General features: G+C 72.2%; 56 protein-coding genes and 1 pseudogene (2 of these 57 cut by a window edge). 22 read left to right on the top strand and 35 right to left on the bottom strand.

Features of this window, described 5'->3' with window-relative positions:
- The 3 genes from tkt to J3A75_RS17010 form a co-directional block, all read right to left on the bottom strand.
- Nucleotides 1–1,233, bottom strand: partial view of a transketolase gene (tkt, locus tag J3A75_RS17020; RefSeq protein WP_209650524.1) — the 5' portion only. Its footprint begins 843 nt before the window's first position; the window shows 1,233 of its 2,076 coding nt (coding positions 1–1,233); its start codon is at nt 1,231–1,233; the stop codon falls past the left edge of the window.
- Nucleotides 1,230–3,119 carry a glycoside hydrolase family 15 protein gene (locus J3A75_RS17015; RefSeq protein ID WP_012319272.1) on the bottom strand — a complete coding sequence of 630 codons (1,890 nt, stop codon included), beginning with the start codon at nt 3,117–3,119 and terminating at the stop codon, nt 1,230–1,232. Before J3A75_RS17015 ends, tkt begins: the two co-directional genes overlap by 4 nt.
- Nucleotides 3,120–3,227: 108 nt before the next feature.
- Complete coding sequence (locus J3A75_RS17010; protein WP_012319271.1) at nt 3,228–3,830, bottom strand: hypothetical protein; 603 nt, start codon at nt 3,828–3,830, stop codon at nt 3,228–3,230.
- A gap of 222 nt (nt 3,831–4,052) precedes the next feature.
- On the opposite strand from J3A75_RS17010, the gene J3A75_RS17005 reads away from it, so the two are divergent.
- The 8 genes from J3A75_RS17005 (at nt 4,053) to cysG (ending at nt 15,663) form a co-directional block, all read left to right on the top strand.
- Entirely contained in the window at nt 4,053–4,640 is a 588-nt protein-coding gene (locus tag J3A75_RS17005) for an ANTAR domain-containing response regulator (RefSeq protein WP_012319270.1), read from the top strand.
- On the top strand, nt 4,637–5,638 hold the full coding sequence (locus tag J3A75_RS17000; protein ID WP_012319269.1) for a CmpA/NrtA family ABC transporter substrate-binding protein: 1,002 nt from the start codon (nt 4,637–4,639) through the stop codon (nt 5,636–5,638). The genes J3A75_RS17005 and J3A75_RS17000 overlap by 4 nt, the downstream gene beginning before the upstream one ends.
- A 127-nt stretch (nt 5,639–5,765) precedes the next feature.
- Complete coding sequence (locus tag J3A75_RS16995; protein WP_024830047.1) at nt 5,766–5,945, top strand: hypothetical protein; 180 nt, start codon at nt 5,766–5,768, stop codon at nt 5,943–5,945.
- 559 nt (nt 5,946–6,504) lie between these two features.
- Nucleotides 6,505–7,773: an NAD(P)/FAD-dependent oxidoreductase gene (locus J3A75_RS16990; RefSeq protein WP_070999495.1), complete on the top strand. Its 1,269-nt coding sequence runs from the start codon at nt 6,505–6,507 to the stop codon at nt 7,771–7,773.
- 10 nt (nt 7,774–7,783) lie between these two features.
- Nucleotides 7,784–9,601 carry a NirA family protein gene (locus J3A75_RS16985; RefSeq protein WP_012319267.1) on the top strand — a complete coding sequence of 606 codons (1,818 nt, stop codon included), beginning with the start codon at nt 7,784–7,786 and terminating at the stop codon, nt 9,599–9,601.
- A complete protein-coding gene (locus tag J3A75_RS16980; RefSeq protein WP_043073722.1) occupies nt 9,598–11,202 on the top strand; it encodes a sulfite reductase subunit alpha in 1,605 nt (534 codons plus the stop codon). The genes J3A75_RS16985 and J3A75_RS16980 overlap by 4 nt, the downstream gene beginning before the upstream one ends.
- 88 nt (nt 11,203–11,290) lie before the next feature.
- Nucleotides 11,291–13,987, top strand: coding sequence for a nitrate reductase (locus tag J3A75_RS16975; protein WP_209650523.1), 2,697 nt, complete (start codon nt 11,291–11,293; stop codon nt 13,985–13,987).
- Nucleotides 13,988–14,190: 203 nt separating this feature from the next.
- The gene (cysG, locus tag J3A75_RS16970) at nt 14,191–15,663 is read left to right on the top strand and encodes a siroheme synthase CysG (protein ID WP_083460937.1); all 1,473 of its coding nucleotides are present in this window, start codon (nt 14,191–14,193) and stop codon (nt 15,661–15,663) included.
- A 145-nt stretch (nt 15,664–15,808) separates the two neighbouring features.
- On the opposite strand, the gene nudC is transcribed toward cysG, so the two are convergent.
- The 5 genes from nudC to J3A75_RS16945 all read right to left on the bottom strand — a co-directional run bounded on the left by nudC (nt 15,809) and on the right by J3A75_RS16945 (nt 20,032).
- Nucleotides 15,809–16,711 (bottom strand): NAD(+) diphosphatase, encoded by a 903-nt coding sequence (nudC, locus tag J3A75_RS16965; RefSeq protein ID WP_024830053.1) that lies wholly within the window; start codon nt 16,709–16,711, stop codon nt 15,809–15,811.
- Nucleotides 16,712–16,718: 7 nt separating this feature from the next.
- Complete coding sequence (locus J3A75_RS16960) at nt 16,719–17,138, bottom strand: HIT domain-containing protein (RefSeq protein ID WP_043073720.1); 420 nt, start codon at nt 17,136–17,138, stop codon at nt 16,719–16,721.
- An 81-nt stretch (nt 17,139–17,219) separates the two neighbouring features.
- On the bottom strand, nt 17,220–17,813 hold the full coding sequence (locus J3A75_RS16955; RefSeq protein ID WP_244413239.1) for a hypothetical protein: 594 nt from the start codon (nt 17,811–17,813) through the stop codon (nt 17,220–17,222).
- A gap of 179 nt (nt 17,814–17,992) precedes the next feature.
- Nucleotides 17,993–18,856, bottom strand: coding sequence for a universal stress protein (locus tag J3A75_RS16950; RefSeq protein WP_012319260.1), 864 nt, complete (start codon nt 18,854–18,856; stop codon nt 17,993–17,995).
- 27 nt (nt 18,857–18,883) lie between these two features.
- Nucleotides 18,884–20,032, bottom strand: a complete 1,149-nt coding sequence (locus J3A75_RS16945; RefSeq protein WP_012319259.1) for an acyltransferase family protein — start codon at nt 20,030–20,032, stop codon at nt 18,884–18,886.
- A 316-nt stretch (nt 20,033–20,348) separates the two neighbouring features.
- Here J3A75_RS16945 and J3A75_RS16940 point away from each other — a divergent pair, with 316 nt between their 5' ends.
- Nucleotides 20,349–21,050, top strand: coding sequence for a DUF4142 domain-containing protein (locus J3A75_RS16940; protein WP_024830056.1), 702 nt, complete (start codon nt 20,349–20,351; stop codon nt 21,048–21,050).
- Nucleotides 21,051–21,294: 244 nt separating this feature from the next.
- On the opposite strand, the gene J3A75_RS16935 is transcribed toward J3A75_RS16940, so the two are convergent.
- From J3A75_RS16935 to J3A75_RS16925, 3 genes are all read right to left on the bottom strand, one after another.
- Nucleotides 21,295–21,960: a carbonic anhydrase gene (locus tag J3A75_RS16935; RefSeq protein ID WP_024830057.1), complete on the bottom strand. Its 666-nt coding sequence runs from the start codon at nt 21,958–21,960 to the stop codon at nt 21,295–21,297.
- 44 nt (nt 21,961–22,004) lie between these two features.
- Nucleotides 22,005–22,520 (bottom strand): NUDIX hydrolase, encoded by a 516-nt coding sequence (locus J3A75_RS16930; RefSeq protein WP_070999491.1) that lies wholly within the window; start codon nt 22,518–22,520, stop codon nt 22,005–22,007.
- 112 nt (nt 22,521–22,632) lie between these two features.
- Nucleotides 22,633–23,376: a DUF429 domain-containing protein gene (locus tag J3A75_RS16925; protein WP_063110159.1), complete on the bottom strand. Its 744-nt coding sequence runs from the start codon at nt 23,374–23,376 to the stop codon at nt 22,633–22,635.
- Between the two features lie 120 nt (nt 23,377–23,496).
- Here J3A75_RS16925 and J3A75_RS16920 point away from each other — a divergent pair, with 120 nt between their 5' ends.
- The gene (locus J3A75_RS16920; protein ID WP_063110160.1) at nt 23,497–24,378 is read left to right on the top strand and encodes an HpcH/HpaI aldolase/citrate lyase family protein; all 882 of its coding nucleotides are present in this window, start codon (nt 23,497–23,499) and stop codon (nt 24,376–24,378) included.
- Nucleotides 24,375–24,845 (top strand): dUTP diphosphatase, encoded by a 471-nt coding sequence (dut, locus tag J3A75_RS16915; protein ID WP_059409276.1) that lies wholly within the window; start codon nt 24,375–24,377, stop codon nt 24,843–24,845. Before J3A75_RS16920 ends, dut begins: the two co-directional genes overlap by 4 nt.
- Nucleotides 24,846–24,852: 7 nt before the next feature.
- On the opposite strand, the gene J3A75_RS16910 is transcribed toward dut, so the two are convergent.
- Nucleotides 24,853–25,728, bottom strand: a complete 876-nt coding sequence (locus tag J3A75_RS16910; RefSeq protein ID WP_012319253.1) for an ATP-binding protein — start codon at nt 25,726–25,728, stop codon at nt 24,853–24,855.
- Nucleotides 25,729–25,895: 167 nt separating this feature from the next.
- Here J3A75_RS16910 and J3A75_RS16905 point away from each other — a divergent pair, with 167 nt between their 5' ends.
- From J3A75_RS16905 to J3A75_RS16885, 5 genes are all read left to right on the top strand, one after another.
- Nucleotides 25,896–26,339 carry an OsmC family protein gene (locus J3A75_RS16905; RefSeq protein ID WP_012319252.1) on the top strand — a complete coding sequence of 148 codons (444 nt, stop codon included), beginning with the start codon at nt 25,896–25,898 and terminating at the stop codon, nt 26,337–26,339.
- 78 nt (nt 26,340–26,417) lie between these two features.
- Nucleotides 26,418–26,783 (top strand): YybH family protein, encoded by a 366-nt coding sequence (locus J3A75_RS16900; RefSeq protein ID WP_059409274.1) that lies wholly within the window; start codon nt 26,418–26,420, stop codon nt 26,781–26,783.
- 100 nt (nt 26,784–26,883) lie between these two features.
- The gene (serS, locus tag J3A75_RS16895) at nt 26,884–28,230 is read left to right on the top strand and encodes a serine--tRNA ligase (RefSeq protein ID WP_024830062.1); all 1,347 of its coding nucleotides are present in this window, start codon (nt 26,884–26,886) and stop codon (nt 28,228–28,230) included.
- Nucleotides 28,230–28,994 carry a 5'/3'-nucleotidase SurE gene (gene surE / locus J3A75_RS16890; RefSeq protein ID WP_012319249.1) on the top strand — a complete coding sequence of 255 codons (765 nt, stop codon included), beginning with the start codon at nt 28,230–28,232 and terminating at the stop codon, nt 28,992–28,994. Before serS ends, surE begins: the two co-directional genes overlap by 1 nt.
- Complete coding sequence (locus J3A75_RS16885) at nt 28,991–29,638, top strand: protein-L-isoaspartate O-methyltransferase family protein (protein ID WP_043073717.1); 648 nt, start codon at nt 28,991–28,993, stop codon at nt 29,636–29,638. Before surE ends, J3A75_RS16885 begins: the two co-directional genes overlap by 4 nt.
- A gap of 112 nt (nt 29,639–29,750) precedes the next feature.
- Here J3A75_RS16885 and J3A75_RS16880 read toward each other — a convergent pair whose 3' ends face one another.
- From J3A75_RS16880 to J3A75_RS16855, 6 genes are all read right to left on the bottom strand, one after another.
- Nucleotides 29,751–30,629, bottom strand: coding sequence for a phytoene/squalene synthase family protein (locus tag J3A75_RS16880; RefSeq protein WP_024830064.1), 879 nt, complete (start codon nt 30,627–30,629; stop codon nt 29,751–29,753).
- Nucleotides 30,629–31,027, bottom strand: coding sequence for an Mth938-like domain-containing protein (locus J3A75_RS16875; protein ID WP_059409272.1), 399 nt, complete (start codon nt 31,025–31,027; stop codon nt 30,629–30,631). The genes J3A75_RS16880 and J3A75_RS16875 overlap by 1 nt, the downstream gene beginning before the upstream one ends.
- Before the next feature lie 13 nt (nt 31,028–31,040).
- Complete coding sequence (gene secF, locus J3A75_RS16870) at nt 31,041–31,982, bottom strand: protein translocase subunit SecF (RefSeq protein WP_012319245.1); 942 nt, start codon at nt 31,980–31,982, stop codon at nt 31,041–31,043.
- A gap of 233 nt (nt 31,983–32,215) precedes the next feature.
- A complete protein-coding gene (gene secD / locus J3A75_RS16865; RefSeq protein WP_012319244.1) occupies nt 32,216–33,820 on the bottom strand; it encodes a protein translocase subunit SecD in 1,605 nt (534 codons plus the stop codon).
- Between the two features lie 55 nt (nt 33,821–33,875).
- Nucleotides 33,876–34,208 (bottom strand): preprotein translocase subunit YajC, encoded by a 333-nt coding sequence (yajC, locus tag J3A75_RS16860; RefSeq protein WP_012319243.1) that lies wholly within the window; start codon nt 34,206–34,208, stop codon nt 33,876–33,878.
- 131 nt (nt 34,209–34,339) lie between these two features.
- Complete coding sequence (locus tag J3A75_RS16855; RefSeq protein ID WP_059409271.1) at nt 34,340–35,221, bottom strand: alpha/beta fold hydrolase; 882 nt, start codon at nt 35,219–35,221, stop codon at nt 34,340–34,342.
- Nucleotides 35,222–35,347: 126 nt separating this feature from the next.
- On the opposite strand from J3A75_RS16855, the gene J3A75_RS16850 reads away from it, so the two are divergent.
- On the top strand, nt 35,348–35,740 hold the full coding sequence (locus J3A75_RS16850) for a YidB family protein (RefSeq protein ID WP_070999489.1): 393 nt from the start codon (nt 35,348–35,350) through the stop codon (nt 35,738–35,740).
- Nucleotides 35,741–35,749: 9 nt separating this feature from the next.
- Here J3A75_RS16850 and J3A75_RS16845 read toward each other — a convergent pair whose 3' ends face one another.
- Nucleotides 35,750–36,022, bottom strand: coding sequence for a hypothetical protein (locus J3A75_RS16845; RefSeq protein WP_071000681.1), 273 nt, complete (start codon nt 36,020–36,022; stop codon nt 35,750–35,752).
- Nucleotides 36,023–36,173: 151 nt separating this feature from the next.
- Between J3A75_RS16845 and J3A75_RS16840 the strand changes: the two are divergent.
- Nucleotides 36,174–36,527 (top strand): annotated as a pseudogene (locus J3A75_RS16840) (YidB family protein); the annotation flags it as partial.
- A 140-nt stretch (nt 36,528–36,667) separates the two neighbouring features.
- Here the strand turns inward: J3A75_RS16840 and J3A75_RS16835 are convergent.
- A complete protein-coding gene (locus J3A75_RS16835) occupies nt 36,668–38,152 on the bottom strand; it encodes a peptidoglycan DD-metalloendopeptidase family protein (protein ID WP_058606960.1) in 1,485 nt (494 codons plus the stop codon).
- Nucleotides 38,153–38,343: 191 nt separating this feature from the next.
- On the opposite strand from J3A75_RS16835, the gene J3A75_RS16830 reads away from it, so the two are divergent.
- A complete protein-coding gene (locus tag J3A75_RS16830) occupies nt 38,344–38,883 on the top strand; it encodes a GNAT family N-acetyltransferase (protein WP_029360021.1) in 540 nt (179 codons plus the stop codon).
- A gap of 113 nt (nt 38,884–38,996) precedes the next feature.
- Here J3A75_RS16830 and J3A75_RS16825 read toward each other — a convergent pair whose 3' ends face one another.
- From J3A75_RS16825 to J3A75_RS16805, 5 genes are all read right to left on the bottom strand, one after another.
- Nucleotides 38,997–40,274, bottom strand: coding sequence for a porin (locus J3A75_RS16825; RefSeq protein WP_012319236.1), 1,278 nt, complete (start codon nt 40,272–40,274; stop codon nt 38,997–38,999).
- A 223-nt stretch (nt 40,275–40,497) separates the two neighbouring features.
- On the bottom strand, nt 40,498–41,346 hold the full coding sequence (locus J3A75_RS16820) for a 23S rRNA (adenine(2030)-N(6))-methyltransferase RlmJ (protein ID WP_209650522.1): 849 nt from the start codon (nt 41,344–41,346) through the stop codon (nt 40,498–40,500).
- 67 nt (nt 41,347–41,413) lie between these two features.
- Nucleotides 41,414–42,088, bottom strand: a complete 675-nt coding sequence (locus tag J3A75_RS16815; protein WP_063110167.1) for a ribonuclease T2 family protein — start codon at nt 42,086–42,088, stop codon at nt 41,414–41,416.
- Nucleotides 42,089–42,090: 2 nt separating this feature from the next.
- Nucleotides 42,091–42,552 (bottom strand): hypothetical protein, encoded by a 462-nt coding sequence (locus tag J3A75_RS16810; protein ID WP_012319233.1) that lies wholly within the window; start codon nt 42,550–42,552, stop codon nt 42,091–42,093.
- A 249-nt stretch (nt 42,553–42,801) separates the two neighbouring features.
- Nucleotides 42,802–43,797: an extensin family protein gene (locus J3A75_RS16805; RefSeq protein WP_012319232.1), complete on the bottom strand. Its 996-nt coding sequence runs from the start codon at nt 43,795–43,797 to the stop codon at nt 42,802–42,804.
- A gap of 111 nt (nt 43,798–43,908) precedes the next feature.
- Between J3A75_RS16805 and J3A75_RS16800 the strand changes: the two genes are divergently transcribed.
- Nucleotides 43,909–45,141, top strand: coding sequence for an amidase (locus J3A75_RS16800; RefSeq protein ID WP_209650521.1), 1,233 nt, complete (start codon nt 43,909–43,911; stop codon nt 45,139–45,141).
- Nucleotides 45,142–45,228: 87 nt separating this feature from the next.
- On the opposite strand, the gene J3A75_RS16795 is transcribed toward J3A75_RS16800, so the two are convergent.
- Complete coding sequence (locus J3A75_RS16795; protein WP_058606959.1) at nt 45,229–46,374, bottom strand: AI-2E family transporter; 1,146 nt, start codon at nt 46,372–46,374, stop codon at nt 45,229–45,231.
- A 264-nt stretch (nt 46,375–46,638) separates the two neighbouring features.
- Here J3A75_RS16795 and J3A75_RS16790 point away from each other — a divergent pair, with 264 nt between their 5' ends.
- Nucleotides 46,639–46,785 (top strand): hypothetical protein, encoded by a 147-nt coding sequence (locus J3A75_RS16790; protein WP_012319229.1) that lies wholly within the window; start codon nt 46,639–46,641, stop codon nt 46,783–46,785.
- 27 nt (nt 46,786–46,812) lie between these two features.
- Here the strand turns inward: J3A75_RS16790 and J3A75_RS16785 are convergent, their stop codons facing one another.
- The gene (locus J3A75_RS16785) at nt 46,813–47,280 is read right to left on the bottom strand and encodes a molybdenum cofactor biosynthesis protein MoaE (RefSeq protein ID WP_024830076.1); all 468 of its coding nucleotides are present in this window, start codon (nt 47,278–47,280) and stop codon (nt 46,813–46,815) included.
- 167 nt (nt 47,281–47,447) lie between these two features.
- Here J3A75_RS16785 and J3A75_RS16780 point away from each other — a divergent pair, with 167 nt between their 5' ends.
- On the top strand, nt 47,448–48,467 hold the full coding sequence (locus J3A75_RS16780) for a gamma carbonic anhydrase family protein (protein WP_024830077.1): 1,020 nt from the start codon (nt 47,448–47,450) through the stop codon (nt 48,465–48,467).
- 10 nt (nt 48,468–48,477) lie between these two features.
- Here J3A75_RS16780 and J3A75_RS16775 read toward each other — a convergent pair whose 3' ends face one another.
- The 8 genes from J3A75_RS16775 to J3A75_RS16740 all read right to left on the bottom strand — a co-directional run.
- A complete protein-coding gene (locus J3A75_RS16775) occupies nt 48,478–49,206 on the bottom strand; it encodes an amino acid ABC transporter ATP-binding protein (protein ID WP_024830078.1) in 729 nt (242 codons plus the stop codon).
- A 152-nt stretch (nt 49,207–49,358) separates the two neighbouring features.
- A complete protein-coding gene (locus tag J3A75_RS16770) occupies nt 49,359–50,051 on the bottom strand; it encodes an amino acid ABC transporter permease (protein ID WP_012319225.1) in 693 nt (230 codons plus the stop codon).
- A gap of 56 nt (nt 50,052–50,107) precedes the next feature.
- Entirely contained in the window at nt 50,108–50,830 is a 723-nt protein-coding gene (locus J3A75_RS16765; protein ID WP_012319224.1) for an amino acid ABC transporter permease, read from the bottom strand.
- 89 nt (nt 50,831–50,919) lie between these two features.
- On the bottom strand, nt 50,920–51,843 hold the full coding sequence (locus J3A75_RS16760; protein WP_012319223.1) for an amino acid ABC transporter substrate-binding protein: 924 nt from the start codon (nt 51,841–51,843) through the stop codon (nt 50,920–50,922).
- A 390-nt stretch (nt 51,844–52,233) separates the two neighbouring features.
- Entirely contained in the window at nt 52,234–53,355 is a 1,122-nt protein-coding gene (locus tag J3A75_RS16755; RefSeq protein WP_012319222.1) for a branched-chain amino acid ABC transporter substrate-binding protein, read from the bottom strand.
- A gap of 49 nt (nt 53,356–53,404) precedes the next feature.
- Nucleotides 53,405–53,773, bottom strand: coding sequence for a DUF6867 family protein (locus J3A75_RS16750; RefSeq protein WP_041372610.1), 369 nt, complete (start codon nt 53,771–53,773; stop codon nt 53,405–53,407).
- Between the two features lie 5 nt (nt 53,774–53,778).
- The gene (locus J3A75_RS16745) at nt 53,779–54,576 is read right to left on the bottom strand and encodes an ABC transporter ATP-binding protein (protein WP_012319220.1); all 798 of its coding nucleotides are present in this window, start codon (nt 54,574–54,576) and stop codon (nt 53,779–53,781) included.
- Nucleotides 54,573–54,652: the end of an ABC transporter ATP-binding protein gene (locus J3A75_RS16740; RefSeq protein WP_024830082.1), read on the bottom strand. The gene runs 811 nt beyond the window's last position; 80 of the gene's 891 nt are visible here — the last part of the coding sequence; the start codon falls outside the window, past its right edge — the gene reads right to left on this strand; its stop codon occupies nt 54,573–54,575. Before J3A75_RS16740 ends, J3A75_RS16745 begins: the two co-directional genes overlap by 4 nt.

Here is a 54,652-nt window from a genome sequence, read left to right as displayed (position 1 = left end):
GGTCAGGTTGGACTTGTTGGACGGCGCCAGGTCCGCCGAGCCGCCGAGCAGGAACGGCACGTGCTGGGCGATGGCGTTCAGCACCTTCCCGGAGGATTCGCGGGTGGCGAGGCCCTTGGCGTCCGGCTCGAAGGCCGGGATGTCCTTGTCCCAGCCCTCCGGCAGGCGGCCCTCCAGGAAGGCGTTCAGGTCCTCGGCGTGGGCGGCATCGGCTTCCTTCGCCTTGGCGAGCAGGCCCTGCCACGCGTCGTAGAGGCCGGCGCCGCGCTTGCCGATCCCATCGCGGAAGTTCTCCTGCACGCCGTCCGGCACGAGGAACTGGGCGTCCTCCGGCCAGCCGTAGGCGCGCTTGGCACCCTTCACCTCGTCCTCGCCGAGCGCGTCCGAGTGGGCCTTCGAGGTCCCCTGCTTCTTGGGCGCGCCGTAGCCGATCACCGACTTGACGATGATCAGCGTCGGCCGGTCGTTGGTCGCGAGGAACGTCTCGATCGAGCCCGCCAGCGCGTGCACGTCGTTGGCGTCGGCGACGCGCAGCACCTGCCAGCCGTAGGCCAGGAAGCGGGTCGCGACCTCCTCGCCGAAGGCCAGCTCCGTGTGGCCCTCGATGGTGATGGTGTTGTCGTCGTAGATCCAGCAGAGGTTGGCGAGCCGCAGGTGGCCGGCCAGCGAGGCGGCCTCCGAGGCGACGCCCTCCATGAGGTCGCCGTCCGAGCAGACGGCGTAGACGTTGTAGTCGAACAGCGGCAGGTTCGGCCGGTTCAGGTGCTGGCCGAGGAAGCGGCTGCCCATGGCCATGCCGACCGAGTTGGCGACGCCCTGGCCGAGCGGGCCCGTGGTGGTCTCGACGCCGGTGGTGAAGTGGTATTCCGGGTGGCCCGGGGTCCGGCTGTCGAGCTGGCGGAACTCCTTGATGTCCTCCAGCGACACCGCCGGGGCGTTGCCGCCGTCGCTCTCGGCGACGCCCGCGAGGTGCAGGAGCCCGTAGAGCAGCATCGAGGCGTGGCCGCAGGACAGCACGAACCGGTCGCGGTTCGGCCAGTGCGGATGCGCCGGGTCATAGCGCAGGTAGCGGTTCCACAGGGTGTAGGCGACCGGCGCCAGCGCCATGGGCGCGCCGGCATGGCCGGAATTGGCCTTCTGCACCGCGTCGATCGCGAGCGTCCGGATCGTGTTGATGCTGAGCGTATCGATCTCAGCGAGGGCCGCCTTGGCGGGAGTGTCAGCACCGCTCATGATGTCGCGTCTTCCAGTTCGCCTCGCGCGGTCCGCTTCGCGGCTTCGCGCTGCCGTAGGACGGCGGGAGGAGCTCCGTTGGCCTTACCACCCTGCCGATCCGCCGGCCCTTCGCCGCGCGTATAGCTGAGGAGCGTGTTGACGAGGGCGACGTGGGTGAACGCCTGAGGGAAGTTACCCACAAGACGCTTGGCTTGCACGTCGTATTCCTCGCTGACGAGGCCGAGATCGGTGCAGATGCCGATCAGGCGCTCGATCAGCGCCCCGGCCTCGTCGCGCCGCCCCAGGCCGATGAGGTTGTCGACGTACCAGAAGGTGCAGGGGAGGAAAGCCCCCTCGGTCCCGGTCAGCCCGTCGGTGGTCTGACCCTCGGTCTCGTAGCGGAGGATGAAGCCGTCCCGCATCAGCCCCTTGCCGATCGCCTCCACGGTGCCGACCACCCGGGGATCGTGCTGCGGGAGGAAGCCGGTATGGGCGATGAGCAGCAGGCTCGCGTCCAGCGCCTTCGCGCCGTAGGACTGCACGAAGCTGTTGAGGGCGGGGTCGAAGCCCTTCGCGCAGACCTCGGCGTGGATCTCGTCCTTGATCGCGCGCCAGCGCGCGGCCTGCGCGTCGGTGGCGCCGTTCTCGTGCATCTCGTGCATGCGCAGGGCCCGGTCGAACGCCACCCAGGCCATCACCTTCGAGTGGGTGAAGTGGCGACGGCCGCCGCGCACCTCCCAGATCCCCTCGTCGGGCTCGCGCCACGCCTTCTCCAGGTGGTTCAGGATCGCGAGGCCGACCCGTATCCCGTCCTTGCTGACCGGCAGGCCGCGGGCATGGGCCTGATAGAGCGCGTCGAACAGCTCGCCGTAGACGTCGAGCTGGAACTGGCTGGCTGCGGCGTTGCCGATCCGGACCGGCCGCGAGTTCTCGTAGCCCGGCAGCCAGTCGAGCTCGATCTCGGGCAGCAGCCGCTCGCCGGCGATGCCGTAGAGGATGTGCGCCTGCTCGGGATTGCCCGCCACGGCCCGCAGCAGCCAGCCCAGCCAGTCGCGCGCCTCGTCGATGTAGCCCCCGTCCATCAGGGCGATCAGCGTCAGGGTCGAGTCGCGCAGCCAGCAGAAGCGGTAATCCCAGTTCCGGATCCCGCCGAGCCCCTCCGGCAGGGAGGCCGTGGGCGCCGCCACGATGCCGCCGGTGGGTTCGTAGATCAGCGCCTTGAGGGTCAGCAGCGAGCGCTGGAGCATCCGGTCCCATCGCGTGCCGCCGGTGCAGCGCGACGACCATTCGCGCCAGTGCTGGTCCGTGGCCTCGAGGACCTTGCGCGGCTCGATCGGGGGCGGATCGTCCTCGTGCGAGGGGCCGTAGCTCAGGACGAACCGGTGCTTCTCGCCGGCATGGACGGTGAACTCGGACACCGTCGTCTGCGCGTCGGATCCCTTGAGATGGACGTCGGTGCGCAGCACGACCTTGTGGGGGCCCGAGACGGCGCGCAGGTCGCCCAGCTCCGAGCGGGAGACCCAGGGCACGGCCGAGCCGTAATCGAAGCGGACCGCCATCTCCATCCGCATGGCGACGCGCCCGTGCACGCCCTCCACGAGCCGCACCAGATGGGCCCCGTCGCCGACCGGCATGAAATCCGTGACCAGGACCTCGCCCTGGCGCGTGGTGTGGCGGGTCTCCAGCACGAGGCTGCCCGGCCTGTAGGACCAGCGGGTCTCGACGTTCTCGGCCTCGGGGAAGATCTTCCAGAAGCCGTGCGCCTCGGTTCCCAGGAGGCTGGTGAACAGGGCGGCCGCGTCGAAGCGCGGCCAGCACAACCAGTCCACGCTGCCCTGCCGGCTGATCAGCGCGGCGCTGCGGCAATCCCCGACGAGCGCGTAATCCTCGATGCGTGCAGCCATCCGGCCCCGGCTCCGGTCCGCGGCCGGCAGTCCGGGCCGTCCGCTGCGACGCACCTAGGACGTCCGGTCACGAGATCCAGAGGTTCGGACGCCCGCCGCCGGGTGCGGTCAGCGCAGGCAGTCGGCCACGGCCAGGGCCACCGTGCCCTGGACCGCCTTCGCGCCGCTGCGCACGAGAGTCGCCGCGTCACCGACGGCCCGAGCGGCCGGAACCAGGGTCTCCACCACCGAGGCCGCGAAGGGCAGGGCCTGCGACGGGAGCAGGGTGTCCTCGGCCTCATCGGCGGCCGCCGCGCGCGCGGGCGCCATGGGATCGGGGTTGCTGCGCGGCGCCTCGGGGCAGCGCCGGCCCGGGCAGGCGCGCCGGCCCGCGGCCGCGACGTGGGAGGTCGCGCGGGCGGCCACGGCCGGACGGGCGGGCAGGGACCCCGTCCGCGCGATCACGGCGTCGAGCGGGTACTGCTCGGCGAACGCGATCACGGCGGGCGGGCGGCCCGGCGCCGCGATGGCGGCCATCGGCGCGAAATCCGTGGGTCCGGGAGCGGCGGACACGCCCGCCTCGGCCCGGGCGCCGGGCTGTACCGGTTTCGAGCTCGGGCAGTACAGCGAGGCCACGCCCAGGACCGCCACGACGGCCAGCGTCGGCAGGAAGGGCATGGACACGCGGCCGTGGGCGGCGTCCGTCAGGGCGGGCTGGTCTGGCCTGCGCATCCGAATCACCGATCTCCATGACCGCCGCGAGGTCTGCAGAGTGCGGTTAGCATTGCGGCGGAAGCTGGACCATTTCTTTGCGCGGCGGTTACTGGTGCCGCGGGACGGGATACCGCGGAAACGTCCGCCGACGGGCGCGTCGCGGGCACGGGCCTTGCTTAGCGTCCGGTGGCCCGCGCCGGGCCGGCCTCCAGAAGAAGACCCGCCCCGTACCGGGCCAAGATGACTGAGACCAATCTCACCGTCGCCGTGATCGACCCGAGCCGCGCCCGCGCGGCGATCCTGGAAGAGGGCCTGCGCGCCGCCGGGATCGGGCGCGTGGTCGTGATTCCCGACACCGCCGACCTCATGGAGCGCGTCGCCGCCCTCAAGCCCGACGTGGTGGTGATCCATCTGGAGAGCCCGAGCCGGGACATCCTGGAGCAGATGTCGGGCGTCTCCCGGCAGGTCGAGCGGCCGGTGGCGATGTTCGTCGACCGCTCGGACTCGACCATGATGCAGGCCGCCGTCGATGCCGGGATCTCCGCCTACGTTGTGGACGGCCTGCGGGCGGAACGGATCAAGTCGATCCTCGACATCGCGATCCTGCGCTTCAACGCCTTCGCGCGCCTCCAGCGCGAACTGACGGAGGCGCGGAGCGAACTCGCCGATCGCAAGCTGATCGAGCGGGCGAAGGGCATCTTGATGACCATGAAGGGCCTGTCCGAGGACGAGGCGTACAAGCAGCTGCGCCGCAAGGCCATGAACGAGAAGCGCAAGATCGCCGACATCGCCCGGGCGATCGTCACCACCGCGGACCTGCTCGGATGAGGCTCCAGCTCGGCTACGTTCCGCTCTGCGATGCGGCCCCGCTGATCGCGGCCCACGAACTGGGCTTCACCCGGGCCGAGGGGCTCGACCTCGACCTCACCGCCGAGCCCTCCTGGGCGACGCTGCGCGACCGGCTGGCGCTGGGCCATCTCGACGGCGCGCACATGCTGGCGCCGCTGGCGCTGGCGAGCCGGCTCGCCCTGTCGGGGCCGCCCTCCGACCTGATCGTGCCGCTCCAGCTCAGCACCGACGGCAACGCCGTCACGCTGTCCCGCACCCTCTGGGCGGCGATGGACCCGGACGGCGAGGCCCTGGCGGACGTCGCCCGCGCCTTCGCGGGCGTGGCGCAGGCGCGGCTCCGCGCCGGCAGCCCCCTGACGCTCGGCACGGTGCATCCCTTCTCGTGCCACAGCTACCAATTGCGGCTGTTCGCCGAGGCCGGCGGCCTCGACGCGGCGGCTTTCCGCACGGTCGTGGTCCCGCCGCAGCATTGCGTGGAGGCGCTGGCGCGCGGCCTGGTGGACGGGTTCTGCGCCGGCGCGCCCTGGAACGACGTGGCGGCCGCGGCCGGCCACGGGCGGATCGCGGTCCACGGCAGCGCCCTGGCGCCGAACGCGACCGAGAAGGTGCTGGCCGTCTCCGCGCGGCTCGACGGCGCGATCCTGCCGCTGGTGCGGGCGGTCGCCCGGGCCGGACGCTGGTGCGCCGATCCGGAGAACCGGGCCGAACTGATCCATCGCCTCGCCCGCCGGACCTACCTCGACCTCGATCCCGCCCTGGTCGGGCGGGCCTTCGCCGGCGATCCGGACGCGTCCGCCGAGCCGGGCCCGCGCATCCGCTTCGGCGCGGCGGTCGAGGAGCCGCGCGCCGCGCAGGCCCGGTGGCTGCTGGAGCAGATGCGCGCGGCGCGGCAGCTCCCCGCGGATCTCGACATCGCGGCGGCGATCGCGACGGTCTACAGGCCGGATCTCTACAGGGCGGCGGTCGCGGATTCCTGAGGGCGGCGACACTTCCCGCAGTTCGTCACCGACCCGCGGTATCGGTGCGAACAGTGGCGGAACGTCGGGCAGGCTCGCCCGTTGTGCTTCCGCCATGCCTGGATGCCGCAAACTCGAAACTGGATCGTTGATCTCGCATCCGCGCGGGCGGGTCGAGCTTCGACGCTACGTGACCCGGGGCGGCCGAGTGCCCCGCGCCTGCAACGACAACCGTCGGGCCGGCGCGCACCACGCGTGGTACTGGGTCCTGGCCGCCGGCGCGATGCCGACGCTCGGCCTTCTGGCGATGCTGTCGACGCTCCTGTAACGGATCGCCGGCCAGGCACCCGCAGATCACCTGTATTGCGAAGCTGTGGCTCCGTCTCGCGAACATGGGAGCTTCGCGCGGCGGCATGGTCGTGCGACCTGACCAGATCCGCACAGAGCATCCACGCGCGCGGCGCTGCCGGCCACACCCCGCGCGCCGACGGCACGATCGACCGTGCGCGTGACCCCTTCGACCTCGCGCGTCCCGCACGCGCGCGACCGTCCACAGTCCCGACCGGCAGTCCGGTCCGCGCCTGATCGCTTTCGCGACGGGTCGCACAGTTTTTGTGCAGTGCCGCAGCCGCCGCTCCGACCCGCCGCCGAGCACCGAGCGCGCCGCCGGTCCTGACAATCCGCGCGCCCCTCGCGGGCCGGCCGCCGTCTGGCACGGAACCTGCTAGACCCCCCGCGTCCGTCAACGGCGACGGACAGCGCCGTCAGCGAGGCCGCTGATCCGGTTCTCCCTGAGGCTGAAGCCTGCCGGGAGAAGACCGGCAGCGGCTTTTTCGTGGGCGGTCCGCCAACGACCCTGCAATCGAGGTTCCAGACGCGATCGAGCGATGGCGACATCCCCTAAGGACACACGCGGACACGACGCGCGCGCCGGGAACGGCCCGCCGCGCGAGAGGCTGGTCGTCGTCGGCAACGGCATGGCCTCGCTGCGCTTCCTGGAGCGGCTGACCGAGGCCGCGCCCGGCCGCTACGACATCACCTGCATCGGGGCCGAGCCCACGGCCGCCTACAACCGGGTCCTGCTCTCCTCGCTGCTCGGCGGCGAGGTCGACGAGGCGGCCTGCGCCTTCCGGGGCCTCGACTGGTACGCGGATCACGGCATCCGCCTGATCACCGGCGCGCCCGTGACGCAGATCGATCGGGAGAACGGGCTCGTCATCGTGGGCGAGACCCACGTCGTGCCCTTCGACAGGCTGGTCCTCGCGGTCGGCTCCCTGCCGATCCGCCTGCCCAAGCCCGGCATGGACCTTCCGGGCGTCATCACCTTCCGCGACCTCGCCGACGTGGCGGCGATCCGCGCGGCGGCCGTCCGGCACGCCCGGGCCGTCGTCATCGGCGGCGGCCTCCTGGGCCTCGAGGCGGCGGTCGGGCTCGCGCGCCTCGGGGTCGAGACCACGCTGCTCCACGTCATGGACCGGCTGATGGAGCGCCAGCTCGATCACCACGCCGCCGGGCTGGTGAAGCGCGCCATGGAGGCGCGCGGCGTGCGGGTCATCCTCGAGGCCGACACCGCCCGCGTCGAGGGCGCGTCCCGGGTCGAGCGCCTGGTCCTGGCGGACGGCACCGCGCTCCCGGCCGACCTCGTGGTGATGTCGGTGGGCGTGCGCCCCTCGGTGGCGCTGGCCCAGGCCGCGGGGCTGGCGATCGGCCGGGGGATCACGGTCGACGACCGGATGACGACCTCGGACCCGCGCATCTTCGCGCTCGGCGAGTGCGCCGAGCACCGCGGCCAGATCTACGGCCTGGTCGAGCCCGCCTACGAGCACGCCGACACGCTCGCCCGCCACCTCGCCGGCGAGGCGGCCGAGTACCGGGGCACGGCCCTGTCCACGAGCCTGAAGGTGTCGGGCCTGCCGGTCTTCTCGGCCGGGATCGTGGACACGCCCGACGATGCCGAGGCGATCGTGCTCTCCGATCCCGGTGCCGGCCTCTACCGCAAGCTGCTGGTGCGCGACGGCCGACTGATCGGCGCGGTGTTCGTCGGCGACATCGCCGAGCAGGGCGCCTGCAAGGGCCTGATCCGCTCCGGCGCCCCGATCGAGAACGTGGACGACTTGATGTTCGGGCGCCCCGCGCCCGAGCCGCTCGCTGCTTGAGGAGGCGCGGATGTCCGAGACCACCACCCAGAGCGCCGCGGGCGCGTTCGAGGCCGAGCAGAAGCGCTACCTCGAGGGCTTCGCCTCCGGCATCGCCGCCGTCCGCCTGACCGGCGGCCTCGCCCCGGGCGGGGCCGGGGCGGCCGCGCCGCCCGCCGAGCCCACGGGCCCGGACGCGATCCACATCAAGGCGCAGGACCGGACCGTCCGGGACGGCGGCAAGCTCTGCGATCAGGAGAAGTGGAAGCGCGCCGAGAACCCGTTCGACGGCCACAACCGCCTCATCCGGGAGGCCGCCGCCGGCAAGCAGCCGAAGCCCGAGGACAATTTCCGCTGGCGCTACCACGGGATGTTCTGGGTCGCGCCGAACCAGGTCTCGTACATGTGCCGGCTGCGGATCCCGAACGGGATCCTGCACCACTGGCAATTCGCGGGCGTCGCCGACCTCGCCGACCAGCACGGCGGCGGCTACGTCCACGTGACCACCCGGGCGAACCTGCAGGTGCGGGAGATCGATCCCGAGCACGCCCAGCCCTTCCTCGACGGGCTCACCGATATCGGCCTCACGGCCCGGGGCGCGGGCGCCGACAACATCCGCAACGTCACCGGCTCCTCGACCGCCGGCATCGACGCCCAGGAGCTTCTGGACACGCGCCCGCTCGCCAAGTCCTGGCACAACTGGATCCTGAACGACCGCTCCCTCTACGGCCTGCCGCGCAAGTTCAACGTCGCCTTCGACGGCAGCGGCGTCATGCCGACCCTGGAGGAGACGAACGACATCGGCTTCCAGGCCGTGGAGGTGCTGGACGGGGCCGCCGTGCCGCCCGGCATCTACATGCGCCTCGTGCTCGGCGGCATCTCGGGCCACCGGGACCTCGCCCGCGACACCGGCATCGTCCTGAAGCCGGAGGATTGCAACGCCGTCGCCGACGCGATCATCCGCGTCTTCATCGAGAACGGCGACCGGACGAACCGCAACAAGAGCCGGATGAAGTACGTCCTCGACGCCTGGGGCTTCGACAAGTACCTCGCCGCCGTCGAGGACAAGCTCGGCCGCAAGCTCGACCGGGTCGCGCCGGAGCACGTGGCCCCGCGCAAACCCACCGACCGCTTCGCCCATGTCGGCGTCCACGCCCAGAAGCAGCCCGGCCTCAACTGGATCGGCGTCGTCCTGCCGGTCGGCAAGATGACCAGCGATCAGGTCCGGGCGCTGGCGAAGGTCGCGGCGGAGTGCGGCGACGGCCAGATCCGCCTCACCGTCTGGCAGAACTTCATCGTCTCCGGGGTTCCGGACGCGAAGGTCGCCGAGGTGGAAGCCCGCGTGGAAGCGCTCGGCCTCACCACCAAGGCCGCGGGCATCCGCTCCGGCCTCGTGGCCTGCACGGGCGCGCGGGGCTGCAAGTTCGCGGCCTCCGACACCAAGGGCCACGCCCTGATCATCGCCGACCACGTCGAGAAGGCCGTGCCGAACCTCGACGTGCCGGTGAACGTCCACCTCACCGGCTGCCATCACAGCTGCGCCCAGCACTACATCGGCGATATCGGGCTGATCGGCGCCAAGGTCGTGGTCTCGGAGGAGGGCGACACCGTCGAGGGCTACGACGTCGTGGTCGGCGGCGGCTTCGCCGAGAACCCGAAGATCGGCACCGAGATCTGGAAGGCCGTGAAGGCCGAGGACGCGCCCGCCCGCGTCGAGGCGCTGCTGCGCGCCTACCTCGCCCTCCGCCAGGGCCCCGAGGAGAGCTTCCAGGCCTTCACCAGCCGCACCGGCGCGGAGGCGCTCCGCGACGCCGCCGAGGACCAGCCCGCCCTGAAGGCCGCCGCATGACCCAGCACGTCTCGCCCCCCCTCGTCCTGATCCCCGAGACCGCGCCCTTCAACGAGGACCAGCGCGCCTGGCTCTCGGGCTACTTCGCGGCCCTGCTCGGCCCCTCCGCCGCGGGTGCCACGGCGCTGGCGCCGGGCGATGCTCCCGCGAGCGGCCCGAAGCTCGCCGACAACGACGACGCCCCCTGGCACGACCCCTCCGTGCCGATCGGCGAGCGGATGGAGATGGCCAAGGATCGGCCCGAGCCGCAGAAGCTGATGGCCGCCATGGCCCAGCAGGATTGCGGCCAGTGCGGCTACAACTGCGCCGACTACGCCAACGCGATCTTCCTGAAGAACGAGGCGCGCCTGAACCTTTGCCAGCCCGGCGGCAAAGAGACCCTGCGCATGCTCAAGAAGCTCGACGAGGAGTTCGGCGCCGCCGGAGGCGCCCCGGCTGCCCCGAAGGCGGACGACGACGCCCCGAAGGCGGCGGCCGATCTGGGCCCGCTCGGCTACTGCCGCGAGAACCCGGTCGAGGCGCTGTTCCTGTCCCGCCGCCGCCTCAACGATCCGGGCGGCGAGAAGGAGACGTGGCACATCGAGATCGGCCTGGACGGCACGCCGATCCAGTACGAGGTCGGCGACTCCCTCGGCCTGTTCCCCGCCAACGCCCCGGCGCTGGTGGACGCCGTGATCGCGGAGCTCGGCGCCCGGCCCGAGCGGGTGATCGGCGAGAAGACCCTGCGCGAGCACCTGCTGATGAACTACGCGCTCGGCGCGGCGCCCGACAACCTCTACCAGCTCCTGTCGCTGCTCACCTCCGGAGCGGCGCGCAAGAAGGCGCAGGCGCTCGCCTCCGGCGAGGATCCGGACGGCGACGCCGCCTATCTCGACGTGCTCGGCGCGCTCCACAAGTTCCCGGGCGCGCGGCCCGACGCCGAGGTCTTCCTCGAGGCCCTGGACGAGCTCCAGCCGCGGCTCTACTCGATCTCGTCCTCGCCGAAGATGGATGTCGGCCGGGTGTCGCTGACGGTGGACGCGGTGCGCTACAATCACCGCTCGCGGCTGCGGCTCGGCGTCGCCTCGACCCACCTAGGCGAGCGCCTGCCCGAGCAGACCAAGGTGAAGGTCTATCTGCAGAAGGCGCACGGCTTCGGCCTGCCGGCCGACCTGGCGAAGGACGTGATCATGTGCGGCCCCGGCACCGGCATCGCGCCGTTCCGGGCCTTCCTGCGCGAGCGCGCCGCCACGCGGGCGCCGGGCCGCAACTGGCTGTTCTACGGCCACCAGCGGCAGGCCAGCGACTTCTTCTACAAGGACGAGCTGAACAGCCTGAAGGACGACAAGGTGCTCACCCGCCTGTCCCTGGCGTGGTCGCGCGACGGCACGGAGAAGACCTACGTCCAGGACCGGATGCGCGAGAACGGCGCCGAGCTGTGGAAGTGGCTCGAGGGCGGCGCGCATTTCTACGTCTGCGGCGACGCCAAGCGCATGGCCAAGGACGTCGAGCGGGCGATCATCGACGTGGCGGCGCAGTTCGGCGGCAAGAGCCCCGAGGACGCGGTGGCCTACCTCGCGGCGCTCAAGAAGGCCGGGCGGTATCAGGCTGACGTCTACTGAGCACCGGTAACCCTCCCCCCTGTGCCGGGGGAGGGCGATGCGGCGCGGCGCTTGCTCCCGCCCAGGACGACCCTTCGAGGATCCAGCCATGACCCAGCCAGTGGCGGCGCCGACGGTGCGGACCACCTGCCCCTATTGCGGGGTCGGGTGCGGCGTGCTCGCGACCCCGGACGGCCAGGGCGGCGCCACGATCGCGGGCGACGCCGAGCACCCGGCCAATTTCGGCCGCCTGTGCTCGAAGGGCTCGGCGCTCGGCGAGACCCTCTCGCTGGAGAACCGCCTGCTCCACCCGCAGGTCGACGGCGCCCAGGTCCCCTGGGACGCCGCTCTCGACACCGTCGCGAAGAAGCTCGGCGCGGTCGCCGCGGAGCACGGGCCGGACGCGATCGCCTTCTACCTGTCGGGGCAGCTCCTCACCGAGGATTACTACGTCGCCAACAAGCTCGCGAAGGGCTTCATCGGCACGCCGCACGTGGACACCAACTCGCGGCTCTGCATGTCGAGCGCGGTCGCGGCCCACCGCCGGGCCTTCGGCTCCGACACGGTGCCGGGCTGCTACGAGGATCTCGACGAGGCCGACCTGATCGTGCTGGTCGGCTCCAACACCGCGTGGTGCCACCCGATCCTGTTCCGCCGCATGGCCGACGCCAAGGAGCGCCGCGGCACCAAGTTCGTGGTCATCGATCCCCGCCGCACCCAGACCGCGCAGGAATCCGACCTGTTCCTCGGCATCCGGCCCGGCTCCGACACCGCCCTGTTCGCGGGCCTGCTGGTCTACCTGTCCGACAACGGCTTCCGCGACCGCGCCTTCGTCGATGCCCACACGGCCGGCCTCGACGGCGCCCTCGACCGCGCCCGCCAGATCGCGCCGGATCTCGCGGCGGTCGCCGCCGTCACCGGGGTGGCGGAGGCCGACATCGCGACCTTCTACGCCCTGTTCGCCGGCACGCGCCGGGTCGTCACGGCCTTCTCGCAGGGGGTGAACCAGTCGGCTCAGGGGACCGACAAGGGCAACAGCATCATCAACTGCCACCTCATCACCGGCCGCATCGGCGAGACCGGGATGGGGCCCTTCTCCCTGACCGGCCAGCCGAACGCCATGGGCGGGCGCGAGGTCGGGGGCTTGGCCAACATGCTGGCCGCCCACATGCACTTCACCCCCGAGGAGGTGGACCGGGTGCGCCGCTACTGGGGCGCCCCGCGGATCATCACCGGCGAGGGGATGAAGGCGGTGGCGCTCTTCGATGCGATTGCCCGGGGCAAGATCAAGGCCCTCTGGGTCATGGGCACCAACCCGCTGGTCTCGATGCCGCGCGCCGACGCGATCCGCGCGTCGCTCGCCGGCCTCGACCTCTACGTGGTGTCCGAGGCAGTGGCGGATTCCGACACCGCCCTGGGTCGCGGCAAGACCACAGTGCTGCTGCCTGCCCAGGCCTGGGGCGAGAAGGACGGCACCGTCACCAATTCCGAGCGCCGGATCTCGCGCCAGCGCCGCTTCCTCACGAGCCCGGGCGCGGCGCGGCCGGACTGGGCGGCGCTGGCCGAGGTCGGCCGCCGCCTCGGCCACGGCCGGGCCTTCGCGTTCGATTCCGCCGCGGCGATCTTCCGCGAGCATGCCGGGCTCTCGGCCTACGAGAACAACGGCACCCGCGACTTCGACCTCGGCGCGCTCACCGACATCAGCGACGCCGCCTACGACGCGGCCCCGCCGGTTCAGTGGCCGATCCCGAAACGCTCCGGCCTCCGGGGTGCCACCCAGGGCAAGGCTCGTCTGTTCGGCGACGGCCGGTTCTACACCTTCGACCGGCGCGCCCGCTTCGTCGCGGTGCAGCCGCCGGCCCTCGCGCTCGCGGCCTCGACGGCATTCCCGCTCATGCTCAACACCGGCCGGGTCCGCGACCACTGGCACACGATGACGCGCACCGGGAAGAGCCAGCGCCTCTCGGCGCACCGGGCCGTCCCGTTCGTCGAGGTCCACCCGGACGACGCGGCGACCCACGGCCTGGTGGAGGGCGACATCGCCCGGCTGACGACCGCGCACGGCGCGGCCGAGCTGGAAGTGACGGTCACCGACACGGTGGTGCCGGGCAGCCTGTTCATGCCGATGCACTGGGGCGGCGCCTTCGCGTCGCGGGCCCGGGTCGGCGCGCTGGTGCGCGGCATGACCGACCCGGTCTCCGGTCAGCCCGAACTCAAGGCGACCCCGGCGGCCATCGCCTCCGTCGGCTACCGCGCCCGCGGTTTCCTGCTGACGCGCCGGCAGGTGGCGATGCCCGAGGGCTGGTGGTGGGCGCGCGCCGCGATCACCGGCGGCTGGGGCGCGCAATTCGCCACCGCCGACAGCTCCCGGGCGGTGGCGCTGACGGTCCGCGGGCTGATCCAGAGCGAGGCGCTGTCGGGCTGCGAACTGGCGGAATATGCCGACCACGCCCGCGACCGCTACCGCTGCGCGGTCTACGACGGCGACCGCCTCGTCGCCTGCCTCGCCTACGCGCCCGCCGGGGAACGGCCGGACTGGGAAGCCGCCAAGGCCCTGTTCGCCGCCGAGGCGCCCGGCGCCGCCGAACGACGGGCGCTGCTCTCGGGCCGCGCGGCGACCGCCTCGGCGGGCCCCGTGGTCTGCGCCTGCCACGGCGTCGGCGCCGACGTCATCGCCGCGACCATTGCCGGGGGCGCCGCATCCGTGGAGGCGGTGGGCGCAGCCTGCAAGGCCGGCACGAACTGCGGCTCCTGCATACCGGAGATCCGCAAGATGCTGGCCGGGCAGACCGCCCGCGCCGCGTGATTATCTGATACACTCACCGGCAAGGACGGACCGGGTGATCCCATCCGATCCCCTCATCCCGAGGTGACCGCGTCCGCGGGCCTCGAAGGAGCCCTCCAGCCGGCCGCGCGATCCCTGGAGCCTTCCTTCGAGGCTGCTGCGCGGCTCCTCGGGGCGAGGGGGCGGACGGGAGTGGCCGGTTCGCGACGATCCAGGACAGGCCCGTGACCGAGACCCCCCTGCGCGCAGCCCGCGCCCCCCGCGAGACGAAGGCCGCCGGCCTGGAGCCGCTGGCGGTGCTGCCCGTCTTCGTGCCCCTCCGCGGCAAGCGGGTCGTCCTCGCCGGCGCGTCGGGCGGCGCCCCCTGGAAGGTCAAGGTCCTCGCCGCGGCCGGCGCCCACGTCGACGTCTACGCGCCCGAGCCCGGCGAGGAGCTGCGCGCCGTGCCGGGCGAGATCGTCGACGGGCGGGTGGAGCTGCACGAACGCGCCTGGAGCCCGGACGACCTCTGGGGCGCGGCCTTCTGCATCGGCGCGATGGAGGACGAAACCGAGTGCGTCGCCTTCGTGGCGGCCGCCCGCGGGGCCGGCGCCATCGTCAACGCGGTGGACCGGCCGCACCTCTGCGACGTGAAGTTCGGCGCCATCGTCAACCGCTCGCCGCTCGTGGTCGGCATCTCGACCGAGGGCGCCGCCCCGGTCTTCGGCCAGACCGTGCGTGCCCGGATCGAGGCGATGCTGCCCCGCGGGTTCGCCCGCTGGGTCGCGGCCGCCCGCGATTGGCGCGACGGCGTCACCGCCCGCTTCCACGGCTTCGCCGACCGGCGCCTCTTCTGGGAGCGCTTCACCGACCGGGCCTTCGCGGAGCCCGACCGGGCGCCGTCGGAGCGGGATCTCGCCGAGCTGCTCGGCGAGACCGAGACCGCCCCGAAGGGCGGCGCCGTGACGCTGGTCGGGGCCGGCCCCGGCGACGCGGAGCTCCTCACGCTCAAGGCGCTGCGGGCGCTGCGCAGCGCCGACGTCATCCTCTACGACGACCTCGTCGCCCCCGAGATCCTCGACTACGCCCGCCGCGAGGCCCGCACCATGCTGGTCGGCAAGACCGGCCACGGCCCGTCCTGCCGCCAGGACGACATCAACGCGCTGATGGTGCAGCTCGCCCGCTCCGGCAAGCAGGTGGTGCGGCTGAAATCCGGCGACCCGCTGGTCTTCGGCCGGGCGGGCGAGGAGATCGAGGCCTGCCGGGCCGCCGGCATCCCGGTGACCGTGGTTCCGGGCGTCTCGGCCGCGCAGGGTGCGGCGGCGTCCCTGGGCCTGTCGCTGACCCATCGCGACGCCGCGCGCCGCCTGCAATTCGTCACCGGCCACGACCGCCGCGGCGCTCTGCCGGACGATCTGAACTGGGGCGCGCTCGCCGATCCGAGCGTCACCACGGTGGTCTACATGCCGAAGCGGACCCTGCGGGCGCTGCTCGCACGCGCCGTGGCGGAGGGCCTGGCGCCCGCGACGCCGGCGCTGCTGGTGTTCAACGCCACCCGCCCGAACCAGCAGGCGCTGCGCGGCACGGCCGCGGACCTCGCCGACCGGGTCGAGGCGGCCGGCCTCGATGGTCCGGCGCTCCTGATGGTGGGCGAGGCCTTCTCGGAGATGCGGGGCGCGCTCCCGGCCCAGGCCGAGCAGAGCCGCGTCGCGGTCTGAGGCCGGATGGCGTGGGCGGCGTCGTCCGCCCGCCGGACGCCATGCGCCACGCCCTCTGGCCCCCGGGCGTGCTTCAAGTCAGCGGCTGTGGCGCATTCGGGCTGAAGCCGTCGACGCCGCGAGCCGGAGCACCGGCAGGCCCGGGTCAGGTCTCCCCGGCCACGAAGGCGCGCATCAGGTAGTGGGCGATCGCCATGGGCGGCGGGGCCTGGATCCCCTCGGGATGCGTCCCCGCCAGCATGGCCGCGACGTCGGCCCGGGTGAACCAGCGCGCATCCTCCAGCTCGCTCGGATCGGTGACGATGGCCTCGTCGAGGCCCTCGGCGGCGCAGCCGAGCATCAGCGAGGACGGGAACGGCCAGGGCTGCGACGTCCGGTAGGTGACTGCGCCGACGCGGATCCGCGTCTCCTCGAATACCTCGCGGCGGACCGCGTCCTCGATCGTCTCGCCGGGCTCGAGGAAGCCCGCGAGGCAGGAATACATGTGCGGCCGGAAATGCGGCCCGCGGCCGAGCAGGCAGCTGTCGCCCCGGCGCACCAGCATGATCACCACCGGGTCGACCCGGGGGAAGTGGTGGGCGTTGCAGCTCGGGCACTCGCGGCGGAAGCCGCCGGCCCGCGCCACGGTGGCGGTGCCGCAATTGGCGCAGAAGCCGTGGCGGGCGTGCCAGTCGAGCATCGACTTGGCCACGGCGAGCAGGCCGAGCTCCTCGGCCTCCACGGCGGAGTCGGTGGCGATGGACCGGAGGTCGAGGGTGCGGGTCGGTCCCTCGGCGAAGCGCTCGGCCGCCTCGGCGGGCGCGGCGGCGGCGAAGACGGGCTGCCCGTCCCGGTGCCCGAGGAAGATGCGCGTCCCGCCCGCGAGGCCCGCCGCCTCCGCGACGGCGATCAGCGCCGTCTCTCCCCGCAACACGATCCGGTCGCCGCAGATCAGCACGAGGCGGGCCTCGGGCGTGTCGAAGGGCGGCACCGCCTCCTCGGGCTGCTCGGCCGAGTGGCGGTCGAGGCGGTTGCGGACGAAGCCGAGGGTGTCGCGGGGATCGGTCATGCCAGGGTCAGGCCGCGGAGAAGAGGGCGCCGGCGCGCTCGAGGAGCTGGGCGCGGGCGTGAAGCGGGTAGGGCTTGCGGGTCTCGAACCCCCAGACCGGCCCGGGCCAGGCGGGATCCGACCGGAAGCGGCCGACGACGTGGACGTGAAGCTGCGACACCACGTTGCCGAGCGCGCCGATATTCACCTTGTCGGGCTTGGACAGGGCCAGCATCACCCCTGTGGCGAGGCGGATCTCCTGCCAGAGTGCCGCGGCCTCGGCTTCGGAGAGGTCGGTGATCTCGGTGAGGTTCGGGCGGCGCGGCACCAGGATCAGCCACGGGAACCGGGCGTCGTCCATCAGCAGCACGCGGCACAGGGCAAGGTCGCCCACTTCGGCGGTGTCGGCCGACAGGCGCGGATCGAGGGTGAAGGCGGACTCGGTCATCGCCGACCGATGTAGCGCAGCTTCCGCGTCGGCGCGCGGGTTTGCTGCGCCGTCGGTGACGCAGCGTCCCGGCCGACCGGGTCAGAGACCCGGCACGACGCCCTGGCGGCCCACCGCGATCGTGCCCGCCACCAGTCCACCGTCGTCGCCGGACCGCGCGAAGATCGTCACGGCTGCGCCCGGCTGGAGCATCGCCTTCTCGCCCGGGGAGAGCTGCGTCACCGGGGTGCCGTCGGGGATCGCGAAGGACGATTGGCCGCCGTTGTAGGCGACGGTCACACGCGTCGGCGCGCCCCGCTGCAGGTCGGCGACCCACCCGGCGGTGAGGCGCGCGCCCTGCCCGGTGTCCCAGGGCTGGCTGCCCGCCTCGAACCCGCGCTCGGAGGGCGAGTACAGGGTCACGGCACTCGCCTGCCGCGGCTCGGACTCGGACGCGCCGAGGATGCTGACGTAGCTCTCCGGCTTGATCGACCGCAGGCTGGAGCCGTTGACCGCGTAGATGCGGGTCCGGGGGCCCATCTGCACCGCCAGGCTGCTGCCGCTGGCGCGGCGGATCTCCAGGCGCTCCGAGTCGGCCCGGACCACGGTGCCGCGGAACCGGACGGTCGTCGGCTCCGCGCGGGCGGTGGGGATGGCCGCGATCGCCAGAAGGCCGGCGAGGAAGAGGCGTCTCACGGGGCTCGTCACGGGGCTCCTTTCCGAGGGGTCGTGCCATGGGGGCCCATCGGGGACGCCATGGAGGCGCCATGGGGCGTGCCGTCCGGGTGCGGGACCCGAACGCCGGGGACCGACTCCGGTTCCCGGCGCCGGTCGCAGGACCGCGCCGCGTCCCGGCAGCCGGGCTCGCGGCTCGCTCAGTGCGCCATCAGCACCGGCATGTCGGCGTAGGCCAGGACGTGGCTGGTGACGCCGCCGAAGATCATCTGGCGCAGGCGGCTCTGGGTATAGGCGCCCTTGATGAGCAGGTCGCAGCCGAAGGCCTTCGCCTCCGCCAGGAAGGTCTCGCCGGGGACCCGCCGGCCGGCCGGAAGGGCCCGGTGCGCGGCGTCCACGCCCTCGCAGGCCAGCGCCTGGGCGAGATCCTGCGCCGTCGGGCCCGGCACCATGCCGCCCTCGACGCTGAGCACCAGCACCCGCTCGGCCCGCCGCAGGAACGGCATCGCGAAGGCCACCGCCCGGGCGGTCTCGGTCGAGCCGTTCCAGGCGATGACCACCGCCTCGCCCAGGCTCGCCGGCGCCGTGGGCGGCGCCAGCAGGATCGGCCGGCCGCTCTCGAACAGGGCCGTCTCGAACGTGGTCATGCGCGGGGCGTTGTCGGTCGTGCCCGGGCGCCCGACCACCGTGGCCGAGAACAGCCGCGCGTACTGGCCCAGGAACGCGTCGCCGGTGGGCACGTCCTGCCGCCAGCGATAGCGCGGGCCGGCATCCGGCACGCGATCCGGTATGCAGAGCCCGTCGCGGGCGTGCCGCGGGATACCGGCGCCGTCCATGAAGGCGACGAAGCGGCCGCCCGCCTCCTCGGCCTCGGCCCGGTCGGCCTCCTCGTCGCGGAGCCACGTCATGCCGCCGACCATGTCGACCGGCACGTACTCGGCGAGGGCCGGGCGCAGGGACACGCCCTCGATCAGACTGCCGAAGCGCGTCGCCGCCAGCCGCGTCGTCTCGAAGACGGAGGGCAGGGCGTCGTGCATCGCGACGGGTACGAGCAGGGTCTTCATGCTGGCCTCCTCCTCGGGCACGCGAGGCTAATCCGCCCGGCCGCCCGGTGGAACCGGGCCCGGCTCGGCGCGCACACGGTTTTGCGGCGCGCCGGGATCGAGCCGCCGCCGGAGGGCCCGGGTCAGGGGCCGCTCGACCAGGCGGTGGACCACGAGCGCGGCCGCGGCGCTGACGGCGAGCATCAGCGCCATGCTGCCCCAGGGGGGCAGGGCGGGGGTGAGGCCGAGCCGGAGCAGCGCCTCGCGCACGAGGCGCAGCGCGAACGGGTGGACGAGGTAGAGCGCGTAGGACGCGTCCCCGAGCCTGACGAGGCCGCGCACGGGGGAGGGCAGCCGCGCGACCTGAGGCGCGTCGCGGGTCGGCCCGAGGGCGGCGGCCACCAGGAGGACGGCCGGGCCGCCGACGAGGAGCGGGCGCAGGAACCCGTCGGCCTCGCCGAGACCCGCGAGCACCCGCGCGGCCAGAGCCAGCCCGAGCCCACCCAGCACCGCGAGCCCGATCCGCGCGGGGAGGGAAGGCCGGAACCCCGCGCCCCAGGCGAGGGCGAGACCGGCGCCAGCGGCGAACTCGAGCACGATCGGATCCGACCAGAATCGGAGCGGCACCGGCAGGCCCGGCACGAGGGCGCCGACGACCACGAGGCCGGCCAAGCTCCCGCACAGCCACGCGACGGCGCCGCGCCGGCCGAAACCGAGGCCCGCGGCGAAGAGTGCGTAGAAGGCCGCCTCGTAGTTCAGGGTCCAGCCGAGGCCGTAGAGCGGCTGGACGGTGCCGTCCGGGCGGGCCGCCGGCCAGAACAGGAAGCTCGCCGCGAGGGCGACCGGGTCGCGCACCAGCGCGGCGGCCTCGCCGAGAAGGTCCGGCCGCGCGAGCGCCAGGACGAGGTAGAGCAGGCTCACCAGCCAGTAGAGGGGCACCACACGGGCGACCCGGTGGGCGAGGAAACGGGCGCGCCCGCCCGGCCGCCCCGCGAGCCGGCCGCCGGCATGAACGATGACGAAGCCGGAGATCACGAAGAACAGATCGACCCCGCCCCACCACGGCAGCAGCGTCGCGGGGTCGAGCGCCGGGCCGGCGCCGCGGTCGGCGAGGAGCCCCGCCTCGTGCCGCGCGTGGTGCCACGCCACCATGAGGGCGGCGGCGGCGCGCAGGACCTGGATGGCGACGAGGGTCACGGGGCGCCCGCCCGCGCCGCGACGCGAGCCGCAACCGGCGCGACCCGCCCGCGGCCGGGATCGTCCTCCTGGAGGAGCGTGACCGGCACGCCGCCGGATCCGCCGGAACCGCGGCGTCCACGCGGGATCAGATCGGCCCGGGAACCGTGGCGTCCGAGGCGAAAACGGCAGGAACCATAAGCCGATAACCTCGTTGACGGACCAATTCGCGAACCCGCCGGCGCCGAAACGTCTGCGACATCGCGTGCCGAGGCGTCCGTGCTGCGCATGCGGCGTCCTTCCGCGGTTCGCGTGCCCATTTCGAACAGAGGTCCCGATGCTGAAGAACTACGCTGCCGCGTCCGCGCTCGTCCTGGCGCTGTCGACCCCGGCCATGGCTCAGAGCGCCAACGACTTCCGCATGCAGTCGATGCAGGCGAACGCCTTCGAAATCCAGTCCTCGCAGATCGCCCTGTCAAAGTCGCGCAACCCGCGCATCCGCTCCTACGCCCAGGAAGTGCTCCGTGACCACCGCGCCGCCAACGTCGCCCTGGCCGGCGGCCAGATGAACGGCGTCGCCGGCGATCCCGGCCTCGGCGGCCTCGTCACCGCCCCGATCGCGGTGGCGGGCAGCGCCGTGGGCGCAGGCGTCGGCGCGGCGACCGGCGTGGTCGGCGGCACCCTGGCGGGCGGTCCGGTCGGCGGCCTCGAGGGCGCGGGTGCCGGCGCGGCGCGCGGCGCCGCCGCGGGCGGCCAGATCGGCCGCGGCGACGTGATGGCCACCGGCGCCTCGACGATGGTTCCGCCGAACCCCGAGCAGCAGGCGATGCTGGCCCAGCTGTCGGCCGCCCCGGCCGGCGCGCGCTTCGACCGCCTGTACGCCTCCCAGCAGATCCAGGCCCATCAGATGACCATCGCGATGACCCAGGCCTACGCCCAGGGCGGCCCGAACCCGGCCCTGCGCAACTACGCCCAGCAGGCCCTGCCGGCCCTGCAGATGCACCTGCAGCAGGCCGAGCGCCTCCCGGGCGCGATGTAAGCGTCACGGACTTCGGCGGCCCGGCCTCGGCCGGGCCGAACGAGAAGGCGGCGGGCGCGAGCCTGCCGCCTTTCTCATGTCGATGGCCCTTCGGGCCGGGAATGTCGATGGCCCTTCGGGCCGGGATGATCGCGGGCCGACCGCGGCGGACGACCTTCGCGGACGCGCCGCGCCGGCGCGTCCCAGCAACGTCGGATCCGGGACCGGCCGACCGGTCCCGGATCTCAGCGCCCGCGCTACGCGCTCACTCGCACGCGATGGCGGCGACGGAGCGGACGGCTTGGCCGGTCGTGTCGATCGGCGCCTTGAACACGCCGGATTGCGGGTCGCGCACCAGCAGGGAGCCGCTGGCCACGCCGAAATGCGCGCCGTGGATCTCCAGGCGGCCGTCGTCGACGCGCTCCTTCACGAACGGGAAGGTCAGCAGGTTCTCCATGCTCTGGACGACCACGGCGTGTTCCAGCTTGGTCAGGTAGTCGGGCGCGCCGGGATCGCCGGCCTTGTCCTCGGCCTGACCCACGAGCGAGACCCACTTGCCGATGAAGTCACCGGGCGAGAGCGGCTTGGCCTTGTTGGCCCAGGCCTTGATGCCGCCGCAGGTGGCATGCCCGAGCACGACGATGTGCTTCACCTCGAGGGCCTGCACGGCGAATTCCAGGGCCGCCGAGGTGCCGTGGTACTGGCCGTCCGGCTGGTAGACCGGCACGAGGTTGGCGACGTTGCGGATCGTGAACAGCTCGCCCGGGCCGGCATTGAAGATCGCGCTCGGGGAGACCCGGCTGTCGCAGCAGCTGATGACCAGGATCTCCGGATTCTGCGTGGAGGCGAGTTGCGCGAAGCGCCGGCGCTCGGTCGGGAAGCGATCGAGGAGGAAGGACCGGTAGCCTTCGGTCAGGTAGACGGGGAACATAAAGTCGTCTCCAGTTAGACAAATCCGCGACAGCGGGAGTGAACTCAAAGTTCTCGCCAAGCAAGAACGCGCGGCTGGGCCGGAATAGTCCCGCGCGCGAGATCGGATGCGAGGTCCGCGAGCCCGGCCGGCTCGACGTGCTCGCCGCTGGCGCGCAGCTCGTCGATCGGCCACCAGCGCGTCCCGATCAGCGGGTTGTCCTCGGTCTCGGCGAGGCGGCTCGTGTCGACCCGGTCGTCGGGCAGGCGGACGAGGAAGTAGCGCTCGCGGGCGTCCCGCGCCTGCCGGAACAGGTGGAACGGGCCGTCGCAGGCCGCGACCTGCGGGCCGATCACGGCGTCGCCCCGGCCGATCTCCTCCTCGAGCTCCCGGCGACAGGCGAGGACGTGATCCTCGCCGGGCTCCAGGCCGCCGCCGGGCATGAACCAGAACCGGAGCGGCGCCCCATCGGGCCCTCTCGCGTGGACCGACGTGTAGGCGATGAGCAGGATCCGGTCCCGCGGATCGAGGACGATCGCGCGGGCGATGTGGCGGACGGGCAGGGGGTTCGCGGCGCTCATAAAGCCAGAGCTAGAGCACGCCCAGGGGACGGACACCGGCCGCGCGCACGCCCGCGTGCAAAACAGCACGTTGGGACCGATGGCGCGCCGGGCGGCGGTGCGGGGCGCCGGCTCAGGAAGGCGGGCGCGGCGCCGGTGCCCAGATCACCGCGGGGAGCCCGGAGGCGTCGCGCTCGGGCGGATCCGGCAGCGGCTCGGCCCGTCCGAGGCTCATGTCGCGGGCCACCACCAGGGCGGCCAGGGCGTCGAGATGGTCGTCCTCCGGGACGCCCTTCGCCCGGGACGCGATCAGCGCACCCGGCAGGCCGGCCGCCGCGAGGAGCGCCCGCCGGAGGTCGAGACCCTCCCGGGCGCGCCTGCCCTTCTTGGGCAGGCCGAGCGGCCGGCCGCCGTTGAGGGCGTGGAAGGCGACCTCGGGATGGACCTCGTGGACCCGCGCGCGCGCCTCCGGACGCTCGCGCAGGAGCGTGTCGACCGCCCGGACGTAGGGGAAGATGTTGTAGCCCTGGATGGACGGCGCGAAGGGCGGGTCGCTCGCCGCCCGCGAGGCGGCCTTCGCGGCCGCGTAGTCGGGGGCGTAGACCGCGCTCCGCGGCGGCATCGGGAACACCGACGCCCGCGCCGGCCCGAGCCGGGCCCGGGCGGCCCGGTCGGCGGCGCGGCCACCGCCGGTGATCCGGTCGGGCAGCCCGATCGGCACGTCGATCCCGACGATGCCGGGCCGCTCCGGCGCGTCGAGGAGCGCGGCGACGTCGGGGAACAGGGCGCAGCGGTGCCGGTCGGGGTCGTCCAGGTCGAGGAGCGCGCCCGCCCAGGCGCCGCGGCAGCCGTCCAGTCCAGCGATCCAGCGCGCCATGCCCGTCCCCCGTCCCCCGTCGCCGTCAGCGCGGCCGGCGTTCTTGCCGGCGTTCTTGCCGGGATGCGCGCGGAAAGCTATCCGCGTCGCCGAGGGCGCCGCCGGCCCGGGAGAAGCGTGATGAGCGAGATCCGTCCCCGTCGCAGCGTGCTGGCGATGCCGGGCTCCAACGCCCGGGCGCTGGAGAAGGCGCGGTCTCTCCCCGCCGACGTGATCCTGATCGACCTCGAGGACGGCACAGCCCCCGCCGCGAAGGCGGCGGCCCGCGCCCAGGTCGCCGCCGCGGTCGCCGCGCGGGGCTTCGGCCACCGCGAGGTCGTGGTCCGCATCAACCCACCCGAGACCGAGGACGGCGAGGCCGACCTCGTCGCGCTCGCGCCGGCCGCCCCGGACGCGATCCTGGTGCCGAAGGTCCGCACCTCCGACGCGCTGATCGCCGTCGGCTCCCGCCTGCGCCGCCTCGGCGCGCCGCTGGCGACGCGGGTCTGGGCGATGATCGAGACGCCGATGGCGGTGGTGAACGTCGCCGAGATCGCGGGCGCGGCCCGGGACGTGGACGGCCGGCTCGGCGCATTGGTGATCGGCCCGAACGACCTCCTGAAGGCGTCCCGGATCCGGCCACCCGGGCGGGCCGCGCTGATGCCCTGGCTGATGAACGTCCTGGCCGCCGCCCGGGCCTACGAGATCGAGGCGATCGACGGCGTCTTCACCGACCTCACCGACGCGGCCGGGTTCGAGGCCGAGTGCGTCCAGGGCCGCGACCTCGGCTTCGACGGCAAGATGCTGATCCACCCGAGCCAGATCGGCCCGGCCAACGCGGCCTTCGGGCCGGATGCCGGGGAGATCGCGCAGGCGCGCCGGCTGATGGACGTCTTCGACACGCCGGAGAACCGCGGGCGCGGGGTCGTCGCGGTGGACGGCAAGATGGTCGAGCGGCTCCACGTCGAGGCGGCCCGGCGGACGCTCGCCATGGCCGAGGCGATCGCGCGGCTCACCGCGTGAGCGACCTGCCCGAGGTCGGCCTGCGTCTGCTCGACCCGCGCCTGCCGGGCTGGGGCTTCCCGCGCTGGGGCTCGTCGGCCGCCGCCGGCCTCGACCTGCATGCCTGCCTCGACGCGCCCGTGGTCCTGCCGCCTCAGGGCAAGCCGGTCCTGATCCCCGCCGGCTTCACCGTCCTGATCCGCGACCCCGCCTGGTGCGGGCTGATCTTCCCCCGCTCCGGCCGCGGCCACCGCGAGGGCCTCGTGCTCGGCAACGGCACCGGCGTGATCGACGCGGATTACGAGGGCCCGCTGATGGTCTCCGCCTGGAACCGCGACGCGTCGGAGCCCGTCCGGATCGAGCCCGGGGATCGGATCGCGCAGCTCGTCTTCACGCGGGTCACCCGGCCGGCGCTGACCGTGCTGGAGGGCGCGCCCGGCTCCGGATCGGAGCGGGGCGCGGGCGGCTTCGGCTCGAGCGGGCGCTAGGCCCCCGTCAGTCCAGCGTCTTGCCGAGCCGCCCGGCCAGGTCCTGGATGAACTGGAAGGCGGTCCGGCCCGAGCGCGAGCCGCGGGTCGTGGCCCATTCGAGGGACTCGGCGCGCAGCTGCTCCGGCGGCACGGCGAGGCCGTAGCGGTCGGCATAGGCGCGGATCATCGCCAGGTACTCGTCCTGGCTGCACTTGTGGAAGCCGAGCCAGAGGCCGAACCGGTCCGAGAGCGAGACCTTCTCCTCCACGGCCTCGCCGGGATTGATCGCGGTCGAGCGCTCGTTCTCCACCATGTCGCGGGCCAGCAGGTGCCGGCGGTTCGAGGTGGCGTAGAACAGAACGTTCCCCGGACGCCCCTCGATGCCGCCGTCGAGCGCCGTCTTGAGCGACTTGTACGAGGTGTCGTCGGCGTCGAAGGAGAGGTCGTCGCAGTAGACGAGCCAGCGGTGCGGGTCGGGCCGCAGCAGGGCCATCAGGTCCGGCAGCGCCTCGATGTCCTCGCGGTGGATCTCCACGAGCTTCATCGGCAGGCTGCCGGCGGGCCGGCGGGCGTTGATCTCGGCGTGGGCCGCCTTGACCAGCGAGGACTTGCCCATGCCGCGGGCGCCCCACAGCAGGGCGTTGTTGGCCGGCAGGCCGCGGGCGAAGCGCTCGGTGTTCTCCACCAGCGTGTCGCGCGCCCGGTCGATGCCGGTGAGCAGGCCCATCTCCACCCGGGCGACCTGCGGCACCGGGGTCAGACGGCGCTCGGGCCCCCACAGGAAGGCGTCGGCGGCGCTCGGGTCGAAGGCCGGCGGGGCGGCGGGCGCGGCCCGCTCCAGCGCGGTGGCGATGCGCTCCAGGAGCGGCATCAGGGTGTCGAGGGTCACGGGGCTCGTCATCGGATCGGGGGGTTCGCGTGCGGGTCTGTCAGGCCGCCGGTTCTACGGGGAAGATCCGGGGAAATCATCCGTATCCGCTCGCATGGCGCGGTCCTCCCGAACGCGAACCGGGATCGGGCGTTGATCCTCCCGGCAGGTCGCGCCGACACGTCCGCCGGGGAGTATCGATGGCAGCGGAACCGACGATCCGGATCACCCAGGTCGCGGATTACGTCTTCACCGTCGATTTCAGCGCGGCCCTTCCGGCGCTCCGCACCGACGAGGCGCCGCCGATCGGCGGCGGGACCGGGCCGTTCCCCGAGCAGCTCCTGATCTCCGGGGTCGCGAACTGCCTCTGCGCGAGCCTCGTCTTCGCCCTGGGCAAGTTCCGCCAGGACGCGCGGGGCGTCGCGGCCGAAGCGTCCTGCCGGGTGGAGCGCAACGCCGAGGGGCGGCTGCGCGTCACCGGGATCGGCGTCCACATCCAGCTCGGAGCCGCCGCCGCCGACATGCCGCGGATCGACCGGGTCCTGGAGCAGTTCGAGCGGTTCTGCACCGTCTCGGAGAGCGTGAAGGCCGGGATCCCGGTCGCCGTGTCGGTGGCCGACCGCGACGGCACGCGCCTGAAATGACGCGCGCCGGGGAAAGATCGGCCGCCCGGCGCATTGCCGCAGCACCGAACGGCCGCCAGGACCGGAAGAGGAGACGCCATGACGGACCAGACGCGAGAGCCGGCCCGCGCCCCCGAGGCGCTCGCCGCCCTATTCAACCGGCGCGCCAATGCCGGCGACGTCGAGGGCCTCGTCGCCCTCTACGAGCCCGACGCGGTGCTGGCGGCGGGCCGCGTCGTTGCCACGGGCCACGCCGAGATCCGGACCTTCTACGCCGACCTGCTCGCACGCAAATCCGACTTCCCGGCGCCGGAGACGCCGCCGCCGCTGCGCAACGGCGCGCTGGCCATGACCTTCGCGCGGCTGCCCAACGGCGCGTTCTCGGTGGAGTTGGCCCGCGAGCAGGCGGACGGCACGTGGCTCTGGGCGATCGACCAGCTCAAGCTCGCGCCGCCGAAGAGCTGACGGTCGGCGCGGAGGCTCCCGCGCGCTTGTCCCACTGGACGCGATGCGGCAAAGCGGGGCCCGCGCGCTCGACGCCGCGCAGAAGACCCGAGCCGACTCGATGCACGACATCCGCGCCATCCGGGAGAACCCGGACGCCTTCGACCGCGACCTCCAGCGCCGGGGCCTCGCGCCGCTCTCGGCCGAGCTGATCGCCCTCGATGAGGCGCGGAAGTCGTCCGTCTCGGCCGCGCAGGCCAACCAGGAGCGGCGCAACGCCCTGGCCAAGGAGATCGGCGGCGCCAAGAAGGCCAAGGACGAGGACCGCGCCGCCGCCCTGATGGCGGAGGTCGCGGCCCTGAAGGCGGCCGAGCCCGAGCTGAAGGCCGCGCAGGACGCGGCCGACAGGACCCTGGCAGACCGCCTCGCCGCGATCCCGAACCGGCCGAAGCCCGACGTGCCGGAGGGCGCGGACGAGCACGGCAACGTCCTCTACCGCAGCCACGCCGCGACCCGCGAGCGGCTGACCGAGGGCCGCGAGCATTTCGAGCTCGGCGAGGCCTCGGGCCTGATGGATTTCGAGGCGGCGGCCAAGCTGTCCGGCTCGCGCTTCGTGGTGCTCAAAGGCCAGCTCGCCCGGCTGGAGCGGGCGCTCGGCCAGTTCATGCTCGACCTTCACACGCAGGAGCACGGCTACCTGGAGGTGGCGCCGCCGGTGCTGGTGCGCGACGCCGCCATGTTCGGTACCGCGCAGCTGCCGAAGTTCGAGGACGACCAGTTCTCGGTCTTCAAGGGCCTCGACTACGTCAGGTCGCTGCAGGGGCAGGCCGGCGCCGACACCGCCCCGGTCAGCGACGAGCATTTCTGGCTCGTTCCCACAGCCGAGGTGCCGCTCACGAACCTCGTCCGCGAGGCGATCCTCCGCGAGGAGGAGCTGCCCCTGCGGTTCACCGCGCTGACGCCCTGCTTCCGGGCCGAAGCGGGGGCGGCGGGGCGCGACACCCGCGGCATGCTGCGCCAGCACCAGTTCAGCAAGGTCGAGCTGGTCTCGATCACGACGCCGGAGGAATCCGCCAACGAGCACGAGCGGATGCTGACCAGCGCCGAGGCCGTGCTGAAGAAGCTCGATCTGCCCTACCGGGTGATGACGCTCTGCACCGGCGACATGGGCTTCGCCAGCCAGAAGACCTACGACATCGAGGTCTGGGTGCCGGGCCAGCGCACCCACCGCGAGATCTCGTCCTGCTCGGTCTGCGGCGACTTCCAGGCGCGGCGGATGAACGCCCGCTACCGCGGCAAGGACGGCAAGCCGGCCTATGTCCACACCCTCAACGGCTCGGGCGTGGCGGTCGGTCGCGCGCTCATCGCCGTGATGGAGAACTACCAGAACCCGGACGGGAGCATCACGGTCCCGTCGGTGCTCCACCCCTACATGGGCGGGCTCAACCGGATCGAAGGGGCCCGCTGATGCGCATCCTGGTCACCAACGACGACGGCATCCACGCGCCGGGCCTCGCGACCCTGGAGGAGATCGCCCGGGAGCTCTCGGACGACGTCTGGGTCGTGGCGCCGGAGAGCGACCAGTCCGGCGTGTCGCACTCGCTCTCGCTCAACGACCCGCTGCGGCTGCGGCAGGTGTCGGAGCAGCGCTTCGCCGTGAAGGGCACGCCGTCGGACTGCGTGATCCTGGGCGTGCGCCACATCCTCGGCGATCACGGGCCGGACCTCGTCCTGTCGGGGGTCAACCGCGGCCAGAACGTCGCCGAGGACGTGACCTATTCGGGCACGATCGCGGCCGCCATGGAGGGGACGATCCTCGGCATCCGCTCGATCGCGCTGAGCCAGGCCTACGGGGCGGGCGGGCGCGGCGCCCTCAAGTGGGACTGCGCCCGGACGCACGGCGCGAAGGTCGTCCGGAAGATCCTCGAGACCGGGATCGAGCCCGGCATCCTGGTCAACGTCAATTTCCCGGATTGCGAGCCGGCCGACGTGCAGGGCGTCGCGGTCGCCGCGCAGGGCTTCCGCAATCAGGCGCTGCTGTCGATCGACGCGCGGGTCGACGGGCGCGGCAACCCGTATTTCTGGCTGGCCTTCGCCAAGGCCCGGTTCGAGCCGGGCCACGGCTCCGATCTCAAGGCCATCGCCGAGAAGCGGATCTCGGTGACGCCCCTGCGCCTCGACCTCACCGACGAGCCGACGCTGACGCGCTTCGCGCAGGCCTTCGCCGAGTGATCGATCTAGGCAGCCTGGAGGAGGCTGCCGGCAACGCGGCCTTCGTGATGGCGCTCCGCGGCCGTGGCCTGCGGGACACCGCGGTGCTGCGGGCCATGGAGCAGGTCCCGCGGGACACCTTCGCGCCGCCGCCGCATCGGGAGCACGCGCGGCGCGACATCGCCCTGCCGCTGTCCTGCGGCGCGTCGATGACGGCGCCGTCCACGGTGGCGCTGATGCTGGCGCAGCTGCGGCTGGAGCCCGGCCAGCGCGTCCTGGAGATCGGCACGGGCTCGGGCTACGTGACCGCGCTGCTCGCCCAGCTGGGCGCGGGGGCGGTGCTCAGCCTGGAACGCTACACCTCGCTGGCCGGGGCGGCGACGCGGCGGCTCGCGGCCCTGTCCGAGGTGCATGTCGTCCGGGCGGACGGGCTCGCCCCGGACCTGCCGGACGGCGGCTTCGACCGCATCCTCGTGCACGGCAGCGTCCCGGCGATCCCGCCGCACTGGCGCGCGGCCCTCGAACCGGGCGGACGGCTGGTGACCGGCCTGGGCGGCGGCGGAGCTTGCCGGATCGCGGTGCTGACGACGCCCGAGGCCGACCCGGAACCGGGCGCGCCGGTGCGTCTCGCAGCGCTGGTGCCGGGGCTGGCGCGCGTGCTCTGACGACGCGCCGTCATCGCGAGCGCAGCCAAGCGACCCAGGGTAGCGCACCGCGTTCGCGAGCGTGGCGCCGCTGGATCGCGCCGCTCCGCTCGCGAAGACGCCGAAGCCGCGGCTACCCCACCCGCCGCGCGGCGCGCCACAGGCGCCACAGCCGGCGCCAGCGCGGCAGTTCGACGAGCGTGTTGAGCGGGTCGTAGGAGGCCCGCTCCATGACGGCGAGGTAGGGCTCGACCAGGGCCACCGGCAGGAACGCCGCCCCCGCCGAGGGCGCGATGGTCGGGCGCGCCGCCTCGAAGGCCTTGAGGTGCTGCCGGGCGATGCCGCGCAGGTCGGCGCAGGCCCGGCGCAGGCCCGGGCCCCCGCGGCCCGTGACGATGTCCTCGCGGGTGACGCCGTAGCGGCCGAGGATGTCGGCCGGCAGGTAGACCTGCCCCGAGCGGGCGTGCCACGGCAGAGCGCGCAGGAGCCCGGTAATCCCGTAGGCGACCCCGGCATGCCCGGCCGCGCCCGCGCCGCCGGGCTCGGTGCCGTTGCCGATCACGAGGCTCGCCAGCCGGAACAGCGCCGAGGCGGTCTCGCCGCAATACCCCTCCAGGTCATTCACCCGGGGCATCGGATCCTCGTAGAGGTCGAAGACGCGGGCGTCGATCAGGTCGACGAAGGGCTGGCGGCCGAGGCGGTTCGCCCGGATCGTTTCCTCCAGGGCCGCCGCCACCGGGTTGGCGCGCACGTCGCCCCGCGCCTCGCCCTGCAGGGCGTCGCGCCACCATTGCAGGCGGATCTCGCCGGCCATCGGGTTCGAGACGGCCTCGCGCACCCGCGCGATGGTCAATGAGAAGGCGTAGAGGGCGAAGAGGTGCGGGCGGGCGGCGGCCGGCGCGAACAGCGTGGCGTAGTAGCGATCCGGATCGCCGTCCCGCACGAGGCCCTCGCAGTGGGACTGGGCGAAGGCGAGCCCCGTCTCGGCGGTCTGGCCCTCCACCTCGGGCATCAGGCCACCGCGATCAGGGCGGCCGCGATCTTGCGGTTCTCGGCCACCAGGATGTTGTAGGTGCGGGCCGCGGCCCCGGTCTGCATCACGTCGAGGCCGACGCCGAAATCCTTGAGCCAGCCACGCAAGGCCGGATCGATCGCCGCGATATCGAGACCGGTGCCGACGAGCAGCAGCTCGATCCCCGCGGCCTCGGCTTGGATCGGGCGCAGCGCCGTCCGGTCGATCGCCTGGGGCTCCGTCACGTCCCAGGCTCGGACCCCTGAGGGCAGCATCAGGATCGAGCCGCGATGCGACATCCCGGCGAAGCGGAAGCCGCCGTTGCCGTAGGTGTCGATGATGTGGCGCCCCGGCACGAAGCCGGACTCGAAGCTCTTTGGACTTGGCTGATCGGCCATGTTGGAAAAAGGACTACTCCGCCGGTTGCGGGACGCCCGACCGCTCCGACGCCGCGCGGGCGCCCGAGAGCATCAGGCCCAGATAGATCAACACCGGCGTCGAGACGAAGATCGCCGAGTAGGTGCAGATCAGGACGCCGCAGAGCATCACTACGGCGAAGCCCTTGATCGCCTCGCCGCCGAACAGCACCAGCGCCAGCAGCGACAGCGCGGACGAGATCGACGTCATCACGGTGCGCGACATGGTCGAGTTGATCGACAGGTTGAGGAGATCGACCGTGGGGATGGTCTTGTAGCGCCGCATCAGCTCGCGGGTCCGGTCGAACACCACCACGGTCTCGTTGAGCGAGTAGCCGACGATCGTCAGGATCGCGGCGATCGAGGTCATGTTGAACTCGATCCGGCTGATGATGAACACGCCGACCGTCAGAACGATGTCGTGGAGCGTCCCCACGATGGCGCCGAGCGCGAGCTCCCGCTCGAACCGGAACCAGAGGTAGAGCAGCACCGCCACGACCGACAGCACGACGCCGAGCGTGCCGGACTGGACGAGCTCGCCGGAGACGCGCGGGCCGACGGTCTCGGTGCGGCGGAAATCGTAATCCTTGTCGAAGGCGGCGTGCGCCTTGTTCATCACCGCGGTCTGGCCCTGCTCGCCGGGCTGGAGCGGCAGGCGGACCAGCACGGTGCCCTGGTTGCCGAGTTCCTGCACCTCCGGCTCGCCGAAGCCGAAGCCCGCGGCCGTGTGCCGGATCGACGCCACGTCCGCGGTGCCCGACTTCGCCTGCAGCTCCACCAGGGTGCCGCCCTTGAAATCGATGCCGAAGTTCAGGCCGATCGTCAGGAACAGCGCCACGGTCGCGAGCGACAGCACCGCCGAGAGCGGGAAGGTGAAGCGCCGGAATCGCATGAAGTCGAAATGCGATTCATCGGGCCAGAGGCGGAGCAGGCGCATTTTTTCGGACCTAACGTTGGGAAGATCGCAGCACCGGCCCGATCGCCTGTCCCACCCTCGACCTCATCCTGAGGTGCCGGAGCGCAGCGGAGGCCTCGAAGGAGGGCTCCAGGATCCACGGCGCCTTCCGGAGAGCTCCTTCGGGGCCCGCTGACACGGGCACCTCAGGATGAGGGCGGTGGTTCGGAACGGGCTTGTGCCAGGGGTGATGCGTCTCCCGATAGTGAGCGCGTTCAGAACGGCAGGGTCTTCGGCCGGAACGTGTTGTACCACACCGCGATCATCATCCGGGTCAGCGTCACCGCGGTGATGACCGTGGTGAGGATGCCGAGGATGAAGACCACGGCGAAGCCCTTTACCGGGCCCGAGCCGAGGAAGAACAGGATCAGGGCGGCGATCGCCATGGTCGAGTTCGAGTCGATGATGGTGGCGAAGGCCCGGTCGAAGCCCGCCTGCAGCGCCGAGATCAGCGAGCGGCCGGCCCGCTGCTCCTCGCGCATGCGCTCGTAGATCAGCACGTTCGAATCCACCGCCGTGCCGATGGTGAGCACGATGCCGGCGATGCCCGGGAGCGTCATGGTCGCCTCCAGCACCGACATCAGGCCCAGGATCAGCCCGACATGGACCATGAGGGCGATGTTGGCGATGAAGCCGAACGTCCCGTAGGTCGCGAACATGAAGGCCACCACGAGGCCCGCCGCCACCAGGGTCGCGAGCTTGCCGGCCTCGATGGAGTCGCGGCCGAGACCCGGGCCGACGACGCGGCGCTCGACCACGGTGAACTTCGCCGGCAGCGCGCCGGCGCGCAGCAGGACCGCCAGGTCGTTGGCCTGCTGCACGGTGAAGTTGCCGGTGATCTGGCCCGAGCCGCCGGTGATCGCCGAGCGGATCACGGGCGCCGACACGACCTCGTTGTCGAGGACGATCGCCATGCGCCGGCCGATATTCTCCGAGGTCGCCTGCCCGAAGCGCTGCGCGCCGCGCAGGTTGAACTTGAAGCTCACCATCGGCTCGTGGGTCTGCTGGTCGAAGGCCGGCTGCGCGTCGGTCAGCTCGCCGCCGTCGGCCATGACCCGGCGCTCCACCGGGACCTTGGCGCCCTTCTCGTCCTTGGAGGGCAGCATGTCGACGTCGCCCGAGGGGCTGTCGGCGAGCATGCGGAACTCCAGCTTGGCGGTGGAGCCGAGGAGCTTCTCGAGGCGCTCCGGGTTCTGCTCGCCCGGCACCTGGATCAGGATCCGGTCGGCGCCCTGCTGCTGGATCGACGGCTCGGTGGTGCCGGTGGAATCGAGGCGGCGCCGGATGACCTCGATGCCCTGGCTCACGGCTCGGCGGGTCCGGTCGGTGATGCCGGCATCGGTGAGGGTCAGGCGGATCACGCCGCCGGGCTGCTCGGAGACGTCGAGGGTGCGGGCCGCCGTCTGGCCCAGGGAGGTGGTGATCGGCTGCGACAGCTCCTGGAGCTTCGGCAGGACCTTGGCCCGGGCGGCGGCGTCGTCGATCTTCACCTGGACGCCGCGCTGGAGCAGGCCGATGCCGCCGTCGGCGCGGACATTCTCCTGCTGGAGCACGCGGCGCACGTCGTCGCGCAACGCCTTGGCCTGCGAGGCGATGAGCTCGTTCTGGTCCACCTCGAGCAGGAGCTGCGAGCCGCCCTGCAGGTCGAGGCCGAGCACGATGGCGCGCGTCGGCACGACCCAGCTGGGGAACCAGGAGGGCAGGCCGGCAACGAAGCTCTTGCGCTGCTCGGGCGAGAAGAAGCTCGGCACGGCGAGCGTCAGCCCCACCAGGATCAGACCCAGTGTCGCGATGATCTTCGCACGGGAGAAGCGCAGCATCGGCCGTTTTTTCTCTCTTGGGCCGGCGCACGGCGCCGGCCAGTTCAATCGGAAATCAGGCGGCCTTGACCGTACCCTTGGCGCGGACCTCCGAGATCATCGACCGGACCACCCGCACGCGCACGTTCGGGGCGATCTCGACCTCGATCTCGGGCTGGTCGTCCGAAGCCTTGGTCACGCGGCCGACGAGGCCGCCGTTGGTGACGACCGTGTCGTCCCGGCGCACGGACTTGAGCAGCGCCTGGTGGTCCTTGACCCGCTTCTGCTGCGGTCGCAGGATCAGGAAGTACATGATCACGAAGATCAGGACGAACGGGACCACCTGAAAGGCGATCTCCGCTCCGCCAGCGGCCGCACCGGCCCCTTGCGCGAAGGCGGGGGTGATCAACGAGCGTCTCCTGCGAATGGCGCGCAGGCCTGCCGCCGGATGTGGCGCCCGCAGACCTGTCGAAAAGCGCGCGGACTATAGCCAGGGGCTTCCCGAAAGCAACGGCGAAGCGTCGGGCATCCGCGGCGCGCTCACAGCAGGGCGCGGATCGCCGCCGCGAAGGCGTCCGGCGCCTCCTGGGGGAAGTTGTGGCCGACCCCCGCGACGATCTCACGCCGGTACGGGCCGGTGAAGTGGCGGGCGTCCGTGTCGGTGGCGGGCGGCGGCCCGACGCCGTCGTCGGCGCCGAGCAGCACGATCGACGGCACGGCGATGGCCGGCCGGGCCGCCAGCCGCGCCTCGATCGGGGTCAGCGCCGGGTCGCCCGGCACGAGGCCGAAGCGGTGGCGGTAGGAATGCACCACCACGTCGACGAAGTCGGGGTTGTCGAAGGCGCGGGCGGTCTGCGCGAAGGTCTCCGCGTCGAACGCCCAGGTCGGCGACCAGAGCCGCCAGAGCAGGCGGCAGAAGGCGTCCCGGTTCTCGGAGAGGCCGGCGCGGCCGCGCTCGCCGTGGAGATAATACTGGTACCAGAGGCGGTGCTCGGCCTCCGGCGCGACCGGCCGCCCGGCGGTCGGGATGTTCTGGATGTTGTAGCCGACGCCGCAGCTGACGAGGCCCCGGGCCCGGTCCGGCCAGAGTGCGGCCACCACGCAGGCGGCCCGGCCGCCCCAATCGTAGCCGGCGAGGACGGCGTTCCCGAGGCCGAGGGCGTCGAGGAAGGCGAGCAGGTCGGCCCCGAGCGCCGCCTGCTCGCCGGAGCGCGGCGTGGCGGGATCCAGGAACCGCGTCGGCCCGTAGCCGCGCAGGTACGGCACGAGGCAGCGCACGCCGTCGGCGGCGAGTTGCGCGGCCGCGGCCGCGCAGGCGCGCACATCGTAGGGGAAGCCGTGGAGGAGCACCGCCGGCGGCCCGTCGGCCGGTCCGGATTCGAGATAGGCGACCTCCAGGACGCCGGCCCGCACGCGCTTCATCGATGGCTCCCGGATTCGCGACGCCGGGATCCTAGCGGGTTCGCCGCGCAATTGCCGCACGCGCTTGCCCTCGCCGGTTCGCGCCCGACTTCACCCTGCGACGAAGAAGCGCGACGGTGGAGAACCATGGGCCTGCTCGACGGTGCGAAGACCCTGATCGGCGATGTGGTGGCGGCGGCCGACCGGGCCTTCGAGGAGACCGGCAGCGGCAAGCTCGCCCTGTCGCTGGCGAAGTTCTATCCCGGCGGACTCCTGGCCTTCCTCGACCGCCTGCGGGAGACCGGGCACGGGGAGGCGGTGGGATCCTGGCTCGGCTCGGGCGCGCGGCAGACGGTGCCGGCGAGCGCCATCGCGGCCTGCCTGCCGGAGGGCGTGATCGAGCGGCTCGCCTACGACCTCGGCGTTCCGGAGGCGCGCGTCCCCACGGTGCTGGCGGAGTTCCTGCCGGCGGCGGTCGCCGACCAGAGCGAGAACGGCAGCCTCAAGCCGCAGCCGAATTTCAGCACCCAGGTCCGCTGATCGCCCACCTCACGGGACGGCGCACTTCATCCGCGGCGGCGCGGTCGCGCAGCTCAGGTAGCAGCTCTGCCCGACGAAGCAGAACCACGACAGTTCGCCGCTCTTCAGGCAGGAGCCGCCGCAATGGCGGTACGTGCCATAGAGCGGCCGAACGAAGACGGCATCCGCCAGAGGGCGCCCCTGAGCAAAGCGCTCCGGCGCCAGACGCCCCGATTCCGCGTCCGGCAGGGCCGCGGTGACGGACGCGACCGCGAGCACGCAAGACAGCGCCAGGGATCTCATGAGAGCCGACCGCGGACCGATGTCCCGGCCGGCATTCCGGACCATAGGCCGATCGCTGTCGACTAAATTGCGGTTCACACCGGCGCGTCGCGGACCACAGGCCTCTCCCGCTTCGCGAAGATTTCTCTAGACTCCCGCCACTGACCATTCGACGGGGGTCCACATGAGTCTGCTCAACACCCTCGGCGGCTCGCTGGGGCAGATCGCGCTGAAGGCATTGCCGGGCGTGATCCAGCAGGTGCTGCCCGGAGGACTGAACGCGCTGCTCGATCAGCTCCGGCGCTCCGGCTACGAGAGCCAGGTCAATTCCTGGCTCGGCCGCGGCCCGAACGAGCCGATCACGGCCGAGGACCTGCGCAAGGTCCTCGACAACGAGCAGGTGCGCCAGATGGCGGAGAAGCTCGGCGTCCCGATGGACCAGCTGTTCCCGACCCTGGCGCAGGCCCTGCCCGAGACCGTCGACCGTCACAGCCCCGACGGGACGCTGCAGGCACCGAAGGCTTAGGACAGCCGGCGCGGGTCGCGAGCCGGGGAGGCCGGACGGCGGACGACGACGCGAAACGGCGGCCCCGTCCGGGACCGCCGCCGCGTCTTGCCGTCTCGTTCGGTGCCGCGCGGGCCGGCCTCGGCCCCGCGCCGTCCGCCTCAGTTGCTGGCGAGCTGGGACATCGGGTCCACGGGCGCGCCGCCCTTGCGGATCTCGAAGTGCAGCTGCGGCGAGGTCACGTTGCCGGAGGCACCCGACTTCGCGATGGTCTGGCCGCGCTTGACCTTGTCGCCGGGCTTCACGTCGATCTCGCCGTTGTGGGCGTAGGCCGAGACGTAGCCGTTGGCGTGGCGCACGAGGACCAGCTTGCCGTAGCCCTTCACGTCGGACCCGGCGTAGGCGACCGTGCCCTCCTCGGCGGCCTTGACCGGGGTGCCCTCGGGGACGGCGATGTTGATGCCCTCGTTGCCGGAGGTGCCGTAGCCGGAGATCACCCGGCCCTTGGCGGGCCAGCGGAAGTTCTCCGTCGCCTCGGCCACCGAGCCGGTGGCGGCGGGCTCCGGCTTGGCCGGCGCGGCGGCCGCGACCGGGGCCGCCTTCGGCGCCTCCTTGGCGGCGACCTTCTCGACCTTCTCGGCGGCGGCGGCCTTCTGGGCGGCCTCCTTGGCGGCCTTCGCCTCGGCGAGCTTCTGGGCGGCCTCCGCCTTCGCGGCGGCCTTCGCCTCCGCCTTGGCCTCCTGAGCCTTCGCTTCGGCCTTGGCCTTGGCCTCGGCCTTCGGATCCGCCTTCTTCTCGTCGGCCTTCTTCTCGTCCGCCTTGGCGACCTGTCCGGGACGCACGTGCTTCGGCTTCTCGCCCTCCTTCAGGGCGACGTCCTTGCGGGACTTGGCGTCGGCGACCTTGCGGGCGGCGGCGTCGCGGGCGAGCGCCTCCTTGCGCTCCGCCTCCTTCTCGGCGGCGGCGGCCTTCTGCGCGGCTTCCTTGGCGGCCTTCGCCTCGGCGAGCTTCTGGGCGGCCTCCTTGGCGGCCTCCTTGGCCTCCTCGCGCTTGGTCGCGATCTTGTTCTCGACCTGCTTGGCGTCCTCGCGCTTCTCCTCGGCGGCCCGGGCCGGCCGGGCAGTCATCGGGGACGCGGCGGGGTTCAGCCCGGAGGCGTTGTAGACCGGGATCACGATCTGGCGGCCGGGCGTGATCTGGTTCGCGTTGCTCAGGCCGTTGGCGGCCAGGATCGCCGAGGCGGGCACGCCGAAGCGGGTCGACATCTGGTTCAGGCTGTCGTTGCGCGACACGGTGATCTGCGTGCCACCCTCGGCGCTCCAGCCAACCTTGCCGGTCGAGGCGACGCGGGTCGCGGGGGCGGCGGCGTTGGTCTGGGCCGGCGTCGCGGCGGCGGACGGCCGCGCCGCGGCGGGCGCGCCGAGCGCCTCCGACTGGATGCGGCCGGTCCGGACCGGCGGCACGGATTTGAGGCTCCCATCCGGCAGGCTGCCGGTGGCGGCGGGTTCCGAGTCGAACGGGTTCGAGAACGGGTTGGTCAGACGCGACGCGTCCGAGGAACAGGCGGCAGCCGCACCGCCGATGATGCCGATGAGCGCGACGCGCGACAGCGTCCGCAACATCTGACCCGTACCGCGCACCCGCATCGACGCACCCGTTTGCCTGACGCAACCTGATGCGCCAATGAAGACGGATTCAGGTTAAGCAACCGTTCCCGTTCAGGCTGTCTGCGACCCTGGAGCGAAGGTAGGCGCAAGGTTTTCGCGCGGTGCCGGGGATGATTCCCGAGCGCGGGATCGTCCCTTTTCGTAACCGGCCGGCACCCCACATCGAAACCATGTTTACCATCCGCGGCGCGCGCGACACCCTGGCCGACCTGCCGGCGATCGAGACGGCGCGTCTCACGATCGCCGCCCTCCGGCCCGCGGACGCGCCGGCCGTCCGCGCGCTCACCGACGATCCGGCGATCACCGCGGCGGTGGATTTCCTGCCGACGCCGTTCACCCTGCAGGATGCCGAGGACCTGATTCGCAGCGGCGCGCGGGGCCGGGACTGCTTCCTCGGCGCCTGGACGCGGGACGGCGCTCCCGATTCGGCCGGGCGCGCGCTCGTCGGCGTCTTCGGCACGCACCTGCGCGGCGCCGGCACGATCGAGATCGGGTACTGGGTCGGCGGCGCCGCCCGCGGGCGCGGCTACGCCTACGAGGCCGTCTCGGCGATCCTCGGGCTCCTCGGCGGGCGCTTCCCGGCGCGCGTCGTCGTGGCGGAGTGCCGCCCCGCCAACGTCGCCTCCTGGGGCCTGCTGGAGAAGCTCGGCTTCCGCGACACCGGCGAGGAGGGCCACCGGCCGGGCCGGCGCCTGCTCAGGCGGACCTGACCCCCGGGGATCGAGCCGGGCCGGGATCGATGGCGCGGCCATGAAAAAAGCCCCCGGCCTGAGGCCGGGGGCTCGCTGACGGGCGGCGTCCTGAGCCGGACCGGGCGGTCCGATCAGAAGGTGATGCCGGTCTCGACCATGTAGCGGTCCTGCGAGGTGCGGTTGCCGGTGCGGCCGAAGCCGGTGCCGAGCGTGCCCTCCGCGAGATTGCCGCGCGTGATCCCGCCGAGTTCGACGTGGGCGTACTCCACGCGGAAGAAGTAGCGGTCGAAGGTGAAGGTCGGCGTGACGGTCACCGAGAAGGCGTTGCTGCCCGCGCCGAAGCCCAGCAGGTTGGTGCCGCCCGAGCCGCGGACGCCCGTCTGCTCGGTGTACTCGACGCGGCCGGCCAGGGCGAAGTTGTCGGTGAACGAGTAGGCCGCCAGCAGCGCGCCGCCGTAGGTCGAGGCCGAGTTGCCGATGCCGACGCGCAGGTCACGCTCGACGTTGGTGAACTGGAAGTAGGGCGAGATGATCCACGGACCGTTCGCGTAGGTGTAGTTGATGTTGAAGATGCCGCTGTTCTGCTGGAGGTTCGGCGTCGCGAACTGGTAGCGCGGGCTGCGGTCGAGGGCGTTGGTCCGGCCGACGTTCAGGCCGCCGTTGACGCCGATCGTGTTGTAGTCGTCGAGCTTGTAGGCGACGTTGCCGGTGAACCACGTGATCTCGTTGGAGAAGAAGCCGTCCGTGCCGGCGAGCGACACCGAGAGCGGGCCGCTGCTGTAGTTGACCTGCACGCCCTGGTTGATGAAGTTCTCCTGCACGAACAGGAGGCCGCGGTTGATGTTCAGGTTCTGGTAGGTGAACAGCAGCTCGGTGCCGATCAGCGTGAACATCCGGCCGCCCTGGACCGACCACTCATCGTTGATCTGGATCTTGCCGTAGGCGACCGGGACCGGGCCGAACAGCAGGTCGGTCTGGGTGAAGGTGCCGAGCGTGGGGAAGCCGAGCTGCGGGATCGAGTAGCCGCCGGCCTGGATGTAGAACTGGAACGCGCCCTCGGGCTTCTGGATGATGCCCTGGACGTTCGAGAAGTCGAACCGGGCCGCGCGGTCGCGGTCGTTGGGGGCCGCCGGCGTCGAGAACGACGCGAACGGGTTCGACTGGGTGTAGCCGTAGCCGGTGATGGCGCCGCCGACGTAGAGGTCGCCCAGCGGGCCGGCCGAGAAGCAGCTCGGGTTGGGATTGGCCTTGATCACGCCGCTGTAGGCCGGGCCGAGCAGCGTGGCCTTGCAGGGCTCGGCAGGGGGCGCGACGGGAACCGGCGCCGGGGCAGCCAGATCGGCCGCGAGGATGCTGGTCGAGGACAGCAGCACGGTGGCCAGGCCGGCCAGGGTGGATCGCTTCAGCATGGTGTCGCAGCTCGTTCGGATTCGTCCACGGCCAAGCTGACATCGCGACGCGATTGACACAAAATCAAACATGAAGCAGTTGCATAATTTTTAGGCAGTTCCGTATCGCTGATCACGTTCGATGCGGAAATGTGACTTTGCCGCCACATTTGTATCGGAACCCCGGCCCTTTCCTTCCGCGCGGGGCCGGAGGACTTCCGCCGGGCTCGCCAATTCTACCGAGTCAGTTGGCGGGGCCGATCGGATCGCAGCGAAACCCTCCGAAGTCCTGCCGGGCGAGGCGTTCGGCGAGCGCCGGCAGGAACAGCATCGCCTCCTCGGCGAGGCGCCAGGGCGGGTTGACCACGATCAGGCCGCTGCCGGTGAGCCGCGTCGGATCGCCCGGCCGGTCGATGAGCAGGTCGAGGCGCAGGGCCGGGCGGGGCAGGGCGGCGCCGAGGTCGCGGACCATCCGGTCCAGGACCGCGGCGTCCTTGATCGGGTACCAGGCCAGGAACAGCCCGGTCGGCCACTTCGCCACCGCGCGGGCGAGATGGGCGCCGAGGCGCTCGATCTCTCCGGGCATCTCGTAGGGGGGATCGATCAGCACGAGGCCGCGCCGCTCCGGCGGCGGGATCTGCGCGTTGATCGCGGTCCAGCCGTCGAGGTTCATCACCTTGGTGCGGGCATCGCGGGCGTAGCGGCCTTGGAGGGTCGCGGCGTCCGCCGGGTGCAACTCGACGAACACGCCCTTGTCGCCGGGGCGGAGCGCCTCGCGGATCACGGCCGGCGAACCCGGATAGGCGGTGTCACCGTGGCGCGCCCGCACCGCCGCCACCGCGGCGCGGTAGGGCGCCAGCAGCGCCTCCACCTCCGGCGCGAAGGGCGCCCCCATCCGGCCCCAGCCGTCCCGCCACTCGCCGGTGCGGGCCGCCTCGTCGGCCTCGAGATCGTAGACGCCGAGCCCCGCGAAGGCGTCCAGCGCCCGGAACGGCTTGTCCTTGAGGCGCAGGTGGTCGAGCACCCGCGCCAGGACGAGGTGCTTGAGGACGTCGGCGTGGTTGCCGGCGTGGAAGGCGTGCCGATAGTTCATGGCAGCGCGCTCAAGCCGATCCCGGGCGCCGGGTCCAGGGTCCGGCGCGCGAAAGGCCGAAAAAAACTCAGCGGGCGGCGTCGAGACTCACTTCGGGCGCCCGGCAATTGCCGCGGGCGACCTCGGGGCAGGGGGTGAAGCCGCGCAGGTCCTTGCCGAAGCAGATCCGGACCTCCTGCAGCTGCCCGCGGGTGCAGGTGACCGCCATCATGTCGGGGCGCAGGCCGCGATTGGCCGTCACGAACTGCCGGGCGATCTCGATCGGCGCGAGGCTCTGCGGCGGGGCACCGCCCTTGAGCGCGTCGGGGATCGTCACCGCGAGCCGCGCCGCCCGGGCGGCCGCGAAGTAGGCGGCGGGATCGAGCCCCGAGCAGGTGCCGTGCTTGCGCCACTCGTAGCGGGCGAGACCCTCGCTCGGGTAGACCTGCCCGGCGACCTCCATGGCCTGCCGGGTCGGCGCGCGGTTCACCGCCGAGCAGTTCTGCGGGTAGCCGCTCGCGTATTGCGGCCACAGGCCGTGGACGACGAAGCCGAGGCCGCGCCCGGGGGCGCACTGGACGTCGTCCCGGCGGGCGCCCGGCCCCGCGCAGTAGGTCGGCGACCACGACAGGGCGAGGACGTAGAAATCGAAGTCGCCCGGCGTGCCGCGGCGGGCGAAGCCGCCGTAATCCTGGGCGACCGCCGGGGCGGCGACCGACCCGGCGAGGAGCAGGCCCGCGAGGCCGGCGGCGCGCCCGCGCATGGTCAGGGACGCGCCATCCGGCAGGCGGTGGCGTAGGCGTAGGAGAGGTCCCGGTCGAGCCCGTGGATGCAGAACTCGACGCCCCAGGTCGCCCCGATGATCCCGAGGCTCTCGCGCACCGAGTAGTCGACCTTGCGGCGGACCCCGTCGGAGGTGGTCACGGTCGCGGTGCAGAACCGGCGCGGATAGGTGTCGAGGCCCCAGGGCCGCCACGCGGTGCGCTCGATCGTGTCGAAGGACAGGATCGTCATCGACGAGTTCCAGAACTTCGCCTCCTTCTCGGCGAAGTTGGTCGAGACCCGCTCCAGCACCGACGGGTCCTGGCAGCCCGGGATCTGCGCGTCGAACGGGAAGATCCGCTCCTCGGCGGGCTCGATGTCCTCCCGGGCCGAGCGGGCGAGCGCCGGCTGGGCCAGGGCGAGAAGGGCCAGCCCGAGGGCGAAGCCGTGAAAGACCGGGCGCATGGCGCGTGCCTCGACGGATGTGCGATCCTGCATCCGCGAACGATGGCTTGGCCGCGCCGCCAGTCAAGCTCCGGCAGCCCCGCGCCGGCGCTTTGACGGCCTGTGCGGCGCGGCCGCTACAGTCGTCGGTCGAGGTCAGATGCGGGACCGGTGCTCGGCCGGATCCGGCTCCGTCCTCCCGGGGGCGCATCCGGACGGATGGCCTTCGGACCGGCGCCCGGCGCGGAGCCGGGGAGCCGCGCCCGTCTCTCAGTAGATCGGCTCAGCGCTCGGCGGCGCGCCGAGCTGCAGCGGCTCGTCGTAGTCCTGCGCGGGCTCCTCGTGGGCGGCGGCGACCCGCGGCGCCGGCCGCACGGGCGGCGCCGCGGTGTAGGCCGAGGCCGCGGCCGGGCGGTCGAGGGGCCGGGCCGGCGCCCGGGCGACCTGGGTCGCGCTCCCGGCCTTCGACATCGGCGACACGCCGTAGGGATCGTCCTCCTCCACGTCCACCGGTGCCTGCGGGCCGGCGGGCTGGCGCTGCGGCGGGACCGGACGGCTCAGCGGCCGCTCGGCGCCGGTGCCGAGCTGCGGCGTGAACTTGATCAGCGGCTTGCAGATCCGCCGCAGACCGCGCGGGTCGTGCCGGGCGAGGTCGACGTGGATGTGGTCGTAGTGGAACACGTTGGAGCCCGGCGCCAGCACGGTGGTGAAGCGCTGGCAGGCGCCCAGGAAGATCTCGCGCAGGAAGCCCTGCTCGGCCTCCGTGCCGCGCCAGCCGCCCTTGACGGTGATCACGTGGCCGTCGGCGAGCTTGATCGACATCACGTCGATCGCGTTCCCGAAACCGTGCTCGGAGAGCTTGGCGCCGGGCTGGTTGTTGCGGCCGCGGCAGGAATAGGAGCCGGCGTTGATCTCGGCCACGGGTACGCCGAAGTAGAGGTTCGCGGCCGGCTGGATCGTGTCGGCGAGCCACGCCTCGGCCTCGGCCAGCGCCGGGCAGCCCAGCGTCATCCGCTGCTTCAGCAGCACGGAACCGCCGCCGAGCCGCGTCACCCGGAAGGGCTGCTGCATCCCGCAGGGGCCCGGGCCGTCCATCGCCGCGATCGGCGTGATGTACTCCGAGGGCTCGACGAGCTTCTTGGCCAGGCAGACCTGCTCCGCCTGGTCGCGCCACGGTTCGCGTCGCTCGAAATGGTTGATCGAGCACGCGGTGAGGCCCGCACCGAACAGCGCCAGGGCCGAGAACAGGGATACGCCACGCCACATGACCCGGACGATGCGCACGGTCGCGTAAAGCGTTCGTCAACGGCGTTTCGGGAATGCCGCGGGCTGTGGCGTCTCGGTTGACAGCGCCGCGGACCCCGGACTGAATGCATTATGCTCTCGCTTCTCGACATCCGCGCCCGCATCGAAGCCGGCACCCTGACGCCCGCGGGCGCGATCGACCTGTGCCGCGCCGCGATCGCCGCGCGGGAGCCGGACCTGCACGCGCTGGTCACCCTCGATCCGGCTCCGGCGATCCCCGAGACCGGGCCGCTCGCCGGCATCGCGGTCGGCGTGAAGGACATCATCGACAGCGCGGGCCTGCCGAGCCAGATGGGCTCGCCGATCTACGCGGGCTGGATGCCCCGGGGCGACGCCGCAGTCGTGAGCCGGCTGAAGCAGCTCGGGGCCGTCGCCCTCGCCAAGACCACCACGACGGCCTTCGCGAGCAGCGATCCCACCGAGACGGTCAACCCGCACGATCCCGGCCACACGCCGGGGGGCTCCTCGGCGGGCTCGGCCGCCGCCGTCGGCGCCGGGATGCTGCCGCTGGCCCTGGGCACGCAGACGGCGGGCTCGGTGATCCGGCCCGCGAGCTTCTGCGGCTGCGCGGCGGTGAAGCCGTCGTTCCGGCTGATCCCCACGGTCGGCGTGAAGACCTACTCGTGGGCCCTCGACACGGTCGGGCTGTTCGCCGCCGGGGTCGCGGACGTCGCGCACGCCCTCGCGCTCGTCACCGGGCGGCCGGAGATCGAGCGAGCGGAGGCGGGCTCGGCGCCGCGCATCGCCGTGGTGCGGCAGGACTTCGCCGGGGACCCCGAGCCGGAGGCCGAGGCCGCGCTCACCCGCGCCCGGCAGGCGGCCGAGCGGTCCGGGGCGCGGGCGAGGGACCTCGTCCTGCCGCAGGAGCTGGCACAGGCCTGGGAGCGCCACCGTCTCATCCAGAACTACGAGGGCCGGCTGGCGCTGGCCTGGGAGTACGACACGCAGGCCGACGCGCTCCCGCCCCGAACCCGCGCGCACCTCGATGACGGGGCGGCGATCAGCCCGGCCCAGTACGACGACGCGCGCCGCCACGGCCATCACGCCCGGCGGGTGCTGAAGGGCCTCTTCGCCGATTACGACGCGATCCTGACCTTCTCGGCGCCGGGCCCGGCACCCGCGACCCTGGTCTCGACCGGCGACCCGCGCTTCAACCAGCTGTGGACGCTGATGGGCGTGCCCTGCGTGAACGTGCCGGTGCCCGGCCACCGCCTGCCGGTGGGCGTCCAGGTGATCGGCCGCTTCGGCGACGACGGCCGGGCCCTGGCGGTGGCCCGGATGATCGAGGCCGCGCTGCGCGGCTGACCGGCCGCGCCCGTCGACGCGGCCACGCGCCGTCCGTCCGGGACTGCGGAGCGGAGCCCGGACGGACGGCGCGGGAGCCCGGGACGCTCAGTGGCTCGGCTGCTCGTGGAGCGTGTCCTCCACGTAGAGCTGCTCCAGCAGGACCTTGATCACTGCCATCAGCGGCAGGGCGAGGGCGATGCCCCACAGCCCGAAGATCACACCGAGGATCAGCTGGCCGGCGAAGATCGTGGCCGGCGGGATGTCGAGCGCCCGTTTCTGGATGAACGGCGTCAGACCGTAGCTCTCCAGGCACTGGACCGCGAGATAGACGCCGATCGCGCCGATGACCGCCTTCGTGCCCGAGGCCAGGGCGGCCAGGACGATGACGAGGCCCGCCACCAGCGGCCCGACCGTGGGCACGAAGGCGAGCAGCCCCGCCTGCAGGCCCAGAATCAGCGCGCCGCCGATGCCCAGGAAGGCGAGGCCGGCCCAGGTGCACAGGAAGATCACCGCCATGATGATCAGCTGGCCGAACAGCCAGTGGCGAAGGGTCTCGCCGGCCCCGTCGAGAACCTGGCTGGCGCGCCAGCGCTTCGCCGGCGGCACGAACCGGACCGCGCCGTCGCGGTAGGCCTTCGGGTCGGCCGCGAAGGCGAGCCCCAGGAAGGCGATCACCAGGACGTTGCCGAGGGCGTCGAACAGGCCGAGGATCACGGCCGCGGCCGGACCGAGGACGCTGCCGGCATCCGAGACGATCGAGCTGCTGCCCTTCAGGAGTCCGTTGGCGAGACCGCCGAGTCCCCCCTCGCGCTGGCCCGAATCCGTCGAGCCGTCCTTCCCCCCGCCCTGCGGCGCGAGGCTCGGCACGTCGATGCCGCGCTCGGACAGCCAGCCCGTGACGGTTCCGGCCTGATTCTTGATCGTCGTCCCGAGGTCGCGGCCCTGCTGCACGATGGTGGCGCCGCCGTAGCTCCCGAAGCCGATCACCGCGACCGCGACCGCGACGCTGGCGATGGACAGCCGCACGCCCCGCGGCAGGGGCAGGACACGGCCGAGCCCGCGGGTCAGGCCGTCGAGGAACACGCCGAGGAGGACCCCGGCGAAGATCAGCAGCAGCGTGCCGGCCGACATCCAGGCCAGGGCCAGCGCCGCCACGAAGCACACTACGGCGATCCCGGAGGCCGCCAGCGGCGCCGCCCCGCGCCAGGGCCCGATCGGGCCGTCCAGATCCTCGAGCCTGCTGTCCGACATCGTCGCTCCTGCACCGCGGGCTCACGAACGCCGCGGGCCCTCGGGGGTCAAGTGCGGGCGCGCGGGTGCCCGGGGTGATGCGCCGCGAAAAGGCCGTTCCGCGCCGGTGGTCGACGCCTCCGGCTCGCTCGGCGCCGCGAAATATCCTGATCGACCGTCTCTCCAGCGCCGCGGCGGCGCGCCGCCCCTGGGACCGGACGGCTCCCCGCGCGTTGTCCGCTCACGCAGCCGGAGCGCAGGCTCCGGCCGATCAGGAGGATCCCCATGAGCAACCACGGCGACACGTACGTTCGTTCCCTCGGCCCGGGCCAGACCGTCGATACCGGCGATCAGCTCAGCAGCGTGGTCCTGCTCGGGATCGCGGTCGCCGGTGCCGCGGCCGCGGTGCTGCTCAACGCGCTGATCGTGTAGCGCCCGCCGCGGCCCGGGACACGGCCCTCAGCCCCAGCGGCCGGCCGCGACCTCGTCCTGGGCCGTCGCGTCGACCCAGCCGCCGGTCGTGCCGTCGGCGAGGTGCTCCCGCTTCCAGAACGGGGCGCGCGTCTTGAGGTAGTCCATCAGGAAGTCAGCGGCCTCGAAGGCCGCGACCCGATGGCTGGCGGCGGTGACCACCAGCACGATGCCGTCGCCCGGGCGGACCAAGCCGTGCCGGTGGATCACCCGGAGGGCCTGGAGCGGCCAGCGGGCCATCGCCTCGTCGGCAACCCGCCGGATCTCCGCCTCGGCCATACCGGGGTAGTGTTCCAGCTCCAGGGCTGTCAGCCGCCCGCCCTCGTCGCGGCACAGGCCGGTGAAGGTCACGACGGCGCCCGCCCGGCCCCCCAGCGCGGCGCTCAGGCCGGCGATCTCGGCGGCGGTGTCGAAGGGCTCGGCCTGGATGCCGACGCTCGGGACGGGGGCGCTCATGGCCCGATCCATAGGAGTCCGCGGCTTCGCCGACCAGCCCCGTCCCTGTCACACCCGGTCCCGCCTCTATATGACACGGTCCGTCGCGCCCTGCCGGCCCGGCGCGCGGCCCGCCATCGTCCGGATGTCCCCGCGCGCTCCGGACGGCGCTGGAGAAGGATACCCGCGTGACCCCCGACCTGATCCTGCCCTACGACGGCGTGCAGCCGGACTTCGCCAGTCGCCCCGTCTGGTGCGGCCGCGGCAGCACGGTGATCGGCGCGGCCCGGATCGGCGCGCAGGCCTGGATCGGCGACGAGGCGGTGATCCGCGCCGACGGCCAGACCGTCACCCTCGGCGACCGCTTCTGGCTCGGACACCGCTCGACGGTGCACATCGCCACCCGGACGCACGGCACGCGGGTCGGCGACCGGGTCACGGTCGGGCGGAACAGCGTCGTCCACGCCTGCACCCTCGGCTCCGACGTGGTCGTCGAGGACGACGTGGTGATCCTCGACGGGGCCGAGATCGGCGACGGCGCGGTGATCGAGGCCGGCGCGACGGTCTTCCCCCGGGCGACGCTGCCCGGCGGCTTCGCCTACGCGGGCAGCCCGGCCCGCCCCAGCCGCGCGATCGGATCCGACGAGGTCGCCGAGCGTGCCGAGCGGGTGCGCGAGCGGATGGGCGACGGGCCCGCGCTTCCGCCGGGAGACGCGCCGGAGATCGAGGACAGCGTCTTCGTGGCGCGCACCGCCCGCCTGCGCGGGCGGGTCAGCCTCGGCGCCGGCGCGAGCGTGCTGTTCTGCTGCGACCTGAACGCGGAGGTCGGACCGATCGTGGTCGGCGCGGACACCAACATCCAGGACAACACGGTCGTCCGGACCCGGGCCGACGGGGTGGTGATCGGGCGCGATACCACCATCGCCCACAATGTCCGGATCGCCGATTGCCGGATCGGGGCGCGGGCGCTGATCGGCATCGGCGCGACGATCGCGTCGGGGACCCTCATCGCCGACGACGTCATGCTGGCGGCCGGAGCCACCACCGATCCCGGGCAGATCCTGGAGGCCGGCTACCTCTGGGGCGGCCGCCCGGCCCGCATCCTCGCGCCCCTCGACGCCGAGAAGCGCGCCCTGATGATCCGCATCGTCGAGGGCTACTGCCGGCACGGCCGGGAATACCGGGCCGCGCAGGAGGCGCTGGCCTGACGCTCCGCCGTCAGTGCTGCAGGATCTTCGACAGGAAGGTCTGCGCGCGCTCGGAGCGCGGGCTGCCGAAGAACTCGTCCTTCCGGGCATCCTCGACGATCTCGCCGCGATCCATGAAGATCACCCGGTCGGCGACCTTGCGGGCGAAGCCCATCTCGTGGGTCACGACCATCATGGTCATGCCTTCCTTGGCGAGCTCCACCATCACGTCGAGCACCTCGCCGACCATCTCGGGGTCGAGGGCCGAGGTCGGCTCGTCGAACAGCATCACCACCGGGTTCATGGCCAGCGCCCGGGCGATGGCGACGCGCTGCTGCTGACCGCCCGAGAGCTGCCCCGGGAACTTGTTCGCGTGGGCGCCGAGGCCGACGCGGGCGAGCAGGTCGAGGCCGCGCTTCTTCGCGTCCTCGGCGCCGCGGCCGAGCACCTTGCGCTGGGCGATGGTGAGGTTGTCGGTGATCGACAGGTGCGGGAACAGCTCGAAGTGCTGGAACACCATGCCGACCCGCGAGCGGAGCTTCGGCAGGTTGGTCGCCTTGTCGGCAACCTTCGTGCCGGCCACCGTGATCTGGCCCTTCTGGAACGGCTCCAGGGCGTTGACGCACTTGATCAGGGTCGACTTGCCCGAGCCCGAGGGGCCGCAGACGACCACGACCTCGCCCTTGGCGACCTGGGTGCTGCAGTTCGTCAGCACCTGGAAGTCGCCGTACCATTTGCTGATGTTGTCGATGGCGATCATGGTCTCGCCGGGGGCCGCCGCGGGCGCGCCGGAGATCAGGCTGCCGGGCTGCAGGCCGCCATCCTTCGGCGCGTGGCTGGCATCGGCGACGGGTTCGGCGGCGGTGGGGGCCGGCATCGGGGACGAGGTCATGACACGGTCTCCAGTGTCGGTCAGCGGATGATGGCCACGCGGCGCTGCAGGCGGCGCACGAGGTACGAGGCCGAGAAGCAGATCGCAAAATAGACCACCGCGGCGAAGACATACATCTCGACGAGACGGCCGTCGCGCTGGGCGACCTTCGAGGCGGCGCCCATGAAGTCGGTCAGCGAGAGCACGTAGACCAGCGACGTGTCCTGGAAGAGGATGATGGTCTGCGTCAGCAGCAGCGGCAGCATGTTGCGGAAGGCCTGGGGCAGGATCACGTTGCCCATGGTCTGCCAGTAGTTCATCCCGAGGGCCTGGGCGGCCGCCGTCTGACCCTTCGGGATCGACTGGATGCCCGCGCGCATGATCTCCGAGAAGTAGGCCGCCTCGAAGGCCATGAAGGTGATCAGGGCCGACGGGAAGGCGCCGACCTGGATCGGCGTCGTGGAGCCGGTCAGGTAGGCGCCGATATACGGCACCAGGAAGTAGAACCAGAAGATCACCAGCACCAGCGGCAGCGAGCGGCAGAGCTCGACGTAGCCCTTGGCGAGGTGCCACAGGCCGGGAATGCCCGACAGGCGCGCCATCGCCAGCAGCGTGCCGATGATCACGCCGCCCACGGCCGCCATGGCGGTGAGCGTCACGGTGAAGACCATGCCCTGACCGAACAGGTAGGGCAGGGACGAGACGATGACGGAGAAGTCGAAGTTCGAGAGCATCGGGGCCTGTTACCGGTGGCCGTCGGGCGGGGTGGCGGAACGGAAGCGGGCGGCCCTCAGCGCTGGCCGGGGATGGCGACCGCCTTCTCCAGGAAGGTCGCCGCCGTGACGACCACGAGGTTGATGATCACGTAGAGGATCGTCGCCGCCGTGAACGCCTCGAACACCTGGAACGAGAATTCCTGCATCGAGCGGGCCCGGGCGGTCAGCTCCAGCAGGCCGATGGTCAGCGCCACCGACGTGTTCTTGAGATTGTTGAGGAATTCCGAGGTCATCGGCGGCAGGATGATCCGGTAGGCGTTCGGCAGCAGCACGTAGCGGTAGGTCTGGTAGGTCGTGAAGCCCATGGCGGTGCCGGCCATGCGCTGGCCCCGGGGCAGCGACTGGATGCCGGCGCGGACCTGCTCGGCGACGCGGGACGCGGTGAAGAAGCCGAGGCAGACCACGGCCGTGTAGAACGGCGCGTCCGGCAATTGCTTGATCGCGTCGCCGATCCGGGTCGGCACAACTTCGGGGAGCACGAAGTACCAGAGGAACATCTGCACCAGCAGCGGCACGTTGCGGAACAGCTCCACATAGGCCGTGCCGATCGCGTTCGCGGGCTTCGACGGCAGGGTGCGCAGCACGCCGATCAGGGAGCCCAGGAAGAACGCGATCACCCAGGAGCAGAGCGCGGTCGTGATCGTCCACATGAGCCCCGAGAGCAGCATGTCGAGATACGTGCCGTTCCCCTCCGGCGAGGCGTCGAAGAAGATCCGCCAGTTCCAGTTGTAGTTCATCGCGCCGCTTCTACTGTGAACTTACAGAGACGCACCGCGGGCCGGAGCCCGCGGTGCGCATCATGGCATGAAACCGTACCGAACGGATCTCAGTAGGCCGCCGGATCGGGGCTCGAGATCGGGGTCGTGAACTGCTTCTTCATCTCCGCGCTCATCGGCAGGTTGAGGTTGATGTTGCGCGGCGGGATCGTCTTGGTGAACCACTTGTCGTAGAGAGCCTTGCCCTCGGGGCTCGTGTAGAGCTTGGCGGTGGCGTCGTCCGCGACCTTCTTGAACTCCGTGTCGTCCTTGCGGAGCATGATGCCGTAGGGCTCGGGCTTCGACAGGGCCTCGGTGGAGATCTCGTAGGCCGACGGGTCCTTCGACGAGGCGGCGAGCGAGGCGAGCAGCACGTCGTCCATCACGAAGGCGGCGGCGCGGCCGGTCTCGACCATCAGGAACGCCTCGGCGTGGTCCTTGGCGGGCAGGATCGTCAGGCCGAGCTTGCGCTCCGTGTTGGCCTCGTTGATCTGCTTGATGTTCGTGGTGCCCGAGGTCGACACGACGGTCTTGCCCTTCAGGTCCTCGATCGTGTGCAGGTTGGCCGACTTCTTCGAGACGTAGCGGGTCGCGGTCAGGAAGTGCGAGTTGGTGAACCACACCTGCTTCTCGCGCTCGGCGTTGTTGGTGGTCGAGCCGCACTCGAGATCGATCGTGCCGTTCGCCATCAGCGGGATGCGGGTGGCGGAGGTGACCGGGTTGAGCTTCACCTCGAGGTTCGGGAGGTTGAGCTTGGCCTTCACGGCGTCGGCGATCTTGTAGCAGATGTCCATCGCGTAGCCGATCGGCTTCTGATCGGCGCCGAGATACGAGAACGGCACGGAGGCGTCGCGGTAGCCGATGACGATGGCGTTGGCGTCCTTCACCTTCTTGAGGGTGCCGGTCAGCTCCTCCGCCCGGAGGCTCATCGGAGCGAGGGCGAGGGTCAAGCCCAGCGCCGCGGCGACGCCGCGGCGAGCGATATCAGACTGCATCGGTACGGAACTCCTGGATCGAGCCGAATGGTGTCGGCCGGCGGCGGGATACGCGGGCCCGCCCGCTCGGGCGACGCCATTGCAATGATGGTGCCGGGAGAAGGGTCGAAACGCCGCGCAAGCCTGCGGCTGAGTACGGACAAGTTGCGGCCAAGCTCCTGCGCACGTCCGCAGGTGCGGTCCCTGCCGTCCTCATGGCCTCCTCCCAAGCGCTGAGCCGGCCTCACGCTCGCGCCGGCGGCATCATGCACACTTCTTAGGCGGACGCACGGGGTGCGGAAGACTGATCTGCCCGGAAGGCTGACGAATCCACGGTATAGAAATCGACGACGCCGCCCCCGCGGTATCGGGGGGCGGCGTCGGGCCGGAAATCCGGTCTGTGGCCGCGGCTTACTTCGTCAGCTCATTGCCGCTGTAGTCGATCTTGCCGTCCGGCCCCTTCTTCCACTCGTACATGACGTAGTCGGGCCGGGTGATGTCGCCCTTCTTGTCGTAGGCGATCGGTCCGACCACCGTGTCCACCGGCTTGCCCTGGTGCAGCCACTCGGCGAGCTTCTTGCCGTCGCTGGAGCCCGTCTCGGCCATCGCCTTCGCCAGGACCTGCACGGCCGCGTACGAGTAGAGGGTGTAGCCCTCGGGATCGATGTTCTTGGCCTTGAACGCGGCGAGCGCCGCCTTGGCGTTCGGGTTCTTGCGGGCGTCCGGCGGGAAGGTGGTCAGCGTGCCCTCGGCGGCGGGACCGGCGATCGCCACGAGCTCGCGGTCGACCATGCCGTCGCCGCCCATCATCGGCGCCTTCAGGCCCTGGTCGCGCATCTGGCGCAGGATCAGCCCGGCCTCGGTGTAGTAGCCGCCGAAATAGACGACGTCGACGTTGGCGGACTTCAGCTTGGAGACGAGGGCGGAGTAATCCTTCTCGCCCGGGTTGATGCCCTCGAACATCACGTCCTTGCCGCCCTTGGCCTTGAGGGCCTTCAGGGTCTCGTCGGCCAGGCCCTTGCCGTAGGGCGTCTTGTCGTGGACGAAGGCGATCTTCTTGCCCTTGAAGTGCTCGGCCAGGTAGTTGCCCGCCACCGCGCCCTGCTGGTCGTCGCGGCCGCAGGTGCGGAACGTGTTCCACATCCCGCGCTCGGTGAACTTCACGTTCGTGGAGGCCGGCGTGACCTGGATGATGCCGGCGTCGAGGTAGACGTCGGAGGCCGGGATCGAGACGCCGGAATTGTAGTCGCCGACGACCATCTTCACGCCGTCGCTGGCGAACTTGTTGGCCACCGAGACGCCCTGCTTCGGGTCGGAGGCGTCGTCGCCGACCGTGACGGTCAGCGTCGTGCCCTTCAGCGTGCCGGCCTTGTTGAGGTCCTCGACCGCCTGGCTCGCACCGTTCTTGAGCTGCGCGCCGATGGCGGCGCTGTTGCCGGTGATCGGCGCGGCGACGCCGAGCTTGACCTCGGCGGCCTGCGCAGCCGCCACCATCGCGCCGAGGGCGAGCCCGGCCAGCAGAATCGATCTCATCGCGTACTTCCCCTAGATGTCAGGACCGCACGTGCGGATCCGGCCGCACTCATCGGACCTCGCCGGCCGCGGGCGCCCGCGCGCGCCAGGTCAGCGGTGAGGTCTTCTCGTAGAGCCAGCGGTACTGGCTCGTCATCTGGCGCGTCCGCGTGTAGCGGAAGCCCGCCGCGCCGATGATCATGACGACGACCGCGTCGACCGCATAGTAGTGCAGCGACAGCAGGGTGCCCGAAAACAGGGCGTAATGGATGAAGCGCACGGCGGCTGCCACCAGGAGCAGCGCCAGGGCGCATTGCCAGAACGGCCGCCAGCCCCGGGCGATGCCGCGGGCCGCCATCCAGCCGGCCCAGCCGCCCATGACGACGGTCACGAGCAGGAACAGCCAGGCCGACGGCTCCTCGTACAGGATCCCCTGCAGCATGCTCATGTCCCGACCGGGCCGGCATGGCCCCCTTCCAGATAGGCGGCCTGAACGTTCGGATCGTCGAGCAGCGCCCGCCCGGTCCCGCTCATGGTGACCCGGCCGTTGACCAGCACGTAGCCGCGATGGGCGAGCTTGAGGGCGTGGTAGGCGTTCTGCTCGACGAGGAAGATCGTCATGCCGTCGGTCCGGTTCAGCTCCCGGATCGCGTCGAAGATGCCCTTCACCACCAGGGGCGCGAGGCCGAGGGACGGCTCGTCGAGGAGCAGCAGCCGCGGGCGGCTCATCAGCGCCCGGGCGATGGCCAGCATCTGCTGCTCGCCCCCCGACATGGTGCCGGCGCGCTGGTTCAGGCGCTCCTTCACCCGCGGGAACAGGGTGCAGACCTTCTCCAGATCCTCGGCGAAGAAGCGCCCGTCGTGGAGCGCGGCGCCCATCTGGAGGTTCTCGTAGACCGTCATGCGCGGGAAGACCCGGCGCCCCTCCGGCGACTGGGCGATGCCGAGCCGGGCGATGGCGTGGGTCGGCAGCCGGGTGATGTCGCGCCCGTCGTAGGTGATCGTCCCCGACCGCGCCTGCGGGCTGCCGAAGATCGTCATCATCAGGGTCGACTTGCCGGCGCCGTTGGCGCCGATCAGCGTGACGATCTCGCCCTCGGCGACGTCGAGATCGACCCCGCGCAGGGCGGCGACGCTGCCGTAATAGGTCGAGACGTCGCGCACCGCGAGGAGCGGCGGCTTCTTCCCCGCCTGGATCGCCCGGGTCTCCTCGACCAGGACGTTGATGCCGGCGACGCTCATGCCGACGCTCCCGTGTGCGCCGCGTCCCCGTGCGGCACGGTGATCCCGACCTCGGCCTCCACGGCCTCGACCTCCT

Source organism: Methylobacterium sp. PvP105 (genome assembly GCF_017876975.1).
In the GTDB taxonomy this organism is placed as follows: Bacteria; Pseudomonadota; Alphaproteobacteria; order Rhizobiales; family Beijerinckiaceae; genus Methylobacterium; species Methylobacterium radiotolerans.
This window is presented reverse-complemented; position numbering and strand designations above follow the sequence as displayed.

What these genes read in the sequence shown, in the direction of transcription:
- J3A75_RS17015 (WP_012319272.1), bottom strand. Translation starts at nt 3,119, where the DNA reads ATGGCTGCACGCATCGAGGATTACGCGCTCGTCGGGGATTGCCGCAGC.
- J3A75_RS17010 (WP_012319271.1), bottom strand. Translation starts at nt 3,830, where the DNA reads ATGCGCAGGCCAGACCAGCCCGCCCTGACGGACGCCGCCCACGGCCGC.
- J3A75_RS17005 (WP_012319270.1), top strand. Translation starts at nt 4,053, where the DNA reads ATGACTGAGACCAATCTCACCGTCGCCGTGATCGACCCGAGCCGCGCC.
- J3A75_RS17000 (WP_012319269.1), top strand. Translation starts at nt 4,637, where the DNA reads ATGAGGCTCCAGCTCGGCTACGTTCCGCTCTGCGATGCGGCCCCGCTG.
- J3A75_RS16990 (WP_070999495.1), top strand. Translation starts at nt 6,505, where the DNA reads ATGGCGACATCCCCTAAGGACACACGCGGACACGACGCGCGCGCCGGG.
- J3A75_RS16985 (WP_012319267.1), top strand. Translation starts at nt 7,784, where the DNA reads ATGTCCGAGACCACCACCCAGAGCGCCGCGGGCGCGTTCGAGGCCGAG.
- J3A75_RS16980 (WP_043073722.1), top strand. Translation starts at nt 9,598, where the DNA reads ATGACCCAGCACGTCTCGCCCCCCCTCGTCCTGATCCCCGAGACCGCG.
- J3A75_RS16975 (WP_209650523.1), top strand. Translation starts at nt 11,291, where the DNA reads ATGACCCAGCCAGTGGCGGCGCCGACGGTGCGGACCACCTGCCCCTAT.
- nudC (WP_024830053.1), bottom strand. Translation starts at nt 16,711, where the DNA reads ATGACCGATCCCCGCGACACCCTCGGCTTCGTCCGCAACCGCCTCGAC.
- J3A75_RS16960 (WP_043073720.1), bottom strand. Translation starts at nt 17,138, where the DNA reads ATGACCGAGTCCGCCTTCACCCTCGATCCGCGCCTGTCGGCCGACACC.
- J3A75_RS16950 (WP_012319260.1), bottom strand. Translation starts at nt 18,856, where the DNA reads ATGAAGACCCTGCTCGTACCCGTCGCGATGCACGACGCCCTGCCCTCC.
- J3A75_RS16940 (WP_024830056.1), top strand. Translation starts at nt 20,349, where the DNA reads ATGCTGAAGAACTACGCTGCCGCGTCCGCGCTCGTCCTGGCGCTGTCG.
- J3A75_RS16935 (WP_024830057.1), bottom strand. Translation starts at nt 21,960, where the DNA reads ATGTTCCCCGTCTACCTGACCGAAGGCTACCGGTCCTTCCTCCTCGAT.
- J3A75_RS16930 (WP_070999491.1), bottom strand. Translation starts at nt 22,520, where the DNA reads ATGAGCGCCGCGAACCCCCTGCCCGTCCGCCACATCGCCCGCGCGATC.
- J3A75_RS16925 (WP_063110159.1), bottom strand. Translation starts at nt 23,376, where the DNA reads ATGGCGCGCTGGATCGCTGGACTGGACGGCTGCCGCGGCGCCTGGGCG.
- J3A75_RS16920 (WP_063110160.1), top strand. Translation starts at nt 23,497, where the DNA reads ATGAGCGAGATCCGTCCCCGTCGCAGCGTGCTGGCGATGCCGGGCTCC.
- J3A75_RS16910 (WP_012319253.1), bottom strand. Translation starts at nt 25,728, where the DNA reads ATGACGAGCCCCGTGACCCTCGACACCCTGATGCCGCTCCTGGAGCGC.
- J3A75_RS16905 (WP_012319252.1), top strand. Translation starts at nt 25,896, where the DNA reads ATGGCAGCGGAACCGACGATCCGGATCACCCAGGTCGCGGATTACGTC.
- J3A75_RS16900 (WP_059409274.1), top strand. Translation starts at nt 26,418, where the DNA reads ATGACGGACCAGACGCGAGAGCCGGCCCGCGCCCCCGAGGCGCTCGCC.
- serS (WP_024830062.1), top strand. Translation starts at nt 26,884, where the DNA reads ATGCACGACATCCGCGCCATCCGGGAGAACCCGGACGCCTTCGACCGC.
- surE (WP_012319249.1), top strand. Translation starts at nt 28,230, where the DNA reads ATGCGCATCCTGGTCACCAACGACGACGGCATCCACGCGCCGGGCCTC.
- J3A75_RS16880 (WP_024830064.1), bottom strand. Translation starts at nt 30,629, where the DNA reads ATGCCCGAGGTGGAGGGCCAGACCGCCGAGACGGGGCTCGCCTTCGCC.
- J3A75_RS16875 (WP_059409272.1), bottom strand. Translation starts at nt 31,027, where the DNA reads ATGGCCGATCAGCCAAGTCCAAAGAGCTTCGAGTCCGGCTTCGTGCCG.
- secF (WP_012319245.1), bottom strand. Translation starts at nt 31,982, where the DNA reads ATGCGCCTGCTCCGCCTCTGGCCCGATGAATCGCATTTCGACTTCATG.
- secD (WP_012319244.1), bottom strand. Translation starts at nt 33,820, where the DNA reads ATGCTGCGCTTCTCCCGTGCGAAGATCATCGCGACACTGGGTCTGATC.
- J3A75_RS16855 (WP_059409271.1), bottom strand. Translation starts at nt 35,221, where the DNA reads ATGAAGCGCGTGCGGGCCGGCGTCCTGGAGGTCGCCTATCTCGAATCC.
- J3A75_RS16850 (WP_070999489.1), top strand. Translation starts at nt 35,348, where the DNA reads ATGGGCCTGCTCGACGGTGCGAAGACCCTGATCGGCGATGTGGTGGCG.
- J3A75_RS16845 (WP_071000681.1), bottom strand. Translation starts at nt 36,022, where the DNA reads ATGAGATCCCTGGCGCTGTCTTGCGTGCTCGCGGTCGCGTCCGTCACC.
- J3A75_RS16835 (WP_058606960.1), bottom strand. Translation starts at nt 38,152, where the DNA reads ATGCGGGTGCGCGGTACGGGTCAGATGTTGCGGACGCTGTCGCGCGTC.
- J3A75_RS16830 (WP_029360021.1), top strand. Translation starts at nt 38,344, where the DNA reads ATGTTTACCATCCGCGGCGCGCGCGACACCCTGGCCGACCTGCCGGCG.
- J3A75_RS16825 (WP_012319236.1), bottom strand. Translation starts at nt 40,274, where the DNA reads ATGCTGAAGCGATCCACCCTGGCCGGCCTGGCCACCGTGCTGCTGTCC.
- J3A75_RS16820 (WP_209650522.1), bottom strand. Translation starts at nt 41,346, where the DNA reads ATGAACTATCGGCACGCCTTCCACGCCGGCAACCACGCCGACGTCCTC.
- J3A75_RS16815 (WP_063110167.1), bottom strand. Translation starts at nt 42,088, where the DNA reads ATGCGCGGGCGCGCCGCCGGCCTCGCGGGCCTGCTCCTCGCCGGGTCG.
- J3A75_RS16810 (WP_012319233.1), bottom strand. Translation starts at nt 42,552, where the DNA reads ATGCGCCCGGTCTTTCACGGCTTCGCCCTCGGGCTGGCCCTTCTCGCC.
- J3A75_RS16805 (WP_012319232.1), bottom strand. Translation starts at nt 43,797, where the DNA reads ATGTGGCGTGGCGTATCCCTGTTCTCGGCCCTGGCGCTGTTCGGTGCG.
- J3A75_RS16800 (WP_209650521.1), top strand. Translation starts at nt 43,909, where the DNA reads ATGCTCTCGCTTCTCGACATCCGCGCCCGCATCGAAGCCGGCACCCTG.
- J3A75_RS16795 (WP_058606959.1), bottom strand. Translation starts at nt 46,374, where the DNA reads ATGTCGGACAGCAGGCTCGAGGATCTGGACGGCCCGATCGGGCCCTGG.
- J3A75_RS16790 (WP_012319229.1), top strand. Translation starts at nt 46,639, where the DNA reads ATGAGCAACCACGGCGACACGTACGTTCGTTCCCTCGGCCCGGGCCAG.
- J3A75_RS16785 (WP_024830076.1), bottom strand. Translation starts at nt 47,280, where the DNA reads ATGAGCGCCCCCGTCCCGAGCGTCGGCATCCAGGCCGAGCCCTTCGAC.
- J3A75_RS16775 (WP_024830078.1), bottom strand. Translation starts at nt 49,206, where the DNA reads ATGATCGCCATCGACAACATCAGCAAATGGTACGGCGACTTCCAGGTG.
- J3A75_RS16770 (WP_012319225.1), bottom strand. Translation starts at nt 50,051, where the DNA reads ATGCTCTCGAACTTCGACTTCTCCGTCATCGTCTCGTCCCTGCCCTAC.
- J3A75_RS16765 (WP_012319224.1), bottom strand. Translation starts at nt 50,830, where the DNA reads ATGAACTACAACTGGAACTGGCGGATCTTCTTCGACGCCTCGCCGGAG.
- J3A75_RS16760 (WP_012319223.1), bottom strand. Translation starts at nt 51,843, where the DNA reads ATGCAGTCTGATATCGCTCGCCGCGGCGTCGCCGCGGCGCTGGGCTTG.
- J3A75_RS16755 (WP_012319222.1), bottom strand. Translation starts at nt 53,355, where the DNA reads ATGAGATCGATTCTGCTGGCCGGGCTCGCCCTCGGCGCGATGGTGGCG.
- J3A75_RS16745 (WP_012319220.1), bottom strand. Translation starts at nt 54,576, where the DNA reads ATGAGCGTCGCCGGCATCAACGTCCTGGTCGAGGAGACCCGGGCGATC.